This window comes from Kitasatospora sp. NPDC001539 (genome assembly GCF_040298565.1).
Taxonomy (GTDB): domain Bacteria; phylum Actinomycetota; class Actinomycetes; order Streptomycetales; family Streptomycetaceae; genus Kitasatospora.
On record NZ_JBEPAK010000003.1, the window covers coordinates 1 to 56,916 of the forward strand.

49 protein-coding genes and 2 pseudogenes (1 of these 51 only partly in view) are annotated in these 56,916 nt (G+C 73.8%); 24 read left to right on the forward strand and 27 right to left on the reverse strand.

What is annotated here, in order from left to right; translation table 11 throughout:
• Positions 1-255 precede the first annotated feature (255 nt).
• From ABT247_RS01255 to ABT247_RS01265, 3 genes are all read left to right on the forward strand, one after another.
• Positions 256-948, forward strand: a complete 693-nt coding sequence (locus ABT247_RS01255; RefSeq protein ID WP_350736034.1) for a Tat pathway signal sequence domain protein — start codon at positions 256-258, stop codon at positions 946-948.
• Between the two features lie 278 nt (positions 949-1,226).
• Positions 1,227-2,129 (forward strand): oxidoreductase, encoded by a 903-nt coding sequence (locus tag ABT247_RS01260; RefSeq protein ID WP_350736037.1) that lies wholly within the window; start codon positions 1,227-1,229, stop codon positions 2,127-2,129.
• Positions 2,130-2,387: 258 nt separating this feature from the next.
• Complete coding sequence (locus ABT247_RS01265; protein ID WP_350736042.1) at positions 2,388-3,641, forward strand: threonine/serine exporter family protein; 1,254 nt, start codon at positions 2,388-2,390, stop codon at positions 3,639-3,641.
• Positions 3,642-3,878: 237 nt separating this feature from the next.
• Here ABT247_RS01265 and ABT247_RS01270 read toward each other — a convergent pair whose 3' ends face one another.
• The 3 genes from ABT247_RS01270 to ABT247_RS01280 form a co-directional block, all read right to left on the reverse strand.
• A complete protein-coding gene (locus tag ABT247_RS01270; protein ID WP_350736045.1) occupies positions 3,879-5,024 on the reverse strand; it encodes a PP2C family protein-serine/threonine phosphatase in 1,146 nt (381 codons plus the stop codon).
• Positions 5,025-5,465: 441 nt separating this feature from the next.
• Complete coding sequence (gene lpdA, locus ABT247_RS01275; protein ID WP_350736047.1) at positions 5,466-6,872, reverse strand: dihydrolipoyl dehydrogenase; 1,407 nt, start codon at positions 6,870-6,872, stop codon at positions 5,466-5,468.
• 268 nt (positions 6,873-7,140) lie between these two features.
• On the reverse strand, positions 7,141-8,862 hold the full coding sequence (locus ABT247_RS01280) for a M28 family peptidase (RefSeq protein ID WP_350736050.1): 1,722 nt from the start codon (positions 8,860-8,862) through the stop codon (positions 7,141-7,143).
• A 147-nt stretch (positions 8,863-9,009) separates the two neighbouring features.
• Here ABT247_RS01280 and ABT247_RS01285 point away from each other — a divergent pair, with 147 nt between their 5' ends.
• The 6 genes from ABT247_RS01285 to ABT247_RS01305 all read left to right on the forward strand — a co-directional run bounded on the left by ABT247_RS01285 (position 9,010) and on the right by ABT247_RS01305 (position 14,117).
• On the forward strand, positions 9,010-9,186 hold the full coding sequence (locus ABT247_RS01285; RefSeq protein WP_350736053.1) for an antitoxin: 177 nt from the start codon (positions 9,010-9,012) through the stop codon (positions 9,184-9,186).
• Between the two features lie 469 nt (positions 9,187-9,655).
• Positions 9,656-10,246 (forward strand): TetR/AcrR family transcriptional regulator, encoded by a 591-nt coding sequence (locus tag ABT247_RS01290; RefSeq protein ID WP_350736056.1) that lies wholly within the window; start codon positions 9,656-9,658, stop codon positions 10,244-10,246.
• Positions 10,243-11,616, forward strand: a complete 1,374-nt coding sequence (locus ABT247_RS01295) for an MFS transporter (protein ID WP_350736059.1) — start codon at positions 10,243-10,245, stop codon at positions 11,614-11,616. Before ABT247_RS01290 ends, ABT247_RS01295 begins: the two co-directional genes overlap by 4 nt.
• Positions 11,617-11,959: 343 nt before the next feature.
• Positions 11,960-12,283 (forward strand): YfbO family protein, encoded by a 324-nt coding sequence (locus tag ABT247_RS01300; protein WP_502892361.1) that lies wholly within the window; start codon positions 11,960-11,962, stop codon positions 12,281-12,283.
• Complete coding sequence (locus ABT247_RS33590; RefSeq protein WP_502892362.1) at positions 12,256-12,363, forward strand: hypothetical protein; 108 nt, start codon at positions 12,256-12,258, stop codon at positions 12,361-12,363. The genes ABT247_RS01300 and ABT247_RS33590 overlap by 28 nt, the downstream gene beginning before the upstream one ends.
• Positions 12,364-12,824: 461 nt before the next feature.
• On the forward strand, positions 12,825-14,117 hold the full coding sequence (locus ABT247_RS01305; protein ID WP_350736064.1) for a chymotrypsin family serine protease: 1,293 nt from the start codon (positions 12,825-12,827) through the stop codon (positions 14,115-14,117).
• A gap of 409 nt (positions 14,118-14,526) precedes the next feature.
• On the opposite strand, the gene ABT247_RS01310 is transcribed toward ABT247_RS01305, so the two are convergent.
• Entirely contained in the window at positions 14,527-15,528 is a 1,002-nt protein-coding gene (locus tag ABT247_RS01310) for a GlxA family transcriptional regulator (RefSeq protein WP_350736067.1), read from the reverse strand.
• 120 nt (positions 15,529-15,648) lie between these two features.
• Here ABT247_RS01310 and ABT247_RS01315 point away from each other — a divergent pair, with 120 nt between their 5' ends.
• A complete protein-coding gene (locus ABT247_RS01315; RefSeq protein WP_350736070.1) occupies positions 15,649-16,560 on the forward strand; it encodes an NAD-dependent epimerase/dehydratase family protein in 912 nt (303 codons plus the stop codon).
• A gap of 163 nt (positions 16,561-16,723) precedes the next feature.
• Here ABT247_RS01315 and ABT247_RS01320 read toward each other — a convergent pair whose 3' ends face one another.
• On the reverse strand, positions 16,724-17,191 hold the full coding sequence (locus ABT247_RS01320) for a DUF4279 domain-containing protein (protein WP_350736073.1): 468 nt from the start codon (positions 17,189-17,191) through the stop codon (positions 16,724-16,726).
• 540 nt (positions 17,192-17,731) lie between these two features.
• Entirely contained in the window at positions 17,732-19,075 is a 1,344-nt protein-coding gene (locus ABT247_RS01325) for an MATE family efflux transporter (RefSeq protein WP_350736076.1), read from the reverse strand.
• Positions 19,076-19,223: 148 nt separating this feature from the next.
• Here ABT247_RS01325 and ABT247_RS01330 point away from each other — a divergent pair, with 148 nt between their 5' ends.
• Positions 19,224-19,763 (forward strand): PadR family transcriptional regulator, encoded by a 540-nt coding sequence (locus ABT247_RS01330; RefSeq protein ID WP_350736079.1) that lies wholly within the window; start codon positions 19,224-19,226, stop codon positions 19,761-19,763.
• A 100-nt stretch (positions 19,764-19,863) separates the two neighbouring features.
• On the opposite strand, the pseudogene ABT247_RS01335 reads toward ABT247_RS01330, so the two are convergent.
• A pseudogene (locus ABT247_RS01335) lies at positions 19,864-20,081 on the reverse strand (transposase); the annotation flags it as partial.
• A gap of 11 nt (positions 20,082-20,092) precedes the next feature.
• Positions 20,093-20,278: a hypothetical protein gene (locus ABT247_RS01340; protein WP_350736082.1), complete on the reverse strand. Its 186-nt coding sequence runs from the start codon at positions 20,276-20,278 to the stop codon at positions 20,093-20,095.
• A gap of 285 nt (positions 20,279-20,563) precedes the next feature.
• On the opposite strand from ABT247_RS01340, the gene ABT247_RS01345 reads away from it, so the two are divergent.
• The 5 genes from ABT247_RS01345 (at position 20,564) to ABT247_RS01365 (ending at position 25,525) form a co-directional block, all read left to right on the forward strand.
• Positions 20,564-21,523 carry a WGR domain-containing protein gene (locus tag ABT247_RS01345; RefSeq protein ID WP_350736085.1) on the forward strand — a complete coding sequence of 320 codons (960 nt, stop codon included), beginning with the start codon at positions 20,564-20,566 and terminating at the stop codon, positions 21,521-21,523.
• A 256-nt stretch (positions 21,524-21,779) separates the two neighbouring features.
• Complete coding sequence (locus ABT247_RS01350; protein ID WP_350736088.1) at positions 21,780-22,655, forward strand: class I SAM-dependent methyltransferase; 876 nt, start codon at positions 21,780-21,782, stop codon at positions 22,653-22,655.
• A gap of 460 nt (positions 22,656-23,115) precedes the next feature.
• A complete protein-coding gene (locus tag ABT247_RS01355; RefSeq protein ID WP_350736093.1) occupies positions 23,116-24,000 on the forward strand; it encodes an isocitrate lyase/PEP mutase family protein in 885 nt (294 codons plus the stop codon).
• A gap of 206 nt (positions 24,001-24,206) precedes the next feature.
• Positions 24,207-24,449, forward strand: a complete 243-nt coding sequence (locus ABT247_RS01360; protein WP_350736096.1) for a hypothetical protein — start codon at positions 24,207-24,209, stop codon at positions 24,447-24,449.
• The gene (locus ABT247_RS01365) at positions 24,446-25,525 is read left to right on the forward strand and encodes a bile acid:sodium symporter family protein (RefSeq protein ID WP_350736098.1); all 1,080 of its coding nucleotides are present in this window, start codon (positions 24,446-24,448) and stop codon (positions 25,523-25,525) included. The genes ABT247_RS01360 and ABT247_RS01365 overlap by 4 nt, the downstream gene beginning before the upstream one ends.
• Positions 25,526-25,689: 164 nt before the next feature.
• Here the strand turns inward: ABT247_RS01365 and ABT247_RS01370 are convergent, their stop codons facing one another.
• The 3 genes from ABT247_RS01370 to ABT247_RS01380 form a co-directional block, all read right to left on the reverse strand.
• Positions 25,690-26,133, reverse strand: a complete 444-nt coding sequence (locus ABT247_RS01370) for a GNAT family N-acetyltransferase (protein WP_350736101.1) — start codon at positions 26,131-26,133, stop codon at positions 25,690-25,692.
• 131 nt (positions 26,134-26,264) lie between these two features.
• Positions 26,265-27,311, reverse strand: a complete 1,047-nt coding sequence (locus tag ABT247_RS01375; RefSeq protein ID WP_350736104.1) for a TIGR03617 family F420-dependent LLM class oxidoreductase — start codon at positions 27,309-27,311, stop codon at positions 26,265-26,267.
• Between the two features lie 203 nt (positions 27,312-27,514).
• The gene (locus tag ABT247_RS01380; protein WP_350736106.1) at positions 27,515-28,114 is read right to left on the reverse strand and encodes a TetR/AcrR family transcriptional regulator; all 600 of its coding nucleotides are present in this window, start codon (positions 28,112-28,114) and stop codon (positions 27,515-27,517) included.
• Between ABT247_RS01380 and ABT247_RS01385 the strand changes: the two are divergent.
• From ABT247_RS01385 to ABT247_RS01395, 3 genes and pseudogenes are all read left to right on the forward strand, one after another.
• Positions 28,037-28,435: pseudogene (locus ABT247_RS01385) on the forward strand (carboxylesterase family protein); the annotation flags it as partial. The gene ABT247_RS01380 and the pseudogene ABT247_RS01385 sit on opposite strands and share 78 nt — an antisense overlap.
• Positions 28,436-28,506: 71 nt before the next feature.
• Entirely contained in the window at positions 28,507-29,139 is a 633-nt protein-coding gene (locus ABT247_RS01390; protein ID WP_350736109.1) for a carboxylesterase family protein, read from the forward strand.
• Between the two features lie 51 nt (positions 29,140-29,190).
• Positions 29,191-29,580, forward strand: coding sequence for a carboxylesterase/lipase family protein (locus tag ABT247_RS01395; RefSeq protein WP_350736112.1), 390 nt, complete (start codon positions 29,191-29,193; stop codon positions 29,578-29,580).
• Between the two features lie 30 nt (positions 29,581-29,610).
• Here the strand turns inward: ABT247_RS01395 and ABT247_RS01400 are convergent, their stop codons facing one another.
• From ABT247_RS01400 to ABT247_RS01445, 10 genes are all read right to left on the reverse strand, one after another.
• The gene (locus ABT247_RS01400; RefSeq protein ID WP_350736114.1) at positions 29,611-31,209 is read right to left on the reverse strand and encodes an adenosine deaminase family protein; all 1,599 of its coding nucleotides are present in this window, start codon (positions 31,207-31,209) and stop codon (positions 29,611-29,613) included.
• 110 nt (positions 31,210-31,319) lie between these two features.
• A complete protein-coding gene (locus ABT247_RS01405; protein ID WP_350736116.1) occupies positions 31,320-32,153 on the reverse strand; it encodes an ABC transporter permease in 834 nt (277 codons plus the stop codon).
• A complete protein-coding gene (locus ABT247_RS01410; RefSeq protein WP_350736119.1) occupies positions 32,150-33,094 on the reverse strand; it encodes an ABC transporter ATP-binding protein in 945 nt (314 codons plus the stop codon). Before ABT247_RS01410 ends, ABT247_RS01405 begins: the two co-directional genes overlap by 4 nt.
• A gap of 224 nt (positions 33,095-33,318) precedes the next feature.
• The gene (locus ABT247_RS01415; RefSeq protein ID WP_350736122.1) at positions 33,319-34,755 is read right to left on the reverse strand and encodes an RtcB family protein; all 1,437 of its coding nucleotides are present in this window, start codon (positions 34,753-34,755) and stop codon (positions 33,319-33,321) included.
• Between the two features lie 35 nt (positions 34,756-34,790).
• Positions 34,791-35,264, reverse strand: a complete 474-nt coding sequence (locus tag ABT247_RS01420) for an archease (protein ID WP_350736124.1) — start codon at positions 35,262-35,264, stop codon at positions 34,791-34,793.
• A 333-nt stretch (positions 35,265-35,597) separates the two neighbouring features.
• Entirely contained in the window at positions 35,598-36,110 is a 513-nt protein-coding gene (locus tag ABT247_RS01425; protein ID WP_350736127.1) for a hypothetical protein, read from the reverse strand.
• Between the two features lie 437 nt (positions 36,111-36,547).
• Positions 36,548-38,092: an RICIN domain-containing protein gene (locus tag ABT247_RS01430; protein ID WP_350736129.1), complete on the reverse strand. Its 1,545-nt coding sequence runs from the start codon at positions 38,090-38,092 to the stop codon at positions 36,548-36,550.
• Between the two features lie 578 nt (positions 38,093-38,670).
• Positions 38,671-39,354 (reverse strand): alpha/beta fold hydrolase, encoded by a 684-nt coding sequence (locus ABT247_RS01435; RefSeq protein ID WP_350736132.1) that lies wholly within the window; start codon positions 39,352-39,354, stop codon positions 38,671-38,673.
• A gap of 173 nt (positions 39,355-39,527) precedes the next feature.
• On the reverse strand, positions 39,528-40,814 hold the full coding sequence (locus ABT247_RS01440) for a styrene monooxygenase/indole monooxygenase family protein (RefSeq protein WP_350736135.1): 1,287 nt from the start codon (positions 40,812-40,814) through the stop codon (positions 39,528-39,530).
• Positions 40,815-40,875: 61 nt separating this feature from the next.
• Positions 40,876-41,670, reverse strand: coding sequence for a thioesterase II family protein (locus ABT247_RS01445; RefSeq protein ID WP_350736137.1), 795 nt, complete (start codon positions 41,668-41,670; stop codon positions 40,876-40,878).
• A gap of 304 nt (positions 41,671-41,974) precedes the next feature.
• Between ABT247_RS01445 and ABT247_RS01450 the strand changes: the two genes are divergently transcribed.
• Both ABT247_RS01450 and ABT247_RS01455 read left to right on the forward strand, forming a co-directional pair.
• Positions 41,975-42,742 (forward strand): carboxylesterase/lipase family protein, encoded by a 768-nt coding sequence (locus ABT247_RS01450; protein WP_350736141.1) that lies wholly within the window; start codon positions 41,975-41,977, stop codon positions 42,740-42,742.
• Positions 42,687-43,472 carry a carboxylesterase family protein gene (locus ABT247_RS01455; protein ID WP_350736143.1) on the forward strand — a complete coding sequence of 262 codons (786 nt, stop codon included), beginning with the start codon at positions 42,687-42,689 and terminating at the stop codon, positions 43,470-43,472. The genes ABT247_RS01450 and ABT247_RS01455 overlap by 56 nt, the downstream gene beginning before the upstream one ends.
• Before the next feature lie 137 nt (positions 43,473-43,609).
• On the opposite strand, the gene ABT247_RS01460 is transcribed toward ABT247_RS01455, so the two are convergent.
• Complete coding sequence (locus tag ABT247_RS01460; RefSeq protein WP_350736146.1) at positions 43,610-44,308, reverse strand: AAA family ATPase; 699 nt, start codon at positions 44,306-44,308, stop codon at positions 43,610-43,612.
• Positions 44,309-44,739: 431 nt separating this feature from the next.
• Between ABT247_RS01460 and ABT247_RS01465 the strand changes: the two genes are divergently transcribed.
• The gene (locus tag ABT247_RS01465; protein WP_350736149.1) at positions 44,740-44,919 is read left to right on the forward strand and encodes a hypothetical protein; all 180 of its coding nucleotides are present in this window, start codon (positions 44,740-44,742) and stop codon (positions 44,917-44,919) included.
• Between the two features lie 6 nt (positions 44,920-44,925).
• On the opposite strand, the gene ABT247_RS01470 is transcribed toward ABT247_RS01465, so the two are convergent.
• From ABT247_RS01470 to ABT247_RS01480, 3 genes are all read right to left on the reverse strand, one after another.
• On the reverse strand, positions 44,926-45,915 hold the full coding sequence (locus tag ABT247_RS01470; RefSeq protein WP_350736152.1) for an ABC transporter ATP-binding protein: 990 nt from the start codon (positions 45,913-45,915) through the stop codon (positions 44,926-44,928).
• Between the two features lie 247 nt (positions 45,916-46,162).
• Complete coding sequence (locus ABT247_RS01475; RefSeq protein ID WP_350736154.1) at positions 46,163-48,979, reverse strand: hypothetical protein; 2,817 nt, start codon at positions 48,977-48,979, stop codon at positions 46,163-46,165.
• Positions 48,976-52,395 carry an ABC transporter permease gene (locus ABT247_RS01480; RefSeq protein ID WP_350736157.1) on the reverse strand — a complete coding sequence of 1,140 codons (3,420 nt, stop codon included), beginning with the start codon at positions 52,393-52,395 and terminating at the stop codon, positions 48,976-48,978. Before ABT247_RS01480 ends, ABT247_RS01475 begins: the two co-directional genes overlap by 4 nt.
• Before the next feature lie 402 nt (positions 52,396-52,797).
• On the opposite strand from ABT247_RS01480, the gene ABT247_RS01485 reads away from it, so the two are divergent.
• Complete coding sequence (locus ABT247_RS01485) at positions 52,798-53,535, forward strand: ABC transporter ATP-binding protein (RefSeq protein WP_350736160.1); 738 nt, start codon at positions 52,798-52,800, stop codon at positions 53,533-53,535.
• A gap of 695 nt (positions 53,536-54,230) precedes the next feature.
• Here the strand turns inward: ABT247_RS01485 and ABT247_RS01490 are convergent.
• The gene (locus ABT247_RS01490) at positions 54,231-55,853 is read right to left on the reverse strand and encodes an alpha/beta hydrolase (RefSeq protein WP_350736164.1); all 1,623 of its coding nucleotides are present in this window, start codon (positions 55,851-55,853) and stop codon (positions 54,231-54,233) included.
• 249 nt (positions 55,854-56,102) lie between these two features.
• A complete protein-coding gene (locus tag ABT247_RS01495; protein WP_350736167.1) occupies positions 56,103-56,435 on the reverse strand; it encodes a hypothetical protein in 333 nt (110 codons plus the stop codon).
• A gap of 129 nt (positions 56,436-56,564) precedes the next feature.
• Here ABT247_RS01495 and ABT247_RS01500 point away from each other — a divergent pair, with 129 nt between their 5' ends.
• Positions 56,565-56,916, forward strand: the 5' portion of a protein-coding gene (locus ABT247_RS01500) for a TetR/AcrR family transcriptional regulator C-terminal domain-containing protein (protein ID WP_350736170.1). Its footprint extends 377 nt past the window's final position; 352 of the gene's 729 nt are visible here — the first part of the coding sequence; its start codon is at positions 56,565-56,567; its stop codon lies off the right edge, out of view.

Here is a 56,916-nt window from a genome sequence, read left to right on the forward strand (position 1 = left end):
CTGGGTGGTTCTTGCGAGCGGGGTGCGGCCGGGGCGGTGGGTTGCCGCCGCCGCGCCCCGCCGGGGGCCTGCGGGGCGGGGGGGGGGCGCTTTCCGCATCGCAGGCTTGCTGACGAAATGTCAGCAACTTCCGCGCACCGCCTTGACGGCACACCGACACGGCCCTAGAACGTAGTCAGCTCCCCCGCATCCCCCCACCATCGGGAGCACTGGCAGTTCGCCTTCTCGCCCCCTCATCGAGGAAGAGGCCTTCCCATGCGCATTCGCCCCCACCTCACCGTGCCCGCCGCCGCTGCCGCCGCGCTCGCGCTGGCCGCGATCGTCCCCGCCGCCGTCCCCGCCTCCGCCGCCCCGTACGCGGCCGGGGCCGTACTGACCGCCGGCAGCGCGGGCGGCACCGCCGTCGCGGCGGGCGACGCGCTGGCGGCTCCGCTCGCCGCGCACACCTCCGCGACCTTCTACTCGACCGCGACCAGCACCACCGGCGTCACCTGCGCCACCTCCCGGCTCGCCGCCACCGTGCTGACCAACCCGGCCGCCCCCGGCACCGCCACCGAGTCCCTCACCGGGCTCACCTTCGGCTCGTGCACCAGCAACGTCACCGGTGTCACCTCGGTGCGGAGCCTGACCGTCGACACCCTCCCCTACGGCGTGACCGTCTCCGACGGACCGGGGCTGCCCGTCACCCTCACCGGCGGCACGGCCGGCCCGATCCGGGCCACCGCCGTCCTCAACTCCTGGTTCGGCACCATCACCTGCACCTACCAGCTCAGCGGAGCCTTCACCGGCACCGCCGACAACACCGCCCACAGCCTGACCTTCACCAACGAGCACTTCGCCAAGAGCGGCGGCTCCGGCCTCTGCCCCGCCGACGGCTACTTCTCCGCGAGCTACGGCCCGGTCACCGACACCACCCAGTCCGGCTCCCCCGCGGTCTACGTCAACTGACCCGCTCCCGGTCGGCTCGGATCCGCAGCCCCCCGCGCGGATCCGGGCGTCCGCCCCTCAGGGCACCTTCGGGCGTACCTGCCGCCGGCACGTGGAGGTGCCCCCGAACGACTCTCACCAGCTCCAACGGCCGGGCGGGCGCGGTTCGTTCCCGATCCGGACGTGACGATCCGCGCATCCCGTACCCGTATCGGAACCCCCTGCGGCTGCCCCATACTCCACCTCCGGCCAGGACGGCCGGACGGCCGTCCGCCGAGACGAAGGGAAACGGGGACACGATGACAACAGCAGCCGCGGGGACATGGGGACTGGGTGACCGGGAGGTCAGCCGCATCGGGTACGGGGCGATGCGGCTGACGGGCAACGGCATGGCCGGGAACTCGGACGGGCCGCCGATCGACCGCGACCTCGCCGTCCGCCTGCTGCGCCGGGCGGTCGACCAGGGCGTCGACCACATCGACACGGCCTCCTTCTACTTCTCCCCGCTGCGCTCGGCGAACGAGCTGATCAACCGCGCGCTGTCTCCCTACCGGGACGACGTGGTCATCGTCACCAAGGTCGGGCCGGGCCGCGACGCCTCCGGCGAGTGGCAGGGCATGGCCCGCCCCGACCAGCTGCGCGGTCAGGTGGAGGAGAACCTGCGGCAGCTGGGCCGGGACCACCTCGACGTGGTGAACCTGCGCCACGGCGGTGGCGACGGGCGTTCCGTCGCGGAGCACTTCGGCGCGCTCGCGGACCTGCGCGAGGCGGGCCTGATCCGGCACCTGGGCCTCTCCAACGTCCGCCCCGAGCACGTCACCGAGGCCCGGGCGATCGCCCCGGTGGTCTGCGTGCAGAACCCCTACGGACTCGACTGGCGCCAGGCCGACGAGAACGGCCTGGTCGACCTCTGCGGCGAACTCGGCATCGCCTTCGTCCCCTTCTTCGCGCTCTCCGGGCGGCGCCGCGAGGCGGCCGCCGGGCAGGAGTGGGACGACCGGGTTCGTGCGGTGGCCCGCGCCCACGCCGCCACGCCGGCCCAGGTACGGCTCGCCTGGACGCTCCACCGCGGGCCGCACGTGCTGGCCATCCCCGGGACGGCCGACCCGGTCCACCTGGACGAGAACATCGCGGCGGCCGGCCTGCGGTTGACCCCGGAGGAGTGGGAGGCGCTCGGGGCGCCGGTCGCTGACGGGCGGTGACGGACGGGCCCGCCATGCCGGACCGGTACGCCAGGGGGCCGGGCTCGGGGCTCGGGGGCGCGGGCCCTGGGGCGCCGGGACTGGGACGCCGGGACTGGGACGCCGGGACTGGGACGCCGGGACTGGGGCGCCGGAACAAGGGCTGCGGGGCCCTCCCTGCCCGAAGGCGTCCGGACGGGCCCGTCCGGAACCTGCCCTCGCCGCGAACAGACCGGGGCAGAGTCGGACCGATCCGGGCGGGATGGGACGATACCTGCCATGTCTAGCACGTCTCCGTCGGTCCGGGGCCCCGAGGCCCCGCCGGACCAGCTCCGCCGCCTGCTGCTCGAACTGGGCGAAGCCCTGCTGGGCGGCGGCCTTCCCGTCCATGACGTCGAGGAGGAGCTCCACGGTCTGGGGCGGTCGATGGGAGCGCCGGACGCCCGGGTCGCCGCCCTGGCGAACGGGCTGTTCGTGGCGCTGGACGCGGACGAGGCCACCCGGTTCCAGCCGGTCGGCGCCGCCCTCAGGTTCGAGCAGACCGCAGACGTCCTGCACCTGGTCCACCGACTGCGCGCGGGCGAGGTCGACGGCCCGCGGGCGCTGGCCGAGCTGGACCGGATACGCCGGGCCCCGGCCCGCTGGCCCGGCTGGGTGGCGGACCTCGGGGCCCTGCCGGTCGGCGTGGGCGTCTGCGTCTTCCTCCAGCCGGTGCCGGCGAACGTGCTGGCGGCCGGGGCGGGCTCCCTGATCGTGGTGGGTCTGACCATGCTGGCCCGCCGACTGCCGCGACTGCGTCCGCTGCTGCCCGTCACGGCCGGGTTCCTGGTCGCGCTGCTCGTCCTCGCGCTCGCCCGGGCCTCCCTGCTGGACGGCCCGCTGCGCACCATCGTGGCCACCCTGGCGATCCTGCTGCCGGGCGGGCTGCTGGTCACCGGGCTGTCGGAGATCGCGGCGGGCGCCGCCAGCGCCGGGTCGGCTCGACTGGTGTCCGGCGCGGTTCAGCTGGCCCTCTTCCTGGCCGGGGTGGCCGCCGCCGCGACCGCGATCGGCATGCCGGCCTCGGCCCTCGCCAACATCCAGGTGGCCAAACCCAGCTGGTGGGTGATCGGGCTGGGGCTGGCGCTCGCCGTGGCCGGCGTCGTGATCAACGTCCACACCCCGCCGCCGGCCATTCCGTGGATCGTCGCGGTGATCGCGGTCAGCGTCACCGTGCAGGTCGTGGTGGGCTCGGCGCACGGCGCGGCGATCGGCGGCCTGGCCGGCGCGGTCAGCGCCGCGGTCGCGGCCACCGTGGTGCACTGGCTGCCCGGCGGCCCGCTCTGGCGGGTGCTGTACCTCCCGGCCTTCTGGATCGTGGTGCCGGGTTCGTTCGGTCTGCTCAACACCGCGCAGATCGAGGTCGGCAACGGGGCGCAGTCGGTGCTGGCCGCGGTGTCCGCGGTGTTCGGGGTCTCGATCGGCACCCTGATCGGCTCGGTGATCAGCCGGATTCCGCGCCCCTCCCTCGCGGTGGCCCAGCTGCGGGCCTGAGCCGGCGCGGCACCGACGGCCGCCCCGGAACCGCCGCAGCGGGTCGGCCGTCCAGTGCCGCGCTGGCCAGGCCGGGCTCGGGCTGAGCGCCGCCGTCCAGTGCCGCGCTGGCCAGGCCGGGCTCGGGCAGAGCGCCGCCGTCCAGCGCCGCGCTGGCCAGGCCGGGCTCGGGCAGAGCGCCGCCGTCCCGCGCCTGCGTCGCAGGGGTGGCCCGGCCGGGCCGCGCGCCGGCGGTCCTCAGCCCCACTGCGTCTCCTCCGGCGAGACCCCGGCGGACCTCCGGACGGCCAGCAGCGCCGTGTCGTCGGTGCGGCGGCCCCCGGTGTGGCGGACGACGGCGGCGGCGACCTCGTCCACCAGGTGTTCGGGGTCGGCGGCACCGGGCTGACCGGACAGCTGCTCCAGGTGTGCACGGAGGTCGAAGAAGTCACCCTGCCGGTCGCGGGCCTCGGTCACCCCGTCGGAGACGATCAGCACGGTCTCGGCCGCGGCGAGGCGCAGCCGCTGGGCCTCCGGAAGCCCGCCGGCCAGTTTGGCGAGGCCGATCGGCGCTCCGTTGCCCGAGGGCAGTTGCCGTACCCCCGCCGGTCCCAGGACGTGGGGGCTGTCGTGGCCGAAGTTGACCATCCGGATCTCCCCCGGCGCGACGTCGGGGAACCAGAGGACGACCGCGGTGACGAACCGTTCCTCCCGTTCCCCCAGCCGGGCCGACATCCGGTTCTGCCGCAGCAGCCGCTCCTCCAGCCGGTACGCGACGCTCGCCAGGTCCTCCAGTTGGAAGGCGGCCTCCCGGAAGCAGCCGACCAGCGCCGCCGCCGTGGAGACGGCCGGCAGTCCCTTGCCCTGCACGTCCCCCAGGATGACCCTGGCACCGAACGGGGTGGCCACGACGTCGTAGAAGTCACCGCCCACCCGCGCCTCGACGTCCGCCGCCAGGTAGCGTGCCGCCGAGTCGACTCCGCCCCAGCCGTGCGGCACCGGACGCAGCATCACCTGCCGGGTGGTCTCGGCGGCGCCCTGGAGATGCCGGACGTAGGCGGCGGCCCGGGCCCGGGCGAGGCTCAGCGGCAGGGCCAGGGCGGCCCCCGCGATCACCAGCAGGAAGTCCTCGATCCCCTGGGACTTGGCCCAGATGCTGTCCACCGCCGGGTAGACGGCGATCGACACGCAGGAGAAGGCCACGGTGAGCAGCGGGCCGCACAGCCCGGCGGCGACCACGGGAACCAGGACCAGCCAGCTGACGGACGCGAAGGAGTGCGGCGTCAGCCCGTCCACGACCACGACCGCCACCAGCAGCGCGGCGGGCACCAGCCAGGAGCGGTGGCCGTACCGGACCAGCACCGGGAGCGACTGCTGCTGCACCTCTGCGGACTGTTCCGGCAACCGCCCCTCCACTCATCCGCCCATCCGGCGTCCCGGCTCCCCGGTCGCCGTCCCGGCCATCCGGCCGGCTCACGGGCTCACGGCTGTCGGCCTTCCGCTCCCGGCGCCCGCCACTGGCACGGCTCTCGGCTCCGGCTTACCGCTTACGGCTTCCGGCTTCCGGCTTCCGGCTGCCGTTGCGGGCTTTCGACGGTCCGCGCGGCCCTTCCGGAAGACCCGTCGGTCCCCGCCGGGCGCGTGGCTCCGGGGCGGAGACGTCGGGCCCCACGTTAGGCGGCGCGGCCCGCAGAAGGCCGCGCAACGGGCCCGCGCCCCGGACCGTCGCCCGTTCGGCCCAACCGCCGGGCGCGGTCGCCTGGCTCCTCCCACTCGGCCGACCGCACACACGCGCGCCCCGCCGGGGCACTTCCCGGCGGGGCGCGGTGTCGGACGGGCGGTCCGTCACATGTTGATCATGTGGCCGGCCAGGCCGTGGATGGCCTCCTTGACCGCCTCGCCCAGCGTCGGGTGGGCGTGCACGTTGCGGGCGACCTCGTGGACGGTGAGGTCCCACTGCTGGGCCAGGGTCAGCTCGGGCAGCAGCTCGGTGACCTCCGGGCCGATCAGGTGGGCGCCGAGCAGCTCGCCGTACTTGTTGTCGCTGATGATCTTGACGAAGCCGATCGGGTGGCCGAGGCCGTGCGCCTTGCCGTTCGCGGTGAACGGGAACTTGGCGACCTTGACGTCGTACCCCATCTCGCGGGCCTGGGCCTCGGTGTAGCCGAAGGAGGCGATCTGCGGCTGGCAGTAGGTGGCACGCGGGATCATGGCGAAGTCGACCTCCATGGTCTCGGCCCCGCCGATGGTCTCGGCAGCGATCACGGCCATCGTCTCGGCCGCGTGCGCGAGCATCAGCTTCGCGGTGACGTCACCGATCGCGAAGATGTGGTCGACGCTGGTGCGGCCCCGGCCGTCCACCGCGATGGCGTTGCGGTCGGTGAGCTTGACCCCGGTGTTCTCCAGGCCGTAGCCGTTCACCCGCGGCGCGAAGCCGATCGCCTGGAGCACCTTGTCGGCCTCCAGCACCTGCTGCTGGCCGTCCTTGGTGACGGTGACGCGGACCTTGGCGTTGGGGTCGCTGTCATCGATCGACTCGACCCGGGTGGAGGTGAGCACCTGGATGCCCAGCTTGCGGTACTGCTTGGCGAGCTCGGTCGAGACCTCGACGTCCTCGAGCGGGACCATGCGGTCCAGGAACTCGACGATGGTGACCTTCACGCCGTAGTTGTGCAGCACGTAGGCGAACTCGACGCCGATCGCGCCGGCACCCGCGATGATGATGCTCTCCGGCAGCTCCTCGGTGAGGATCTGCTCCTCGTAGGTCACCACGCGCTCGCTCAGGCTGGTGCCGGGCAGCAGGCGGGTGGTGGCGCCGGCCGCGATGATGCAGTGGTCGAAGGTGACGACCTCGAAGCCGCCGCCGCTGAGCGCGACCTGGAGGGTGTGGTCGTCGACGAAGGTGCCCCAACCGTCGTACTCGGTGATGCCGTTCTTCTTCATCAGGTAGTGGACGCCCTTGACCCGGCCGTCGGCCACCGAGCGGCTGCGGCGGAAGGCCTCGCCGAAGTCGAAGCTCACCTGGCCCTCGACCTTGATGCCGAAGGTCTTGGCCTCCTTGGTGAAGATGTGGGCGAGCTCGGCGTTGCGCAGCAGGGCCTTGGAGGGGATGCAGCCGACGTTGAGGCAGACGCCGCCCCAGTACTTGGCCTCGATGACCGCCACCTTCAGGCCCAGCTGGGCCGAGCGCACGGCGGCGGTATAGCCGCCGGGGCCCGCGCCGAGGACGACGACGTCGTAGTGCGTGCTCATGTTGCTGACTCCTCCGAGGGTGTCACGGTGTCGTGATCTCGGTCCCATGGTGTCAGGACCGGATCCGGCGCACCCATCGGGTCTCGGTGGATGCGCTCCGCGCGGCACCGTACAGCGCCCGGGGCCGGATTGTCAGTGGTGCCCGCTACGGTGGCTCGTACCCGGCCCCACCAGGGGCGATGTCGGAGGGGAGGCTCCGGATGGATGGTGTGCGCACGGCAGGCGGGTGGGCCCGCCGCCCGAGGACGGCAGCGGGCCCACCCGGGCGTCAGGCAGCCACCTGGTGGGCGTCCGCCCCGGCTGCGGGGGCGCCGCCCGAACCGCTGATACCCGTTCCGGGCGCCGCCTGAGCAGCGGGGCCCGGTACGGACGCGGGGCTCGGTACGGACGCGGAGGCGAGCGCGGCTGCCGGGCGCTGCGCGGGTGCGGGGCCCGGAACGGACGCGGGGCGCTGCAGTGAGGAGAGGTCCCAGGCGTAGGTGCCGACGGCGTGGGCGATCACGTCGATGTTGACGTCGAAGGCGTCCAGGTCGAGGTTGTCCAGGTCGTCGCAGGCCTTGTGGTAGCAGGGGTCGAAGGCGGTACCCGCCGTGCCGCCGTAACGGTCCTGCTGCTCGGGGGACTTGATCCCCTCGGCGCCGGTGTCGGTGCCGCCGGCCGGGATCCCCGTGTCGATGAACGGTCCGTAGTCGGAGCGGCCGTTGAAGGCGGCCGGATCGTGCGGCAGGCCGCGGCCGTCCAGGTACGAGGTGAGGTCCCGCTCGATCTGCGCCGAGCCCTCCGGGCCCGCGCCGCCACCCGCGCTGCCGGAGCCGTTGTAGACGAACTGGGCGTAGTTGGGGGAGGCGATCATGTCGAAGTTGAGGTAGAGCCGGATCTTCTTCCGATCCGCCTCGGAGAGTGACTTCACGTACGCCTCGGAGCCCCTCAGGCCGAACTCCTCGGCGGACCACCACGCGAACCTGACCTTGTTCCGCACCGGCCGGACGCCGAGGTTCCTGGCGACCTCCAGGATGCCCGCCGAGCCGGAGCCGTTGTCGTTGACCCCGGGCCCGGCGGGGACGGAGTCCAGGTGGGCGCCGATCATCACGGTGTCGGCGGGCTCTCCACCGCGGGTCTCGGCGATGACGTTCCAGGTCGTGCGCGGCTCCATGCGGGTCCGGATGTCGAGCTTCACCCGCACCGGTCCGGCGGCGGCCCGCGCGGCCAGTGCCTCCCCGGCGGCCCTGGCGATCCCACCCGTGGGGATCCTCCCGGCGGTCGGCTCGCCCAGGGTCCCGTTGAGGTCGCCCTCGGCGTTGTTGTAGATGACCGCCCCGAGGGCGCCGGCTGCCGCTGCTGCGGCCTGCTTCTCGGCGAAGCCGCAGCCGCCCCGGCGGATCAGCGCGATCCGGCCGGTGAAGGCGCCGGCGGGGTAGTCGGCCGGCGTGCAGCCGGTGGTGGTGCTGACCGGCGCCACGGCCAGGTCGGCGGTCAGGCCCGACTCCGGGCCGCTCACCGAGTAGGTCATGGCGATCACCGGCACCGACTCGGCCTGCGGGGAGACCACGTCCAGGCGCTCCGCGCGCGCCTCGAAGAAGGTGTACTCGAACTCCTGCCTGGACACCTTGAGCCCGGTGCGCCGCGCCTCGTCGTAGACGTACCGCGCCGACTCCTCGTGTCCCTTCGAACCGGCGGCCCTGGTACCGCCGTTGCGGTCCGCGAAGCGTTGCAGCGCGGCCAGCGTCCCGTACGCGCCCTCGGCGCTGCTGGCCTCGACCAGCCGCTCGGCGAGTCCCGCCCCCCGGCGCGCCGGGTCCGGGTCGGCGTTCGCCGTACCCGTGCCGACCAGCAGCAGCGGGGCGGCGAGCCCGGCGGCGGTCAGCGCGGCTCCCGCACGACGCCGGTGACGGGCCGTGAGCGGACGCGCGGGCCGGTCCTCGGGAGCGGCGCGGTCCGGCAGGGCGGTGCGGTCGAACGGGGAGGTCTGACGACGCCTGGGCAGCTTCAAGGAGGCTCCTTCCGACAATCCGTGAACTCACGATTTGACATGACCGGGACCGCCTTGCCAAGGCCGCCACGCGGCCGCGAAATGCGCGGGACGGCCTTCGCGGTAATGCTGGAGGGGTGGGGGCGACTCATCCAGGAGGGTGACCACATGTCCATGTTGGATAAGCTCAAGAGCATGCTGAAGGGCCACGAGGACCAGGCCGAAAAGGCCGTCGACAAGGGCGGCGACACCTTCGACGACCGCACTCAGGGCAAGTACAGCAGCCAGACGGACGTCGCCCAGGACCGGCTCAAGGACCAGTTCCGCGACCAGCCGCCGCAGTAGCGCGCGGCGCCCGTCCTGCCTGTCCGGGCCGGGGGCGTGCTTCCCTAGCCGCCGCCCCGGCCCGGACGCCGGCGCTCCCGGGGCCGCTCCGGCCCCGGCTCCTGCCCGTGCTCCTGCTCCTCCCCCTGCCCCTGCCGCGGCTCCGCCACTGGCTCCGGTGCGCGCCCTGGCGCCCCACCGGACTCGGGCGCTCCGGGCTCGGGCGCTCCGCCGGGCTCGGGCACGTCGGCGCACCCCGGCGCCCCGCCCCGCGCGGGTTCCTCCGTGGCGCCGCAGTTCTCGCAGGGGCCGGGCCCGGGCCGCTCGCGCAGCCGTCCGCACTCCGGGCACACCCGGTCCAGCCAGCAGGCCGGTTCGCCGCCTTCGTCCATGCCGGAATTCTGCCGCGGCCGCTGCCGCCGCCTCCACCCCACCCGGTCACTCCATTCGCGAGTAGACACTGTCTACGCCGTGCTGGTAGACAGTGTCCATGACTGAACAGGAACGCGACCTGCGCGCCCGGCTGGTGGCCGCCGGCGTCGAGCTGGTCACCCGGGAGGGCGTCAACGCGCTCGGGCTGCGCGAGATCGCCCGCCAGGCCGGCGTCTCGCACGGCGCCCCGCGCCGCCACTTCCCCACCCACCGGGAACTCCTCGCCGCCATCGCCCGGCAGGGCTTCGGACGCCTCACCGACGCCCTCGCGGGCGCCGACGCCCTCGCCGCCTCCACCGGCGCCGACGCGCGCACCCGTCTGGAAGCCCTCGCCCGCGCCTACCTCGGCTACGCGGCGGCGAACCCCGGGATGTTCGAGCTGATGTTCCGTCACGACCTGCTGGAAGGCAGCGGTGCCGACCTGCGCCGCACCACACTGCCGCTGTTCCGGACCTTCGCCGACCTGATCACCGAGGTCCACCCGCAGTGCGACGATCCCACCGCCGCCACCGCCGCCCTCTGGGCCAACCTGCACGGTCTCGCCCAGCTGCGCGCCTGGGGCAGCCTGCGGCTGGTCACCGGCACCGAGGACATCACGCCGCTGCTGCGCGCCGCCCTGGACGCCCACCTCGGCCCGGCCGTCCGGTGACGCCCCGGCGCCGCCAACGGCTCACCCTCGCCGCGAGCATCACCGGAGCCGTGCTGGTCGCCCTCGACGGCACCGTGCTGACCGTCGCCCAGCCGACCCTCCAGCACGACCTGCACGCCTCCCTCGCGGCCGTGCAGTGGACCAGCACCGGCTACCTGGTCACCGTCGCCGCCCTGCTGGTCTTCGCCGGCCGCCTCGGCGACCACTACGGGCACCGGCGCGTCTTCAGCCTCGGCGTGGCCGGCTTCGCCGCCTCCTCCGCCGGGATCGCCCTCGCGCCCGGCATCGGCTGGGTGATCGCCCTGCGCGTCCTCCAGGGCGTCTCGGGCGCCCTGCTCCAGCCCGCCACCCTGGGCATGCTGCGGGCGGTCTGGCCCGCCGACCGGCTGCCCGGCGCGATCGCCGCGCGCACCGCCGCGATCGGCCTCTCGGCGGCCGCCGGACCGCTGGTCGGCGGCGCCCTCACCACCCACCTCGGCTGGCGGGCCGTCTTCCTGCTCGGGATCCTGCCGGCCGCCGCGGCGCTGCTCGCGGCCCTCGCGGTGCCCTCGGCTCGGCCCGAACGGACGGCCGCCCCGGGCCTCGACCTGCCCGGCGCCGGGCTGCTCGGCGTCGCCCTGGCCTGCCTGGTGCACTCCCTGGTCGCCCTGCCGGACACCGGCTGGTCCGCGACCACGGCCCTCGGCCTCGCGGCCGCCGTGCTGGCCACCGCGGCCCTGGCCCGGCACGAGCGCCGCACCGCCCGCCCGCTGCTGCCCGCCGAGCTGCTCCGGTCCCCGGCGGTGGGCCCGGCGCTCGGCGTCCTGCTCGCGGCGTCGGCCACGGTGTTCGGGACCCTGTTCCCGGCCACCTACTTCCTCCAGGACGTCCTCGGGCTGGACCCGCTCCAGAGCGCCCTCCGGGGGGCGCCGCTCGCGGTGGCGATGATCCTCGCCGCACCGGCCTCGGCCCGGCTGGCGAGGCACTGCGGCGCGCGCACCACCGTGGTGCTCGGGATGGCCGTGATCACCTCCGGCGCGCTGCTCACGGCCCGGCTCGGCCCCTCCTCGGGCACCGACGCGATCGGCTGCTGCTTCCTGCTGCTCGGCAGCGGCTTCGGCGCGGTGATGACCACGGCCACCTCGGCGATCGTCCGGGGCGCCGCCGCCACGGAGGCCGGGGTGGCGGGCGGCCTCCAGCAGACGGCGATGAACATCGGACCGGCACTGGGCGTCGCCCTGGCCACCACCGTCGCGGGCCGCACCGCACCCGGCGCCGCCCTCACCGCGTCCGCCCTGGCGACCGCCGCCGTGGCCACGGCCGGAACGCTCCTGGCCCTCCGCCTTCCCCACCAGGCGGCTCCGCGCCGGAAGGCCGTCGAGCAGCCGTGACGCCGCCGCCCGGACCGGACGGCGATCTTCGAGGCGCGGCCTGCCCCACCGACCACGGCACGGCGGTCCGAAGACCTGGGCGAGTGGCTCCGAAGGCGGGCGGCCCGGGACGTCCGGCATCCGGGTTGCGACGACCGAAGAGCCGGACACCCTCCTGACCGCACTCCGACCCGTAGCCCGACCCGGCACGCATCACCGACTCCGCCACGGCGGAGTGCGGGCGCTCCGGCGACACCGCGCGCCGGCCGGCGTCGGCGGGCCGGGCCGGGCCGGGCCGGGCCGGGCCGGGTACAGCGGCAACCGCTCGCCCTCGTGTCACTCCGCCGTGCAAGGATCCGTGACCATGATCTCCGCCGAGCAAGTGACCAACCGCGCTGGTGACGAGGGCGTGATGCCGTTGCTCACACTGGACGAGTTCTTCGACGGCAACGACAACGAAGGATGCATCGCGCCGAACCAGTGGGGCTACGGGCGGCCCGCTCTCGCGGAACTGGCCGAGCGCTTCCGCGCCATCGAGGGGCGCGAGGACGTCGCCTGGGTCCGGGTGCAACTGCACCCGGAGACCTTGGAGATGGACGAACTCGCCGGGAGGCCGTCGCCATCTGCACCACGGCGGACGAGAGTGCCTGCTCTGCGTGGATCGATGGGTTCGAGGCCAGCGGTGTGATCCCGGAGCTGGTGGATGTCTTCCGTGACATTCCGGAGGTGCCACCCGGCGCGACGGTGTGGTCCGTCGTATGGGACTAGGCTCGGCGGCGATGGTGCCGGTCCCAACCACTCGTTGCTGACACCTGACTCTCTCCCCGCCGCGCCGCGCACACGCGCCCCGCCGGAGCCCTTCCTGCCCCTGCCCCTGCCCCTGCCCCTGCCCCTGCCCCTGCCCCTGGAGCCTGTCCGGTGGGTCGAGCAACCGGCAAGCAACAGGACCGTCCTCGCGTGCGCGGGGCGGGGTGACCGCCCAGATCCGGAGTCGGCTCGCCTTGCGCCGATCTTCGGCAGAACGTGGGACGAGGCGGTCGCCGGAAGTCCCATCACACAGCCACCAGGACGTCAGACAGACGGACCACCCATCTGACGTGCCATCAATGTGTCATCCCTCACGCGTCATTTGACGCGTAACCGGACGGATCGATCTTGCCGCGAAGACGATCACTCGGCTTGGATGGCCGTACCGACGCGTCACAGTCGGACCGCTGACGATGGGGGAAATGAACGAAATGCGCAGGAACGTGACAGCGGCAGTCATGGCGACCGCCCTGGTGGCCGGCTCCATGTTGGTCACCGGAGCCGGGACGGCACAGGCCCGGGACGGCGACGGGGCCGCGGCGGACACCGACTCCGCGATCGTGGCGGCCGCCGCGAAGGCCGCACCGCTGACCGCGCTCGCCGACGCCCTCGGCGAGCAGGGCCGCAGCGACGCCTACGCCGGCATCTACGGGAACCTGTCCGTGGACGAGGGCGCCGGCACGGTGACCCTCTACGTGACCGACCTCAGGGACGGCCAGAAGCTCATCGCGGCGGCCAAGGGCGCCCACCCGGGCATCGACAGCGGCCTCGCCAAGCTGGCGAGCGCCAAGTACGCGAAGAAGGACCTCGACGCGCAGGCCGACCGGCTGATCGAGTTGGGCGCGAGCGGCGTGACGGCCGGGTCCGTCTACAGCGTCGCCGTCAACCCGGACGGCTCCGGCCTGACCGTCGCGGGGAAGTCCGACAAGCTCGACTCGATCCGCAGCGCCATCGCCACCGGCTTCGCCGCCGACCTCACCGCCGCCCCGGTGACCGTCGCGGCTGGTGACCCGGTCACCGCTGCCTCGTGGCGCTGGAACGACAGCGCGCCGTTCATCGGGGGTGACGTCCTGGTCGGCTCGGCTCACGGCGGCGGGACCAGCCTGTGCACCTCCGGCCTGGTCCTGGACGGCGCCAACGGCGGCGACCTGGTCACCGCCGCCCACTGCTTCCGCCAGGGCACCGACGTCTACGGCGAAGGCGACTCCGTGGGCGACTTCTACGGGACGCACGGCCACAAGATCGGCCACGTCGTCAACACCAACCCGTACTGGGACGCCCAGGTCATCGAGGTCCCCGGCAGCAACGGCTCCGGCACCGCCTCCGACGAGGCCGACCAGCCCGCCGGCAGGTGGTACCGCGTCAAGGGCGTGTCCTACTCGTACAACGGCCAGTCGGTCTGCCAGGACGGCACCCACTCCTACTACTCCGGCCACGGCGTGCCCTGCGGCATCAAGGTCCAGAACGACGACGTGCGCTACCGCCTCGCCTGGGACGACGGCTCCGTGCACACGGTGCGCGGGGTCATGGGCCACAACGCGAACTGGGCGGTCACGGAGGGTGACTCCGGCGCGCTGGTCTTCAGCGTCACCAACGGCACCGACCGCCGGGCCAGGGGCATCGTCTCCGGCCAGTCCGGCAACACCAACCTGTACTGGACCGAGGCCCAGGACATCATCAACGCCATGGGCGTCGGGCTCAACCCGCGCACCTGACCGCACGTCCGCACCCGAGCGGCCGGGCCCCGGATCACCGTGCTGGTGACCGCCAGGCCCGGCCCGTTCCTCGAACCGGGCTCGAGCCAGCCGGCGCGCAGCAGGGCGCCGGCGTGCACGGCGGTCAGCGCCAACCGGCGGCCGGGGCTGCCGTGCAGATCCTGAACGATGCCGCTCCCGCAGCCGGGCCTGATGCGCCCGCCTTGTCGAGGCCGGTGGGCGGACCGCCTCGGCTGCCTCGGCGCAAGCGGTTGGCCCGCCGGTTCCTCGGTTCCGGGGTGCCCGCCGGTTCCTCGGTTCCGGGATGCCTGCCGATCACTCGACCCACCGGACAGGCCCTGGTCCCGCCACCTGAACCTGCTGCCGTTCCCTCCCGTCGCCGCCCCGGAGCGTCGCCCGGCCCGTCCGATCACATCGCGCTGCGCCCCGACGGGGCCGACTGACGGCTCGCCTCCCGGCCGGACGGCCCCTCGCGGTGCGTGAAGGCCGCCCGGTAGGCGGTCGGCGCCAGGCCGGTGCGGCGGGTCAGGTGCAGGCGCAGCGAGTCGGTGGTGGCCAGGCCGCTGAGCCGGGCCACCCGGTCCATCGGGAGGTCGGTGGTCTCCAGCAACTCCTGGGCCCGCAGTACCCGTTGATGCAGCAGCCACTGCAGCGGGCTGAGTCCCGTCTCGGCGTGGAAGCGCCGGGTCAGGCTGCGCACGCTCATTCCGGCGTGCGCAGCCAACTCGGACCGCGTGAGCGGAAGCTGCAGCCGCTCCAGCGCCCACGCCCGGGTGGCGGCCAGCGTGCTGCCGGACTCCGGCGGCAGCGGCGCGGCGATGAACTGCGCCTGCCCGCCGGGCCGGACCGGCGCGGCGACCATCAGCCGGGCCGCCTCGTTGGCCACCGCCGCGCCGTGGTCGCGGCGCAGCAGGTGCAGGCACAGGTCGATCCCCGCCGACAGCCCGGCCGAGGTGAACAGGTTGCCGTCCTCGGTGAACAGCACGCCCGGGCGCAGGTCGACGCGCGGGTGACGCGCCGCGAACTCCTCCGAGCGGGCCCAGAACGTGGTCGCCGGCCGCCCGTCCAGCAGCCCGGCCTCGGCGAGCACGAACGCGCCGGTGCAGATCGACGCCACCCGTCGGCCGTCCGCGGCCGCCCGTCGCAGCACCTCCAGCACCTGCGGCTCCACGTCCTCGCGTGCCACCGTCCCGGTGACGATCACGGTGTCGGCGTCCGCGGCCTCCGCCAGCCCGTACGGAACCGCCACCGACAGACCGGAGTTGGTGGCCAGCGGCCCCGGTCGCGCGGTGCAGATCCGCACCCGGTAGACCGGCTCGCCGCCCACCCGCACGCCCCCGAGCACCAGCTCGGGGATGGTCAGGTCGAACAGGGTGGCCGGCGGAACGGCGATGACGGCGACACGGTGCACTGGCCCGAACCTCCGGATCTCTGGCATTCGGGCCACTATCCCACGGGTCGCCGCCCCGGAAGGCTGGGGGGCAGTCCACCCGGCCGGCCCGCGGCCGGGCCACCTCATGCCAGGAGCACCATGCCCACGCACGTCGTCGTCGGATCCGGCGCCACCGGATCGGCCCTCGCCCACCTGCTCGCCGATTCCGGCGAAGTGGTCCGACTGGTCAGCCGCCGGGGCTCGGGCCCCGAACACCCGCTGGTCCACCGGGTCGCCGCCGACGCCACCGACACCCACCGCCTCGCCGAACTCACCCGCGGCGCCCGCACCCTGTACCAGTGCGCGATGCCGCCGTACGACCGCTGGCCGGAGCTCTTCCCCACCCTGGGCGCCGCCGTGCTCACCGCCGCCGAACGCAGCGGCGCCGACTACGTGATGCTCGGCAACGTCTACGCCTACGGCCCCGCCGACGGCCCGCTGACCGAGGACCGACCGCTCGCCCCCACCACCGCCAAGGGCCGCGTCCGCGCCGAACTCTGGCAGCGCGCCCTCGACGCGCACACCGCCGGGCGGGTCCGGGTCGCCGAGGTCCGCGCCGCCGACTTCCTCGGTCCCGGCGCCCTCTCCCCGTTCAGCCTGCTCACCGCCGGCCCGCTGCTGGCGGGCGCCCCCGCCGCCCACCTCGGCGACCCCACCACGCCGCACAGCTGGACGTACACCGGCGACGCCGCCCGCACCCTGCGCGCCGCCGCCGACTCCGAGACCTGGGGCCGGGCCTGGCACGTTCCCTCCACCTCGCACGCCCCCGCCGCCGAACTCGCGGCCCAACTCGCCCGCGCCGCCGGCCGCCCACTGCCGGAGCTCCCCGCGCTCGACCGCGCCGCCCTCGCCGAACTCGGCCGCACCGACCCGGTGGTCGCCGAACTCGTCGAGATGCTCTACCTCTACGACCGGCCCGCGCTGCTGGACGCCACCGACACCGAACGCCGACTCAGCGTCAGCGCCACCCCGCTGCGGCAGGTGCTCGCCGAACTGACGACCGGCTGCTGACGGGCGGGCGGGCGAGCGGGCAACAGCCCGGCCGGCACCGGGCCGCCGCCCGCGTACGCCCCCCGCGCGCAGCGGGCGTCTGTCCTCCATCGCACAGACGTGTTGCGAGAGTTGGAGGAGAGACACGGTCGCCCGTTCCGGTGTGGATCATTCATCCGCCGGATCAGGCGAAGTCGTACTCGTCGACGTCCAGAGCAGCACCGGTGGCGTGGAGAAACGCCAGCACGTCGCGTCCCAGGTGCCACCCCAGTAGGTCCGGACCCTCGATGAGCTCTGGGGAGGCGCTGGCGAGGCGGTCCTGTCCATCCTCATCGTTGAACATGCGCACAACTTCCAGAACAGCACTGGGGCCTTGACGATCGTCGGCGTCGAGCTGCCGGGCCAGGGCCGCGATTGCATCGACGTGCGGTTCGAGCCGCGCCACGACGCGGGCAACCTGTTCGTCGACGCTCATGCCCGGCTCACTGCATACGATCTTCCATCGGTGAAGGACCGGAATCACTTGGGGTTCGGTGAAGCGGCTGCCTCGAACCGTGATCTCGTCCGGTTCGATTCCCAGCACAGCCGTCATCTCCGCGGCCGACATGGTGAGGCTGGACAGCCCGAAGTAGACGTACTGACTGATGAACATGCGGGAAGGATAGGCGTCGCACCGGTTGGCGGCTCGCCAATTGGTATGTGGCACCGGGCGATTGGCAGGACAATGACCGAGCCCGGGACCGGCGCGCCGGTCAGTGCCGGTGGCCGGTCACCGTCCTCGCAACGAGGGCGGTGACCGGCCCGATTCGGCTCGATGAGGATGCCGCGGGCCACCAGGCGCTTCAGCTTCGCCCGGGTGCCTTCGGAGTTCCGTGGCTCGGTGCCGAGGCCGAGAGCCCGGCAGACGTCCTCGGCTCGGAGTCCGCCTCCGGCCCGCTCCATGGCGGCCAGGCGCGGGCCGTATCCGGGCAGCAGCGTCCCCGGCAGCGGGAGGCCATCCTCGGCAGCCAGATCCACCACGGTCTCGCGCGGGTGATCTTCCGACGCTTCAAGGTGTCTTCCCGGCAACCGACGACCGCATCGGGCCCGCCCCGCCTCGCGCGCGCCCCGCGCGAGGGGCGAGGGGTCCCCGGCTCTCCTCCGGTGCCCGACGAGCCCTCCGTGTCGCCGAATCACACGGCCCGCCACTCCGTCACTCGACGGGCTGCAGCGTCCGCGCCGCGCCGACCGCCGCCACCGGAGCGGTCGGGCGGCGGGTGAGGAGGTGCAGCGCCACGAGTTGCACCACTGCGCCGACGGCCTGGCCGAGCCACACGCCGTTCAGCCCGAGGGGCCCCGACAGACCGACCGCGCAGGCGAGTTGGGCGCCGAGGCCGAGCAGCACCGAGCACGCCAGCGCCCGCCCCGCGCCGGTCGCCTGGTGGACTCCGCCGAGGGCGACGACCAGGGCGTACGGGAGCAGGTAGACCGCCGCCATGCGCAGGAAGCCGACGGACTGGGCGGCGACCGCCCGGTCGTCGGTGAACAGCGCGGTCAGCGGGGCGGCGAGGGCTGCCGATGCCGCCGCCGTCCCGGCGCCGAGTACGGCGGCCAGCCGGACGACGGCTCGGCGGAGGGGTGGCAGGGCCCCGCCGTCGCCGGCTCCGGCGAGGTGGGAGGCCCGCAGCGCGGCCGCCTGGCGCACGGCGTAGAAGGCCATGGTGACGACCAGCAGCAAGCGGTAGCCGATCCCGTACCCCGCCACCGCCGCCACGCCGAAGCCTGCCACCAGGCCGAGTTGGGCCGTGCCGACGGCCATCCGGGCGGTGAAGTCCAGACTGAACGGCGCGCCCGCCCGGACGATCCGCAGCGCTGCCGCGCGGGTGCCCCGTGGGGCGGCGCCGGGCTTCGGGACGGCCGCGCCGGCGCGCGATCGCAGGCGCAGCGTCACGGCGAGGGCGATCGCCCGGGAGGCCGTCAGGGCGAGGGCCGCGCCGGTGACGCCGAGGGCGGGCAGCGGGCCGGGGCCGAGGATCAGCAGGGGATCCAGCACCAGGAGCAGGGCGTTGGAGAGCAGGGCGATCCGCATCGGGGTGCGGGAGTCGCCGGCGCCCTTGAAGAGCTCGTCGGCGACGCGCTGGGCGAAGAAGAGAACGAAGGCCGGGAAGGCGACGGTGAAGTAGTCGGCCGCCCGGGCGGCTGCCTCGCCGTCCAGGAAGGCGCCGGCGAGCCGGTCGCGCAGCAGGAAGCCGGGCACGGCGAGGGCGAGGCTGCCGGCGGCGCAGAGCCACCAGGCGGCCCGGGTGGTGCGGGCGGCCTCGCCGTGGTCGCCTGCGCCGTGGGCGCGGGAGAGCCGGACGGCGGTCCCGGAGGAGACCATCAGGACGAGCCCGAGCAGCAGGTTCTCCACGGTGCCGGCGAGGGCGACGGCGGCGACGGCAGTGCCGCCGAGGCGGGCGACCCAGAACGTGCCGATCACCGAGGCGACCACGCCTGACAGCAGTTCGACGTAGACCGGTCCCGCCAGTGCGGCCAGTCGGGGCAGGTGCCCGCCCATGGTTCCCCCTCGCTCCTCCGCCGGCACGCACGCAAGCGGCTACATCGATTCGAGCTATGCCCGAACAGAGATACATCGGATCGATGTATCTCGGCAAGAGGTAACATGACCGCGCATCAGGGCGCTCTCCGACGAAAGGCTCCCGACCGTGCTGACGCTCGCGATCCTCGGCTTCCTCTACGACCAGCCGCTGCACGGCTACCAGCTCAAGTCCCGGATCACCGGCCTGACCGGCCACGTCAGGCCGGTCAGCGACGGCGCGCTCTACCCGGCCATCACCCGACTGGAGAAGGCCGGGCTGCTCGACCGGCGCCCCGAACCGGGCACCGGAGCGGCCCCGCGCCAGACCCTGGAACTGAACGAGCGGGGACGGGCCGAGCTGCTGCGGAGACTGGCCGACCCGGAGCAGGCCGAGATCACCGACCAGATGCGGTTCTTCGCCCTCGCGTCCTTCCTCCACCACCTGGCCGACCCGGCCCGGCAGGCCGCCGTCCTGCGCCGCCGCTTGGCCTTCCTGGAGGCCCCGAGCAGCTTCTTCTACGACGGCGACGACGGGGACGGCCTGCCCGTCACCGCGGAGCGCGAACCGAATCCGTTCCGGCGCGGCATCCTGCTGGTGGCCCGGGCCTCCAGCGCCGCCGAACGGGCCTGGCTCACCGAGACCATCGCCGACCTGGAGCGCCGCTAGGTCCTGTCCGACAAATGATCATCCGATCGGTTCGCGGAGGCGGAGGATCAGGAAGGCCAGGACGCCACCGGCGCGCAACGGTCGGCGAGCCTGTCGGACCTAGCGGCGCGCCGGTCCCGTCAGCCTCCCAGCGAGCGAACCGCTCGGAGAGGGTCTGCCGCCCGGGGCTCCGTGGCGCGATCTGCCCGAGCGGTAGCCGCCACAGCAATCATTGACCACCTGAGGATCACGCCGCGCACGGCCACGCCCGTCCACCTGCGGCAACCGCGGCTCAATCGGCTCCCATGCCGCGTCCGTCACCTGGCCTCGATCTGCCACACGATCAATGATCAGGAGCGCTTCTGGTCGGACTCGCACACGGGGTCCACCACGAACCGACTGAGCCGATAGGTGGTCGGCTGCACCAGACGGCCGCACAGGGTGTCGATCCGGATCATCGACCCGTCGATTCGCGCCTCCTGAAGAAGGCGCAAACGGGCGCGCACCTCCGCCTCGTCCCGCGTCTCGAGGATCACTTCCCATCGCCCCGCGTCCGGCGCGGTGCGAGCAGCGTGCCGCTGCCTCTCGACCTCTCGCAGCTTCCGCCTCCCCTGTCCTGGCACCGGCCAAGAATCGCCGGCCGGTGTGGGAACGGCAAGGCAATTGAACCGACCACCTCCCCGCCCGGTGATCATCTGCCAGACACGCCCCAGCCCGCCCGGTGGGCCGGGACGTACCGGGCGGAGCCGTCCGGGCGAGCGGTAGGGTCACCCGCGTGGCGGTCCCGGCGCGGGCCCACCGCAGGCGGTCCGGGAGGCCCGATGACCAGGTGGCGGCGGTTCGAGCGGCAGGGCGCCGCGATGGAGTACTGGGAGATCCGTCAGGAGGGGATCCGCTGCTTCCTGCGCTGGGGCTCCGACCGGACGTCCGGCAAGGCGAGCACGACGATCCTCGACGACGAGGAACAGGCGCGTCGCCACGCAGTGCGCAAGGTCGACGATCGTCTCCGCAAGGGGTTCACCGAGGTGGAGCCTCGCTGCGATCCGGCAGAGGCCGAGGCCGGAACACCGGTGCTGGAGCTCGTCAGCAGGGCTGCCGGTCCGCACGCGCCGGTGCCGGAGTTCCTGCCGGTCGACGGGTTCGACCAGGTCTTTCGCTGCGCGCGCACGCCCGATCACCCGCGGGGATTCTTCGAGTACTACGTGCTGCGCGAGCAGGGTCGCAGCGCGGTCCGCTTCGCCGTGCGAGCCGGCAGCCACCAGGACGCGGTGGTCGCCGGGTTCCTGGACTTCCTCTGCTCCAGGCGCGATCTCGCCTTCGCCGGCCGGTCCCACCGCAAGGTGGCGTTGCCGGATCCGGTCGGGCCTTTCGGTCACGCGCTGTTCTGCTCGCCCGCACTGGGCCGGGCCGGCGCTGGGCATCCGGCGACGGCGGCGCGGGTGGCGACAGCCTTCCCCGTGTTCGACTGCGAGATCGGGGACGAGGATCCCGAGGTGCTGGTCGACGCCCGCATCCACGGTCACGCCTCGCTGCCCTTCAGCGACTGGGGACGACAGCCGCATCCCGCCGTCGACATGCGCTTCGACGTCCAGCCGTCGCTCTACCGCCCGTCACCGAAGTTCAAGGCCTTCCGGCCGGCCGACCTCCAAAAGCTCATGGACGCACTGCCGACGGCAGCACCGCAGAGCTGGCTCGAGGTGCGGTCCTTCCGAGGCGCGACCACGCGCCTTCGACCCGACACAACCGTGTCCTTCGCCGACGTGTGGTCCTTCCTGATCTGAGGAAACCCGAGGGCCGGCCCGGCTGCCCCTGCCGCAGCCCCCCGAGCGTCCGAACGGCGAGGGACGGCGCACCGGAACTCGGTCACCACCAGGCCGTTCGCCCACTGCCGAACGGCGGGGCCGGGGAACGGATTTCCGCCATTCCGCACCTGGTCCCACCCGGCGCGCGCGTCGCTATGATGACCTCTCTCACGTCCACGGCGCCCCTCCGCGGCGTGATCCACCACCGCGCTCCGCCCGTCTCCTGGAGGCAGCCGTGCCCAGTGAAGTGACCGCAGCCACCCGTCCCGCGCCGCTGAAGCTGGACGACATCCCCGGCTGGTTCTTCGGTCTGGACCGGGCGGCCTTCACCCACCTGCTGACCGCGCAGACCGCCGCCGGCGTCAAGGGCGACATCCTGGAGCTCGGCAGCTACCTGGGCCGCAGCGCCGTCCTGCTCGGCGACCACCTCCAGCCGGGCGAGCGGCTCACCGTCTGCGACCTCTTCGACTCCGAGGCGGGCGACGCCGACAACGCCGCCGAGATGGCGATGTCCTACCGCAAGACGCTCACCCGCAGCGCCTTCGAGTCCAACTACCTGGCGTTCCACCGCGAGCTGCCCGAGATCGTCCAGGCGCCGACCTCGGTGCTGGCCGACGGCCGGATCCCGGCGGGCAGCTGCCGTTTCGTCCACGTGGACGCCTCGCACCTGTACGAGCACGTCGCCGGGGACATCACGGTGGCCAGGGCCGCCCTGGCCGCGGACGGCCTGGTCGCACTGGACGACTACCGCTCCGAGCACACCCCGGGCGTCTCCGCGGCGGTCTGGGAGGCGGTCTTCACCGGCGGCCTGCGCCCGGTGCTGCTCACCCCGATGAAGTTCTACGGCACGTGGGGCGACGCCGCGGCCGCCCGGCAGGTGCTGCTGGAGCGCGACTGGCGGGGCGAGGGCTACACCGTGGACGAGGACACCATCGCCGGGCAGCACGTGCTGCGGCTGAACTACCAGGTGAAGACGCCCGCGACGGTCCAGCGCTCCGCCTCCCGCCGCCTCGCGCTGGACCTGCTGCCGCCGGTCGCCACCCGGGCGACCCGCCGGATGCTGCGGACGCTGCGCGAGCGCCGCGCCGTCCGGCCGACGCCGAGCGCCTGACCTCGCGCGCGAAGGCGCTGCCGCCGTCCCGGCCGACAGGGCGTGGCCGGCGGGGAGGCATGCCGGCACCGCGCACGGCACCAGACGGCCCCGGGGCGACCACGCCCGGGGCCGTTCCTCGTCCCGGCACACCTGCCGTTCGCCGGCACGCCTGCCGTCGCAGGCACGCCCTGCCGGTCGGCTGCACCCCGTCCGGCAGCTGCGCCCTGCCGCTCGGCTCGCTCTGTCCGTCGGCTGCACTCGCCGGACCGCCAGACCACTGAGGCGGACGGACCGGCTCGTTCCACACCGCCTTCAATGATGATATTCCTGTCGTATTTTCAATTTCCCTTCACTCTTGCGGGGGTATTTCCGTTAAAGATTTGCCCATGACACCTTAAAGCTCACATAGTGAAGAAGCCTAAGTTCGGTCTAGCGAAGACCAAGTCCAGGCAAATACTTCACGAGTGAGGAGAGATCCGTGTTCGACGGTTTCACCGAGGTCGGCCCCGGTCAGCGGCTCCGCGAGGAGGTCGCCCGCCCCGGCACCACGCCCCTGATCGGCGTCTACGACATGTACTCGGCCTCCATCGCGGCCGAGCACTACGACGGCCTGTTCGTCTCCGGCTTCGGCTTCGCCGCCTCCTACTACGGCCTGCCGGACATCGGCTTCATCGCCTGGCCCGACATGGTCGCCTTCGTCGAACGGCTGCGCGGCGCCTTCCCCCGGCACCACCTGCTGGTCGACATCGACGACGGCTACGTCGACCCCGAGGTCGCGTGCCACGTCGTGCGCCGGCTGGAGCGCATCGGAGCCTCGGGCGTGATCCTGGAGGACCAGAAGCGCCCGCGCCGCTGCGGCCACGCCGACGGCAAGCAGGTCCTCCCCCTGGACGAGTACCTGGAGAAGCTCCACCTCGTCCTCGCCAACCGCACCGACCTCCTGGTCGTCGCCCGCACCGACGCCACCGAGGAGCAGGACATCCTGCGCCGCGCCCGTGCGCTCGCCGAGACGGACGCCGATGTGGTGCTGGTGGACGGCGTGCGCAGTGAGGAGTGGATCCGCCGGATCCGCCAGGTGGTCGGTGACAAGCCGCTGCTGTTCAACCAGATCGCGGGCGGCAAGTCGCCCCGCCTGTCGCTGCCCGAGCTGACGGACCTGGGGGTGGACGTGGCGATCTACAGCACGCCGTGCCTGTTCGCGGCGCACCGGGCGATGGAGGAGGCGCTGGCCGGGCTGAAGGTCGCCGACGGGCGGCTCCCGGCAACGGCCGGCGAGAGCCGCCAGATCGGGGTGCGGGAGTCCACCGAGTTGTTGGAGCGGAACATCACCCGCTCCCGTCAGCTCCTGGCGGTGACGGGATGACGGCCGGACCGCACGGGCCCGCTCCGCCTCGGTCGGCCGCCGCGCTCGAGGCCCGTGCACGACTGGTCGGCGCGCGGCGCGCCACCGGAATGCGGGTCGGCGAAAAGCCGGTCGGACGGGAGCCGGTCGGCGAGGAGCCGGTCGGCGGAACGCGCGTCAGCGGAACGCGGATCGAAGCGCTGCGGACTGCTGTGCTGGGGCCGGCCGTGGCGTGCGTCCTGCTCGCGGCCGGTGCCCCGCCGGCCTTCGCGGGTGGCGGGCTGATCACGGTCATCGACAACTCCAACGCCGACTCCTGGCTGGAGGTCGACCGTACGGCCAACCTGCAGAACGGCAGCGGCTCGGCGGGCAGCGACCACGACGGCGCCGGATCCCTGGTCGGCGGCCTGCTCGGCCCCACGGCGGCCGCCGGCCCGTCGCCCCGTCCGGTGCGAGGGAGCGAGCGATGACCGGGCCCCCTGCGAGCGCCTCGCGGCGGCGCCGGCCGGACGGGTACCTGCTGGCACTGGCCGGTACGGTCGCCCTGGCCGCCCTGTTCCCGGTTCCCGGCGGCGCCCCGGCCCGGTTCGCCGGGGGCGTCTGCGACCTGGCGGTGGCGCTGCTGTTCTTCCTCTACGGCGCCCGCCTGTCCACCCGCGAGACCCTGGCCGGGCTGCGCCACCTGCGGCTGCACGGGCTGGTGCTCGCCGCCACCTTCGGGCTGTTCCCGCTGCTCGGGCTGGCCACCGGTCTGCTGACGCCGGTTCCGCTGACCGGGCAGCTCCAGGCCGGGGTGCTGTTCCTCTGCCTGGTGCCGTCGACGGTGCAGTCCTCGGTGGCGCTCACGGGCGCCGCCGGTGGCGACGTCCCGGCGGCGATCTGCGCGGGGACGTACTCCAGCCTGGCCGGGCTGCTGCTCACCCCGCTGCTGGCGGCCGGGTTGCTGGGCTCGCACACCGTGCTGTCAGCGGACGGCCTGCTGCGGATCGGGGTCCAGCTGCTCGCGCCGTTCCTGCTCGGGCAGGTCCTGCGGCCTTGGATCGGCGACGCCTTGACGCGCCGCAAACGGCTGTTGGCGCCGGTGGACCGCGGTTCGATCCTGCTGGTCGTCTACACGGCGTTCAGCGCGGCGGTGGCGCAGGGCGTGTGGAGCCAGGCGACGCCACCCGCCCTGCTCGGGCTGCTCGCGGTGCTGTTCGCCCTGCTGATCGCCGTCCTGGCCGTCACCCTGCTCGGGTCCCGGCTGCTGCGGCTGGACCGCCGGGCCGCGATCGCGGCTGTGCTGTGCGGCTCCCAGAAGAGCCTGGCCAACGGGCTGCCGATGGCCGCCGTGCTGTTCGGGCCGGAGGCGGGGGTGATGGTGCTGCCGCTGATGGCCTACCACCAGCTCCAACTGGTCGTCGGCACCGTGCTCGCCGGGCGCTGGGCCCGGGCGCCCGCCGCGGCTTCCGTCGAGGGCCGGCCACCGGTCGCGCTCGGCGGCCCGAGCGCACTCGGCGGTCCGGGCGCACTCGGCGGCCCGGGCGCGCCGCCGGCTCCCGGGTGACCGCCGTCGGAAACGTTCGGCCGCGGCACCGGGCGGGCCCCCGAACCGGACGGGGTCGCGGTTCGAGGCAGCCGCTTCACCGAACCCAGAAGGGTCCTGGTCCTCCACCGACGGAAGGCCTCATACCGACCGAGAGCCTGGCTTGAGCGCTGAGGAACGAGAACTCAGGTGAGTTCGCGACGGAAGACGACCATTGACCGGCCCGGACCGAGGTAGTCCTCGACGATCTCGTCGCTGAACCCGATGCTGCGGTGGAAGGCCACCGAGCCGGTGTTGGGCAGCGAGGTGATCGCCTTCAGACGGACCGCGCCCTGGGTCCGGGCCACGCGCTCGAACTCCTCGTACAGCCGCCGGGCCAGGCCGAGGCCCCGAGCGTCGTCGCGGGTGGCGATGAGGTGGACGTAGCCGGTGGCGTCCGGGGTTACGAAGCCGACCAGGTAGGCGAGGATCCCGGCCTCGCCGCGCGCGACGAAGCATGTCGAGCCGAACTCCCGCACCAGGACCGGGAGGTGGCCGGCTCGCAGGTCGCGCTCGCCCCAGTAGCGGTGGTGGTCCTCGACCACCTGGACCAGGTCGGTGATGTCGGCGGTCTCGATCGTCGGCTGCATGTCCGAGATCATAATCAGGTGGGGGGAAGGCAGCCGCGCCGGCTTCACCCTCGCCTCAGCCAGAGACTCCTCTCGGCGAACACCACGTCGCGATCAGAAACGAACCACCCAGAACGTCACCTGACGCCTTCTCAGCCCAGCGCCCGCACCGCCTCCAGCACGTCCAGCCCGAGTTCCGGGTCCGCGTCCTCCGGAAGGTTCACGGACAGGCGGGTGACCAGCCCCGCGTAGCGGCGGTGGATCTCCTGCGCGACCTCCTCCACCGAACCGGAGACCGCGAAGGTGTCGAACACCTCGTCGTCGATCAGCGCGGCCATCTCCGCCCAGCGCCCGCGCACCGAGTAGGTGTGCAGTTCCTCCTGCAGCCCCTCCCAACCGTGCTGGGCCAGCACCGGCCGGTAGGCCGGGGTGGAGGCGTAGAAGGCGAGCCGCTCCCGCACCCCGGCCCGGTTGGCGGCGAGTTCCTCCGCGGTGCGGCCGGTGGCGGTGAGCACGTTGCCGACGATCTCGAACGGCCGCCGGGTCCACTCGGCGCCGGCCGCCTCGGCCCGGCCGCGCTCCTCGGCGAGGCCGGGCAGCACCTGGTCGGCCAGGTAGGCGGCCGAGGTGAAGGGGTGGCTGAGGAAGCCGTCGGCCACCGCTCCCGCGGTGCGGGTCATCAGCGGGCCGACGCCCGCCAGCAGGATCCGGGGCACCCCGGCCGGGACCGGATCCGGCGAGAACACCGGCGTCATGACCGTGTGGGTGTAGAACTCGCCGCGGAAGCGCAGCCGTTCACCGGTCTGCCAGCTGTGCCAGATGGCCCGCACCGCCTGCACGTACTCGCGCATCCGGGCGGCAGGGCGGTCCCAGGGCATGCCGAAGCGCTTCTCGATGTGCGGCTTGACCTGCGAGCCGAGCCCGATGACGGCCCGCCCGCCGGAGGCGGCGTGCAGTCCCCAGGCCTGGTAGGCGAGCGTCATCGGGGTGCGGGCGAAGGCGACCGCGATGCCGGTGGCCAGTTCGATCGACTCGGTGCGGTCGGCGGCCCGGGCGAGTTGGAGGAACGGGTCGTACGCCGTCTCGGCGACCACCAGCCGGTCCATGCCCCGGCGTTCGGCCTGCTCGGCGGCGTCCAGGATGCCCGCCGGGTGCCCGGAGGCGGTGGCGTCGAGGCGGAGGGCGGCGGGTCGGTCCATGGGCGGGCTCCTGGTCACGGGCGGCGGTGCTACCGGGCTAGCCTGCCACGCGGTCAGCAGCCCCCCGAACCTGCCGGTCCCTCCGCACCGGCCGGTCCCCCCGCAACGATCCCTCCGCACCGGCCGGTCCCCCCGCACCGACCGATCTCCTCCGCGTCGGCCGGAACCGCTGCGCCCGCCCGTACCGTCACCCCGTCACCCCGTCACCCCGTCACCCCGCCGCCGAACAGCCGGTCCAGGTGCCGGTCCACGGCGGCCAGCGCAGCCGCCGGTTCGACCACGCCGAGCTCCAGGAGCGTGGCGAAGCCGGTGAGCGCGAGCAGCAGGTCGGTCTCCACCACCGGGTCGCACTCGGGCGCGATCAGCCCGTCGATGATCGCCTGCCGAACCACCTGCTCCACCAGGGCCCGCCCCTGGATCAGTCCGCTCCCGGCCCGCACGCGGACCTCCTCGTCGTGCAGCGCCTCCAGGACGTAGGCGGCGCTCATCCGGCTGGTCGCGCGTGAGTCGGCGTGCAACGGCAGCAGTTCGACCAGCATCGCTCGCAGCACCTGCCGGGGGTGCGGGGCCTCGCCGAGCGCCGACAGCGCCCGGCGCACGCGCAGTGCGCTCTGCTCCCCTGCCAGGTCCGCCGCGAAGGCGAGCAGTTCCGCCCGGGAGCCGAAGTAGTGCTGCAGTTGGCCGAGCGAAATGCCCGCCTCCTGCGCGACCTCGCGCCCATAACGCTGGGGGCCACCGAAGGATGTCCGAAGGAGGAGCCTCCCGATGCTCGGCCGACCCGTCGCCCCACCCCTCGCCCGCATCGCGGAGGGAACCGTCCGCGGCTTCCTGGACCGGGGGTTGCCGGTCTTCCGCGGCATCCCCTACGCCCAGCCGCCGGTCGGTGCGCTCTCCGGTTCGCCGCCCCGGCCCCACGGGAGCGCTGGCACGGCGTCCGCGAGGCCTTCGAGTTCGGCCCGAGCGTCCCGCAGTCCGGCCCGCTGGCCGCCCCGCCGACCCGGGGCACCGACTGGCTGACGCTCGACGTCTGCACGCCGGACCCGGGCGGGGCGGGCCTGCCGGTGCTGGTCTGGCTCCACGGCGGCGGCTACATCTCGGGCACCTCGGGAGACCCGCTCTACGACCCGGTTCGGCTCGCCCGGGCCGGGTTGGTCGCGGTGGGCGTCAACTACCGGGTGGGCGCCGAGGGTTCGCAGTGCTGGCGGGCGCTCCGGCCAACCGCGGCTTCCTGGACCAGGTGGCGGCGCTGGAGTGGGTGCAGCGCAACATCGCCGCGTTCGGCGGCGATCCGGGCCGGGTCACCGTCGCGGGCCAGTCCGCCGGCGCCGGTTCCGTCGCCGCGCTGCTGACCATGGAGCGGGCGCGCGGACTGTTCCGCCGGGCCGCCGCCCACAGCGTCCCGGGCAACCTCTGCACCCCCGCGCTGGCGGCCGAGGTCACCGCCGCGCTGGCCGGACGACTCGGCGCGGCCCCCACCGCCGCCGGGTTGGCCGAGGTCGACCCGTGGCGGCTGGCCGCGGCCGTCACCGACCTGGGCGCCGCGCTGCCGGAGCACCTCGCCCGTTGGGGCCGCCTGGCGCAGAGCGGCATCGCCACCGTTCCGGTGGTCGACGGCGAGGTGCTGGCGGAGGAGCCCTGGACCGCCCTGGCCGCCGGGCGGGCCACCGGGATCGAGCTGCTGGTCGGCCACGCCCGGGACGAGTTCCGGCTGTTCAGCGTCCTCGCCGGACGGCACGGTGGTTTCACCGAGGAGGAGGCCCGTACCGCGTTGGACCTGTTCGCCCCGCAGCCGGGCGGCCCGGACGCCTACCGCGCCGCCCACCCCTGAGCCGCCCCCGCGGTCCTCCTCGAGGCGGTCAGCTCGGACGCCCTGTTCCGGATGCCCTCCCTCCACCTCGCCGAGGGCAACGCCGCGGCCGGCGGCACCTCCCACCTCTTCGAACTGGCCGTCGCCGCACCGGCCCTGGGCGGGGTGTTCGGTGCCTGCCACGGTCTGGACGTCCCCCTGGCCTTCGGCACCCTCGACAGCCCCACCGCCCGGCAGTTCCTCGGTGACCCACCCGGGCCGGACGCCGTCGCCGCCTCCCGCGAGCTCCAGCGGGCCTGGGTCCGGTTCGTCTCCACCGGCGACCCGGGGTGGGCCGCCTACGAGCCGCGCCACCAGCTCACCCGGCTCGTGGACGCCCGATCGGAGACGGTCCGCTACCCCGAACAGGCCTCCCGGAGGATCTGGGCGCGGCACGCCCCCACCGCCTTCGACCTGGTGTGACGAAGGCGGCCGGAGCGGCCGCGCCCCCGGTCAGGAGCTGCGGCGCGGCACCGACGCCTCGAAGTCGGCGAAGCCGCGCTCCTGACGCCACTCCTGCTGCGCCTTCGGGCTGGCCGCCAGCAGCGCCGCGCAGCGCTTGCCGGGGCGGTCGTTGCCGAGCGCCTCGCCGGCGCACTCGGGCGCCGGGCGGAAGCGGTCGGCGTCCTTCCAGAGGCTGCGGCCGGGCAGGAAGCCGTACTCCAGAGAGTTGCGGGCGAGGTCCTTCAGGTCCCGGTACCCCAGGTCGTAGCGGGTGGTGGCCTTCTGGTACTCGCCGGTGATGTCGCCGCGCGAGACGCCCGGGTCGTCGGTGGCCAGCGCGGTGGGCACGCCGTGGCTGCGGTAGAGCGGGAAGGGGTGCTCCTGGCCGGAGACGCCGAGGATCTGCTCGTTGCTGGTGAGCGGCACCTCGATCAGGACGTGCCGTTCGGCCAGGGTGTCCAGCAGTTCCTCGGAGTCGTCCTCGTGGACGACGTCGACGCCGTGACCGATCCGCTCGGCGTGGCCGGTCAGCACGGCCTCCCGGATGTGCGAGCGCAGGTCCTCCGGCTTGACGAGCCCGGGCACCAGCTCGCCCGCGTGCAGGGAGATGTGGGCCTTGGGGTAGAGCGGGTGCAGGTAGTCCAGCATCCGCATCTGGAGGTCGTAGTTCTCCAGCGAGGCCGGGTAGTCCTCGGGCTGGACGAGGTTGACGGCCACGAACCGGTCGTCCCGGCTGGCGAGTTCCATGCCGAGCAGGAGCTGGGTGAAGACCCGGGCGGGCGTGGAGGCCCGGGAGGCCTGGGAGATGATCCGGACGGTCACCGAACAGCCGGGTGCGGGGCTCCCGGTGCCGCAGTTCTCGGTGGCGCGGTACTCGTCGAACATCTGGTCCGCGTCCGAGCGGGCCTGGGCGACGAGCTTGTCGATGCCGCCGTCGGCGAGCAGCTTGTCGCGCAGCCTGGCGAGGTCCGGGTCGTAGCCGACCTTGGCCGCGAGTGCGGCGGCGCCCGGCGAGGCCGGGGTGAGCATGGTCTCCAGGTAGCTCTGGTTCTGATCGGCCATGGTCTCGGTGACCTCGGCCAGCATCCGGCCCGGGTGGCGCCAGCTGGCCTCGCCGAACTTGCCGAAGGTGGCGAAGAAGTGGTCGTGGCCGGATTCGGCGCCGGGTGTGAAGTCCTGCATCGACCAGGCGCGGATGACCTGTCGGCGGAACGCCTGGTCGGTGACGGCGTCGGCGGCCGGGCGGGCGGTGGCGGTGCAGGGCGCCACCTGCGCGGTCAGGGTGACGGTGTCGATGCAGAGGCCGTCCTCGTCGGCCAGTTGGATCAGCAGCTCGGTGGAGACCGCACCGGAGAGGTGGTTGTGCAGGTCACCGCCCTTGGGCAGGTCGCGCAGGAAGGCCCGCAGCCGGCCCGGGTCGTTCCGGATGCCGTCCAGATAGGCGTCGACCCGGCGTTCGGCGGCGGCGCGGGCGGCCTGGGCGGCGGGCAGCGGCGCCGCCTGGGCGGCGGCGGGGAGCAGGGGGGCGATGAGCGCGGCGCAGACGGCGGCCGCGGCAACGGTGGTTCGGCGCAGTGTGATCACAGCGGTATGCTCGCGGCCGCGCATCCGGGCTACCGGGAATTCCGGTTTTTGTCCTGAACACACCACCCAGCCGGGTGAGCGGCCACCCGAACGCCACCGCACGCATGTCCGGACTCCCGGCCGTGCGTTCGGAGTCAGATCGCCAGATCGCGCCGCTCCAGCAGCCGGAAGGCCGCCAGCAGTCCGAGCAGCCCCACGCCGACCAGCACCCCCAGCGCCGCCCACGGCACCCCGCCGCGGGCGAGCACGTCGCCCGGCGCGTAGTAGTGGAACGGGCTGAGGTAGCGCAGCGGTTCGGCCGGGGACCAGGCCAGGGCGACGAAGTTGAGCGCGAAGCCGACCGCGCCGAAGGCGACGGCCGCGCCGATCACGTGCGCCCGCCGCCGACTGAGCGCGGACACCGCCAGGACCGGCCCGGTGAGGCAGAACGCGAGGGCGCAGCCCAGCAGTCCGGCGACGAACACCCCGCCCTCGGGGACGGCGTCGCGCAGGTGCGCGGAGAAGGCCACGCCGAGCGCGACGGTCAGCGTGGCGGCGGCGTTGAGCAGCACCGAGGCGGCGATCAGCGCACCGGCCCGCTCGGCCAGCAGTCGGCGCCGCGAGACCGGACGGGTCATCAGGAGTTCGATGGTGCCGGACTCCACGTCGGCCGCGACGGCGGCGGCACCGAGCGAGCCGATCACGGTCAGCTGGAGCGCGATCCAGAACGGGTGGGTCAGTCCGGCGCCGAGCAGACCGGGGTAACTGGCGATGGAGACGTCACCGTTGGAGCCGCTGAAGGCCCTGAACGCGCCGGGCGGGGTGCGGCGGGCGCCGAACAGCTCGGTGGGCGGGACGGTTCCGGCGATCACCACGATCAGGGTCTCGAAGACGACCATGCCGAACAGCAGGGAGAGCAGCATCCGGCGCCGCCGGTGCAGGGCCAGCCAGACCAGCGGGAGGCGGCGGCTCACGGTCGCGGGCGTCATCGCTGCTCCTCGCGTTCGGCGTCCTGCGGGTCGGTGGAGCGGTAGAGGTCGAGGAAGGCCTCGTCCAGTCCCGCCTCCTCCACGGTCAGGTCGGCGACCGGGAGTTCGGCGAGCAGGCCCCGGACGGCCGGCACCACGTCGTCGGGCGGCACCAGCAGCTCCACCCGGCTGCCGTCCCACTGCGGCGACCACCGCTCGGCGGCCCCGAGCGGCCGGGCGCCCCGGTCGTCCGCGAACAGCAGCCGCACGCGCCGCGCCCGTGCCTGGCGCAGTTCGGCCACCGAACGGACGGTCACCAGCCGGCCCCGCCGGACGATGGCGACCCGACCGCAGGACCGCTGCACCTCCGGCAGGACGTGGCTGGAGAGCAGGACGGTGCGACCGGCCGCGGTCTCCTCGGCGAGCAGTTCGAAGAAGGTCTCCTGGACCAGCGGGTCCAGCCCCTCGCTGGGTTCGTCCAGCACCACCACGGCGGGCTGGTGCTGGAGCGCCTGGACCAGTCCGAGCTTCTGCTTCATGCCGCGCGAGTACTGGCCCACCGGTCGGCCCAGATCGGCCGGGGAGAGCTTCAGCCGTTCGCACAGTTCGCGCTGCCGGCGCACCGGGGCGCCCTGGAGGGCGGCGAGCAGATCGAGGGTCTGCTGCCCGGTGAGCTCGGGGTAGAGCCGCAGTTCGCCGGGCAGGTAGCCGAGCGCGGGGGCGAGGCTCCGGTGGTCGGCCACCGGGTCGAGGCCGAGCACCCGCACCCGGCCGCTGCTGGGACTGAGCAGGCCGACCAGGCAGCGCAGGGTGGTGGTCTTCCCGGCGCCGTTGGGGCCGAGCAGCCCGAACACCTCGCCGGCCGCGACCGTGACGGCCAGGTCCTCGATGCCGACCGTGGCACCGTACCGTTTGGTGAGGGCGGCCATTTCGATCACCGGTGCGGTCGCGTCTCCCGGCATGCCCACCTCCTGTGACGGCGCCGCACCCGGCGCGTCGGCGCGTGTCGGACCTTCGGACATCCAAGCGCGCCGGGGCCGGGGAGTCGAGGGACACGGCCGCAGCACCGGACTACCGGGGACGCGTCCGGGGCGGCGGGGGCCGGGGGCGCCGGAGGCGAGCGCCGCGGGCGGGGGGCTCCTCCACCTTCAGCCCTCGGAGCCGCACTCAGCCCTCGGAGTCGCACTCAGCCCTTGCACACGCCCAGCGGCACCAGGCGGGCGACCCGCCGGGCCAACCCCGCGGCCTCGGTGGCGGTGGCCACCGCGTCCACGTCCTTGTACGCCTCGGGCGTCTCCTCCGCCAGCGCCCGCAGCGAGGCGGGCCGCACCGCGATGCCGCTCGCCTCCAGCTCTCCCCGGAGCCGCTCGCCGCGCACCGCACGCAGCGCCTGGTGGCGGCTCCACACCCGGCCGGCGCCGTGGCAGGCGGAGTGGAACGCCTCGTTGCCGGGCAGCCCGACCATGACGTACGAGGCGGTGCCCATCGTCCCCGGGACCAGCACCGGCTGACCGGCTCCGGCGAGGTCCCCGGGCAGGTCGCGGTCGCCGGGCGGCAGGGCGCGGGTGGCGCCCTTGCGGTGGACGCAGAGCGTGCGCACCTCGCCGTCCACCTCGTGCTCCTCCAGCTTGGCGAGGTTGTGCGACACGTCGTAGACCAGCTCCAGCCCGACCCCGAACGCGGTGGCGAAGGCGCGGCGGGCGGCCTCGGAGAGCAGTTGCCGGTTGGCCCGCGCGTAGTTGGCGGCGGCGGCCATGGCGCCCAGGTAGGCCCGGCCGCGCGGCGCTTCGACCGGGGTGCAGGCGAGTTGGCGGTCCGGTAGGTCGATCCGGTGGCGGTGCAGTTCGCGGTCCATCGTGCGGACGTGGTCGGTGCAGATCTGGTGGCCGAGCCCGCGCGAACCGCAGTGGATCATCACGCAGACCTGTCCGGGCCGCAGCCCGAAGGCGGCGGCCGTCCGCGGGTCGTGCACCTCGTCGACGGCCTGCACCTCCAGGAAGTGGTTGGCCGAGCCGAGGCTGCCGACCTGCTGCAATCCGCGCTCGACGGCCCGGGTGCTCACCTCGCCGGGGGCCGCGCCCGCCAGCACGCCCCGGTCCTCGCAGCGCTCCAGGTCACGCGGGACGCCGTGGCCGTGCTCGACGGCGTAACGGGCTCCGCCGAGCAGCAGGTCGTCCAGTTCCTGAGGCCCGGCGAGCTGCCAGAGACCGCCGCGACCGAGTCCGCGCGGCACGGTGCGGTCCAGCAGGTCCATCAGGCGGCGGATCCGCTCGGCGTCGAGCTCCTCCCGGGCCACCCCGGCGGCCAGCAGCCGGACGCCGCAGGAGATGTCGAAGCCGACCCCGCCGGGCGAGACGACACCGCCCCGGTCGACGTCGGTGGCCGCGACCCCGCCGATCGGGAAGCCGTAGCCCCAGTGCACGTCCGGCATCGCGAACGAGGCACGGACGATCCCGGGCAGCGTCGCCACGTTGGCCACCTGCTCCAGCGCCTTGTCCCCGGCGGCCTGCGGCAGCAGCGCACCGCTCGCGAACACCACGCCCGGCACCCGCATCGGCGGGCGCGGCTCGATCCGCCAGCGGCAGCGGCCCGCCTCGACCAGTGCGACCTCCACCTCGCTCACCCCGCTCCGGCCTTCCGCCTTCCCCCTCCCGCGCGTCAGACGTCCACCGTGGCCGCGCAGGTCCAGCCGTCCGGCCCCGAGCTCAGCTCCAGCCCGTGCAGCGAGACGGCCTTCGGCACGGCGCCGACCACCTCGGCGGTGGCCGCGTCGGCCATCCGGAACCGGACCTCGACGCTCCGGGCCCCGTCCAGCCCCTCGATCGCACCGAACGCGATCGCGACCGGCAGCTCACCGTGCACGTCCATCCGGTAGATGACCTCTTCCAGGACGCCCGCGAGCAGATCCGGATCACTCACTGCGAGCACCGTGCAGGCCCGCTCGCCGACGATCCGCGCGCCCGACAGGTCGGCGAAGCTTCCGACCACGGCGTGCACCAGCTCACCGATGCAGCCCTCGGCCGTCGGCGCCCAGGCCTCCACCCGCAGGTCCGCCGTGTGCGGCACGCTCCGGTGCCCGCTGCCGGACCGGCCCGCAGGCCCGCCACCGTCCACCAGCAACGCCTCCCGCACCGGTTCCGTCCTTCCCCTCCAGCCTCGTCCCACGGGCCGGACGGGGGCAAGTACGGACAGAGCCCCTCCGCTGCCTCCCCCGAGCCGCGGGTCAGCCCCGGCTCTCGGGGGGCTCGGGCGTCACGAGGGGGAGCCGCTTCCTGGGTGACGACGGCGGTGGCGGGTCTTCTACCGGGCGGCACTGCCGGTGGTCCGCGCCGGGCCCGGCGGGGACGCCCGACGCGGCACCGCGGTGCTTCGGCGGACCTGAGCCCGGGCCCTGTCCCGGCGGCCCGGTGCCGGCGTCCGGCCCCGGGCTGAGGGGAGGTCAGCCTTCGAGCGTGAAGGGGGCGGCTACTCGGCGCCACGTGCGAGCCACCCACTGTCCGAGGTCCCCGCCAGCCGCACGGACACGATGCCGTGCAGGACGCGGCCCGCCCGCTGTTCCCGGTCGAACTGCCGGTTGAACACCTCCAGGCGTTCCTCCGGCCCCAGCTCGACGAGTCCCGGCGGCCAGGTCCTCGGCGGCACCAGGATCAGGACGGCCGCACCCCTGCCCTCGGCGGCTGCCAGCCAGCCCGGCGACGCCTCCACCCGGGTGTCCGGCTCCCAGATCTCGCGCCCGCCGACCAGCACCAGGCGCCGCACCCGGCCCTCACCGACCTCGACGGCCCCGCTCGTGACCGAAGGCTCGCCCGCCGCGAGCGTGAACCCGCTGTCGACCGCGGCCTCGACGAACTCCGCGTAGAGGTCGTCACCGACCTCCACGATCAGTTCCGCCAAGGGCGGCCCCTGCGCCGCCTCGCGCACGGCCAGCGCCCACACCATCGGAGCCTGAGCCCGGTCGTCGTTCGTCTCGTCAGCCACACCCGTCCAACGAGCCGCGGGCACCGACCGCTCCGCTCCACCCCACGTTCGGCCGTCCCGGGTCCTCCTCGGCCCCGACGGGAGACGGCGTGGATCATCGCATGACCATCCGGATGGATCTTCCGGAACGTCTCGGCGCCACCCGCCGTCGCGGGCGCGGCCGTGCCGGAGTCCGCGGGGGTCCCGAGCACGGCGGTGGCCGCGGACGACCTCGACGCCGCCGGGCGGCACGGCGGCGCAGCGGTGGTGGTCACCCACGGTACGGGCGGGTGTGCTGGCCTCCGCCACGGCGCCTCCGGCGCCTTCCTCGGCCTCTGCGAAGTCCTGCGCCCGAACCTCCCGGCCGGCGGCACCGACGGCCCCGACGGCCGCGTCCCCCGGCCGCACGGTGGGCAGGGGGACGCGGTGGTACCGCTGAGCCGGGCGGGCGGCTCAGGTCAGCACTCCAGGACGCCCGTGGCGATGCCCTTGAACGCCCCGGTGAGCATGCCGATGGCGACTCCTTCGGGGCCGGTCAGGGCGCCCGTGACGCCCCCGACGACGATGCTGGTGCCGATCTTCTTGGCCATGCACTTGTCGTGCTCGTCGCTGTTCCTGTCGTCCGCGGCGGCCACCACCGAGGCCGCCTCCGTCATCGTCCTGGCGGTCCCCGCCGCGGCGGGCTTGCCGCTGCCCAGGGAGTAGGTCGGGGGCGTGATGGTCCCGATGACGGTCTCCCCGGTGACGCCTTCGACGGTCTGGGTGACGGTGTTGCCGTCCACGGCGAGTGTGACCCGGTGGGTGGCGCCGTTGGTGTCCGTGACGGTGCCGGGCTGCACCGTGGCGATGGTGGTGCCGTTGGCGTCGTCGACCCGGACGCCGCCCTGGTAGGCGGTCAGCCTGCCGCCTGCGGGCACGTCCACGGCGGCCTTCGCGGTCCTGGCCAGGGCGGCGGGCTTGACGCCGGTGTTGCTGCCGCCGCCGGGCGCGTCGGTACTGGTCCGGGCGACGTACATGGTGGAGCCGGCCACCGAGTTGATCACCGGGACGGTCACGGTCGCGTCGGAGGTCCACGGCTGGTTGTCGGTGTCGAAGGTCCACGTGCCGGTGACCTTCTTGCCGACGGCGGCGAAGTCGACCCACCCGTAGTTCTTGGGCGGCACGTCGATCGCGATGCCGTTCACGGTGGCCTCGTCGGACTGGTAGGTCTGCGTCGCACTGAGCTGGCTGCTGATCATCGCCTGGACCGGGGTGGAGACACCCACCGAGGTCGACACCCCCGCGGAGTACGACTGCGACCAACCGGAGTGGTAGATCGTGGTGAAGACCTGCTTCATGGTGGCGCCGGTGTCGTTGTACCAGACCGAGGAGGCGGGCTGGCGGGGCAGGACCTCGGGCTGTCCCTCGGACTTCTCGGTCCACGAGCAGGTGGACGTCTTCTTCGCGCACAGGTCGGCGTAGTAGTCGAGGGCGAGGCTCCTCGCTTCGGCCGCCTTCGACGCGGGGACCGTCCATTCCTGGCCGGCGCTGCCGTTGCACACGTTCGGCTGGGCGAGGATGCCCCACAGGTGGAGGCCGCCGCGGTTGTCCATGCAGTACTCGACGCCGCTGGTGTCGTCGCGGCGCACGATGCCGAAGGTGTTGGGCTTGCCGTCCACGGGCCGGAAGTGCCACTGCTCGCCGTCCTTGCCGCAGGACTGCTGGATGGCGGGCTGGGAGGCGTACACGCACTTGCCGGAGGACGTACTGGCGAGGTTGAACGTACCCGGCGCGCCGAGCCTGATCAGCCGCCAGTTCGTGTAGTTGGTGCCGTCGGGGGTGACGGATATCTGGTTCCCGTCGTTGTCGCCCGTCGCGTTGAGGGTGCCGTCCGGGTTGGTGAAGGTGTAGGCGTCCGTCGTGGCGGCGCCCGCCGGTGCGGCGGCGAGGACGGGCGCGAAGAGGGTCAGGGCGACGGCCGGTGCGGTGAGCAGTTTCGCCGTCTTCGTCAGGGTCCTGTTCATGATTGCCTTCTCTGCTGGGCCGTTCGGTGTCGGACGGTCGTGTGGTGTCCCCGGGCGGGCACGGGGTGGCCGGGGTGCGGGCGGACGGGACCCCAGGGCGCTGGCGGACCTCACCCGGGTGGCCGGGGCGGCGAGGCCGTCGGCCGCCCGGAAGGTGCGCTCGGTGCGCGCCGGGGGAGGCAGCCGGGAGGAGTCGATCACCGGCGAGAGGGCCGGTGGCACCGTCCCGCGGAGGGACCTGCTCCGGAGCCGCCAGGTCCGGCGACCCGACCGGATCTCCGCCGGGTCGACCTGAAGGGGGCGGGTCGGGGCCGCAGTTCGGTCACGCCGGGCTCCACTCGATCGGGCCGCACGCAGCAGGGCCCGTAAGCCGCCGCGAACACGTCAAGGGCACGGTAGTGACGGCCGATGACAGACCGGTGAAACGGCGAAAGCGCCCCGCCGGCTCCGCAGGCCGAGGCCGGTGCCGAGGGGCGCTGACGCCGAAGGACGCTGATGACGAGGTGCGCTGATGACGAGGTGCGCTGATGACGAGGTGCGGCTGATGAGGAGGGCATCGCCGTGCCGACTCGGCTCCTCTACGAGTCGGCGGCCTCCGCCAGGACGCGGGCGAGTTCGCGGGGGCGGCTGACCATCGGCCAGTGGCCCGAGTCGAGGTCCACGAACGCGAGGCGGCCGGCGCGAGCGAGCTCGGGGCTCGCACCGGCGGCGATCCACTCCTCCGCCTGGGCAGGGGCGAACTCGGGGCAGACGAGCACGACGGGGACGTCGAAGCGGCGCTCGTCGGTCAGCCGCACGACTCCCCTGGCGACCGCCTCAGGGACGGGAACCGCCGTGGACGCGATGCGGTCGCGGGTCTGCTGGTCCAGATCGGCGGAGTCCGCGCCCTCGAAGGGACCCCAGCCCGGGAAGGGCACGGCCCCGTCCACGACCGGGAAGTGATCGGCATAGGGCCGCCCGTCGGCGGCGGGGAAGCCGCCGACCAGCGCGACCTTGGCCACCCTCTCCGGCCGCCGGTCGGCGGCCAGCCAGGCCAGCGTCGAGGCGGCGGAGTGCCCCACCACCAGCGGCTTTCCGGGAGCCGCGTCCACCGCCGCGAGCACGGCTTCCAGCTGGTCGTCAAGCGTCGCGGAGGCGATGCCGTCGCCCTGGCCCGGGAGGGTGAGCGGCACGGGGCGGTGGCCGAGCGCGGTGAGCTCCGGCACGACGTCGTCCCAGACGGATCCGTCGAGCCACAAACCGGCGATGAGCAGGATGTCCACGGTGGTTCTCCCGGAGAGGAGTCGGATCTGGTGGCCGGCACGCTACCGGGCGGCTCTGACACCGGGTCATGGCCTGGGTCCGCGTTCCGACCCGACCCGGCGGACCCACGCGGTCACCGCACCGGGCGAAGCGTCACCACACCGACCAACGGGTCACCGAACCGGCCGACGGGTCACCACGCCGGCCGACGGGTCACCGAACCGGCCGACGAGCCACCGCGCTGGCCGGCGACCGATGAGAGGTACGCGGCGGTGAGCTCGGGCGTGGCCAGCCAGGCGGCGTGGTCGCTCGGCTCGGCGTAGGTGTTGGCCAGCCGGCGGGCGACCTGCTCGTGGTCGGCGGCGGCCGCGAAGACCCCGTGCAGGTGCTCCGGCACGGTCAGCATCGAGGCCGTGAACTCCACGGCGTGCCGGGCGTGTTGCTGCCAGAACCGCTCGGCGGTGCGGCACATCCAGTCCGCCGTGTACGGGGCGTCGCCGTGCTCGACGATCGCCCGCCGGTACGCCTCCGCCGCGCGGGCCGCGCCGTTGGCGCCCTGGCCGGTGATCGGGTCGTTGACGACCACGGCGTCACCGAGGCCGAGCACGTGGACGGCGTCGACGCCCGTCCCGAGCTCCGCCACCGGGCGGCGCACGGTGGGGGTCACCGCGCCGTGGAGTCCGGCCCCGGCATCGGTCGGCTCGGCCTCCTGCCAGAGCTCCGCCTCCCAGGGCAGGTACTCGGCCAGCAGCTCGCGGACACGGGCCAGTTGGACGTCGGGCGCCGGGCCGTCGCCGAACGCGTCCAGCGGTCCGCCGGGCAGCGCCTCCCACAGCAGGATGTCGCAGGGGCCGGAGAGCGTCAGGGCCGGCTGCAGGTACAGCTCACCGAGGCCGGGCAGGGCGTGCATCCGCGCCCTGGGCCCGGCGGACGGGTCCGCCGAACCCACGCCGTGCGCGTAGAGGCAGGACAGCGCGCGCTGCGGCCGGTCGAAGGGCGACCGTGCGGCGTGCCGTTCGAAGATCCCGGCCAGGTCCCCGCGCCCGACCGCGACCACGGTCAGCTCGTGCCGTCGGGCCAGCTGGTGCAGGCCGGCGCGGTCCAGCGAGCCGTACTCGACCCGGCCGCCGCGCTCCTCGAGCAGTTCCAGCCAGCGGGCCAGCTTGATCCGCTGGTCCACCGACTGGCCCGGCTCGTCCAGCGTCATGGTGAACTCCAGCGCCCTGGTGGCCGGCGGCGCCGCGAGCACCGCGTCCACCGCGGAGACGGCGGGCGCCTCGCGCGCCCACAGGTCCAGCCCGGCGGCCGCTTCGATCCGCAGCGCCGGGCCGAACAGCACCTGGGTGGACAGCACCCGCCCGCGGCGCACCTGTTCCGGGGTGCGCTCGGCCACCAGCGTCACGGCGTACCCGTCGGCCACCAGCCCGAGCGCGAGCTGCAGGCCGGCCTGGCCCGCTCCGACGACGGCGATCCGGCGCATGGCGGCCTCCCACGTGGTCTGCTGGCGGGCCGGACCGACCGATGGCCCGCCAGCAGGCACCCTAGTCGAGCGGTCGGACAGTGGACAGGGGACGAACGGGCGTCTCACCGCCCAGGTGGTCCGCGACCAACCGCACCACGGCCTCGACCTGGTCCGCCACATAGAAGTGCCCGCCCGGGAAGACCCGCAGGTCGAAGCCGCCGGTGGTGTGCCGCTCCCACTGCGCGACCTGATCGACCGTCGCGTTGCCGTCGCTCTCCCCCACCAGCCCGATGATCGGCTGCGGCACGACGGCGTCCGGCGCGGCGCGGTACGTCTCGATCGCGGTGTAGTCGGCCCGCAGCGCCGGCAGGATCAGCTCGCGCAGCGCGGGAATGGTGAGGATCCGCTCGTCCGTCCCGCCGAGCCGCACGATCTCCCGGAGCATGCCGTCGTCCGACAGCCGGTGGATCTCGCTGTCCCGGGGCAGCGAGGGCGCGCGCCCCGCCGACACGAACAGCCGCTCCGGCCCGGCCAGGCCGTCCCGGGCGAAGCAGCGGGCCACCTCGAAGGCGACGGCCGCACCCATGCTGTGCCCGAAGAGGGTCAGCGGCCGGTCCGACCACTCCCTCAGCTCCCGGTAGGCCTGCTCGGCCAGCTCCGGCACCGAGTCGATCGTCGGCTCCGCGTAGCGGTTCTGCCGCCCCGGGTACTGGACGGTGAGCACGTCGGCGTGCGGCGCGAGCGCGTTGGCGTGGTCCAGGTAGTAGCTGGCGGAGCCGCCTGCGTGCGGGAAGATCACCACCCGGGCGGGCGCGGAGTCGGACGGGTTGAACCGACGGAACCAGGGGTTGTCGACGGCGGCGCTGCTGGGCATGCGGGGTGTGACCTCTCTCCGTGACGGAACCTGCCGCCCCCAGTCTCGCAGTGCGCTCGCCCGGCCGGCGCCGACGGCGGCGATCTCCGGCCTGTCGGTGCGCCGGTGCGCCGGTACGCCGGTACGCCGGTACGCCGGTGCGCCTGTGCGTCGGTGCGCCTGTGCGTCAGCTCGTCGGTGTGTCAGTACGCCGGTGCGTTGGTCAGTGCGCCGGTGCCGGAATTCGGTTGCGAGGGACGGGGACACCCGGAAGGGCCTGCATCGCACGCGAACACCGCACTACCTCCCGGGGCCACTCACCGCCATGGACACCATCGTCGTCAACACCCTCCACGGACCGGTTCGCGGCCGCTTCCGGGACGGCATCGCGTCGTTCCTCGGCGTCCGCTACGCCGCTCCCCCGTTCGGCCCGGACCGGATGCGTGCGCCCCGGCCGCCCGAGCCCTGGAGCGAGGTGCGTGACGCCCTGCGGCCCGGTCCGGCGGCGCCCCAACCGGGTTACGGTCCGGCCATGGCCGGTCTGCTCCTCCCCGCCGGGGAACAGGGCGAGGACTGTCTGAACCTCAACGTCTGGACGCCCTCCGCACACCGCTCGCAGGCCGGACTGCCCGTCATGGTGTGGATCCACGGCGGCGCGTTCCGCAACGGGTCCGGTTCGCTGCCGACGTACGACGGCTCCGCGTTCGCCCGCGACGGCGTCGTCTGCGTGACCCTCAACTACCGTCTGGGGCCCGAGGGTTTCCTCCTCCTGCCCGACGGCACGGCGAACCTCGGGCTGCTGGACCAGATCGCCGCCCTGGAGTGGGTGCGCGACAACATCGCCGAGTTCGGCGGGAATCCGGACAACGTGACGGTGTTCGGCCAGTCAGCCGGGGCGATCAGCATCACCGCCCTCATGGCCATGCCCCGCGCCGAAGGCCTCTTCCACCGGGCCATCACCCAGAGCGGCGCCGGGCACCACGCCCACTCCCCCGCGACCGCGCGCCTCCTCACCGAGCGCCTCGCCGAACTCGCCGGTGTGGAGTGCACCACCCCTGGCCGCCGTCTCACCGCAGGATCTGATCGCCGCTGACGCCCTGCTCGCGCAGGAGATCGCCCGTAGCACCGACCCGGGCCGCTGGGGCGAGTCCGCGGGCGGGGGCACCACCGTCCTGCCCGTCTTCGGGACGCAGAGCCTGCCCGAACGACCCGTCGACGCGGTCGCCGCGGGCGCGGGCCGTCATCTCGACCTGCTCACGGGCGTCACCAGCGAGGAGTTCCGACTCTTCCTGGTGCCGCTCGGCATGGCCGACCGCATCGACGACACCTTCCTGTACGGCTTCCTCGCCGCCCTCGGACTCGACCCCGCCGCCGCGCGGACGCGCTACGCCGCCTCCCGGCCGCAGGCCGGTGCCGCCGACCTGTTCTCCGCGGTGATGACCGACCACGGCTACCGGATACCCGCCCTCCGGATCGCCGAGGCGCGCGCCCTCCACGGCGCCGACACCTACGTCTACGAGTTCGCGCAGCCCTCCCCCGTGCTGGACGGCGTTCTCGGCGCCTGCCACATGGCCGAGCTCGGATACCTGTTCGCCGGCGGCTCCGACCCGCTCGCGGACCCGGCGCACCATCCGAAGCTGTCCGAGACCGTCCGAGCCGCCTGGACGTCCTTCGCCCGCGACGGGCGACCCCGCCACCGAGGGCTGCCGTCCTGGCCCGCCTACCTTCCTGACCGGGAGGTGCTGCGGCTGACGGCCGACGCACCGGCGGTGGTCCGGGATCCGCGGCGGGACGAACGCCTCCTCTGGGACGGACTCCGCTGAGCAGGCGGCCGGCCGACGGGCCCCGACGGGACGCGTTCCCGCGGGGCCCGGGTCCTGGCCGCAGTGTCCGCACCGTGGCTTGTCGCCCGCCCGGGCCGACCGCACGGGCCACGGGTGCGTGCGCCCCGCGGTGGAGGTCAGCCGAACCGAACCCCCACGGCGCGCGACCGGGAGACCCCGTCCAGCAACAGGACCGACACCGCCTCCGGCGTCGGGTGGGGCACCGGCGCAGCTGCACGCGTACGCACGGCCGGCAGCGCAGGTGTCAGCGCGGGCGCCACCGGAGGGGGCAGGGTCGGCCCGTCCGACCGCACGTGGCCCGTGAAGGCCCTCGACAACCGCTCCAGACCACGCCGATGGCGGGCGAACACCCGTACCGAGGCGTGCCGCCCGCGCGCCCGCTGGCCCTCGATCGCGGTCATGGCGCCGACGTCCAGCAGCACCAGGTGCAGCTCTCGCCCCCGGCGACCGGCCTCCGACGCGAGCCATCGCCGCATCCACGCACGGCTACCGCAGTCGTGCACCAGCAACGGCCCGCCCCGCCGGACCGACCTGCGCAGCAACCGGAAGTGCTCCCACCGCGCCCACGGCCGGTACACCCCGTACGGCAACCACGCGGGCATCACCGCCTCGCAGGCCTCGTGCACCGCCCGCGGGTCCACCACCGGGGCGCCGCACGCCTCACCGGGCCGGCCCCCGGACCAGCGCCGCAGCAAGGTGCTCTTCCCGGCCCCCGGCAGCCCCGACACCACCACCACGGCGTCAGCCGGGTACGCCACGACGAACTCCGCCCCGTCCGCGCCCCGTAGATCCACCACCCCGTCCGGAGCCAGCACCGCAGTCACCGTGCCACCCACCGCTCCCCCGTCCACCGCTCCCCCGTCCACCGCTCCCCCGTCTACCGCTTGGCCGCGCACCGATGTGCCCGCGCATCGATCGCCCGCCCAGCGCTTCCGCGCTGCGCCCGACGGGGAACCCTAACAACGCGCCGCCCCCGGCCGGTCCGCCGCCACCCGGGGCGGGCCCGGACGGGGCGCCGCACGGCAGGCGGCGGCGGGTCCCGTACCGGGCGCGGGGTCGGGTCGCGGCCGTCGCCGGGGCGCGCGAAGGGGCGTGACGCGCCCCCATGATGCTTCGAGCGCCCGCGCGGGCGACCTCTCGCGCGGCGGTCGCCGGGAAGAACCGACCGTGGGCACTCGACCGTGCGAGCCGAACTGCCGATACACCTCCGGCGGCGTTCCCTCGCACTGCCTCCAGGAGGCACATCTTGACCTGGCTACGCATCCTCACCGCACTGGGCATCCTGGCCGTGGCAGCCAGTGCCGTGCTCGTCTTCGCCCGCTGCACCGCCCCATCCCACGGCGACCGCGACGGGGCCGCGCCTCCCGACCTCCGGAGGGACGCCGAGAACAGCGGCCTCTTCCAGCGGATGGGCGGCGACGGCTGAGCGCCGTCAGTGACCGGCGACGTCGTCCGGCCGGACCTCGATGTGGTCGGCGGCGAGGTCGACCGCCACCCGGTGCTCCATGCCGAGCGCCTCCAGGAACTTGACGGGCAGCTGCACCCGCCCGGTGCGGTCCAGCATCACGTACTCGCGCTCGTTGACCGACTCCTCCCCGTGCTCGTCCGTCACCGTGCGGCGCAGCACCTCGCTGCTGGTCCGTCCGTCCCGGATGGCGACCGTGCGGCGCACCTCACCGGCCACCATCGGGTCGTGGGTGACGATGACGACGGTGGCACCGAGCTCCCGGTTGACGGTGCGGAAGGCGTCGAAGATCACCGCGCCGGTCTCCGAGTCGAGCTCGCCGGTCGGCTCGTCGGCGAGCAGCACGGGCGGGTTGTTGGCCATCGCCACCGCGATGGCAACCCGCTGCTGCTGGCCTCCGGAGAGCTCGCCGGGCCGCCGGTGGGCGAGGTCCCCGATCTCCAGGGCCTCCATCAACTCGGCCACGCGGGCGGCCTGCCGCCTCGATCCCCCGGCTCCGGAGCGACGACCGCGCAGCTGCATCGGCAGGGCGATGTTCTCGGCCGCGGTCAGGAACGGCAGCAGGTTCCGGGCGGTCTGCTGCCAGATGAAGCCGACCACCTCGCGCCGGTAGCGCAGCCGCTCCTTGGCGGACATCTCGAGCAGGTCGCAGCCCGCCACGGTGGCGGTGCCGGCGGTCGGCACGTCCAGCCCGGCGAGGATGGTGAGCAGGGTGGACTTCCCGCTGCCGGACGCGCCGACCAGGGCGACCAGGTCGCCCTGTCGGATGGTCAGTTCCAGGCCTTGGAGCGCCTGGACCTCGATGCCCTCGGCGCTGAAGATCCGGACCAGCCGATCGCAGACGATGGCCGCGCCCTCCGCGTGGGCCGTGGGCGAGGCGGCGGCGAGCGCCCGCTGCCGGAGCTCCTGCAGGCTGGGGGCCTCGACCGTCGGCCGCTCCTGGTGGCTGGTGTTCACCGTTGGTCTCCTGACTCGGCTGTCTGGATTGTCCGGGCCGTCCGGACGGTCCCGGCTGGTCGGCCTGTCTCAGCTGTCCTGACGGTCGTGCGGATCCGGCTGGTCCGGCTGGTCCGGCCGATCCCGATGGCCCGGCCGGCCCGGCTGATCGTGCCGGTGCGGCCCGTACAGCGGGTACTGCCGGTCCCGGCCGCCCATCGGCTCCCGGTGGCCCGCGCCGTCAAGGCCCCTGCGGCCCGCCGGGGCGTCATGACTGCTCCCCGGCCCGCAGCTCGACGGCGATCTGGCGCCGGCCGGCGATCAGCGTCTCCAGCACCACCGCGAGGCCGATCAGCAGGGCCAGGCCCGCCGTGGGCAGCAGCACCGGCAGCAGCGTGGGGGTGATGACGTCCCCGACCTTGGCGCCGACCAAGGTCGAGATGTCGAAGGCGCTGCCCAGCAGTCCGACCGCCGCCACCGCGGCCAGCCCACCACCGACGGCCGCCGCCAGGGTCTGCGGCAGGGCCTCGGCGAGGATCAGTGCCAGCCCCTGCCGGGGCCGCAGACCCATCGTGCGCAGCCGGGCGAGCACGGCGGTGCGCTCGGGCGCCGCTCGGAACAGCGTCAGCAGCACGGCGAGCAGGGCGAACCCGGCTCCGGCGGTGGCCGCGTACCGGAACAGCCGCCCGGCGGCGTGCTGCAGCGGGTCGTCGGCCAGTTGGACGGCGAGTTCCCGGCTGCTGTGCACCGTGTAGCCGACGGGCAGGCCGTGCGTGCCCTTGCCGGCGGCCGCGGCGTCGTCCGCGATCAGCTTGGCCAGTCCGCTCGGTTGGGCGAGGCCGCTGTCGCGCAGCGCCGCCCTGACCCGCTCGGGGTCCGGGTCGCCGACGGCGAACCACTTGTTCGTCCGCTGGGACTCCGGCAGCCGCTCCCAGGCCGGGCCGGCGGCCACCACGACGAAGGGTCTGCCCGGGTCGGGGACGGCCGGGCTGGCGGTGACGATCCCGGCCACGGTGGTGCGCAGCCCGTTCCCGTTGGGCGTGCGGACCTCGGGTGCGCCGGCGCTCAGGCGCTTGGCCAGGTCCCGGCTGAACAGCGCGGGGATCCTGGTGTCCGGGCCGCCGGGGGCGGCGGCGAGCTTCGCCGGGTCGAACTCGCCGACGCCGAGCGTGCGGGAGATCTCGGCGTAGGCGGTCGGCTCGACGACCACGAGGATGGCATCGGTGTAGTCCCCGTCGGCGCCGACGAAGCGGGCGTTGGTCTCGACCCAGGCCCCGGTCGCGGCCCGGACGCCCGGCAGCCCGGCGGCGGCCTTGGTGAACGCCTCGGACAGGCTGGCGTACTGAGGGAGGGAGACGGCGACGTCCCCACCCGTGGCGATGCGTGCGGCGCGGGTCCGGACGTGGTCGACGGTGTCGAGCACGGTGGCGCCGAAACCCGTCGTGGTGACGGCTATCAGCAGGGCGAGCAGCGGCAGGGCGGAGGGCCGGCGGCGGCCCGAGGCGTCGCGGGCCGCCCGGGCCAGGCCGAGGAAGCCGATCAGGCCGCGTCCGCGCCTCGCGACGGCGGCCAGCCAACCGACCACCACCGGCTCGATCCGGGCCAGCAGCAGCCCGCCGGTGACGGCGAGCAGCAGGGGGGCGGCGATCAGCAGCGGATCGGATCCGGCGTCCGTCACTCCGACGCCTCGGCGGCGGACCTCGGCGACGGCCGCCGCGGTGACGGCCAGGACGACGAGCTCACCGACGATCCGGCGCCAGCCCCCGGCCCCCCGGCGGCGTGGCCGCAGCAGCGCGGCGCGGGCGGGGAAGGCCAGCAGGGCCAGCAGGGTCGCGGCGAGCGCCGCCAGGACCGCGTGGCCCCACCGGGGGGTGGGCAGCAGCACCAGCGCGAGGGCCGTGCCGACGACGGCCGCGGGCAGGACGGTGGCGGCGCCTTCGCCGAGCAACCGCACCAGCACCCCGGTGCGGGAGCCGCCGCGGGCCCGCAGCAGGCGGATCTCGGCGGTGCGCCGGTCGGTGGTGAGGGCGGCGGCCAGGCACAGCACCACGGTGCCCACTCCCGCGACACCGGCCGGTCCGATCGCGCTCAGCGGCAGTGATGCCCGGTAGCGGTCGTCAGCGCGGCTGAGGATGTCGGGCAGGTTCGAGCTGGTGTGCAGGTCGGAGCGGCCGGTCGCGGAGGCCAGGGCCGTGGCGCCGGGGCCGGCGAGGAACGAGCTGACGGCGCTGCGGGTCCGGTCGAGGCGGTCCGCGCGCAGGGAGGCGGGGTCGACGGGAAGCCGCCAGAAGTCCTCGCCGCCGGCGCCCCAGCGGGCCAGCGCCGGCAGGCTTCCGCCGTCGACGAAACCGCTGGTGGCCCAGTGCTCGTGCTGCGGATCGGGCTGGAGGCAGGCGCGGGCCGGGCAACCGAGGTCGTCCCAGAACGGGTCCTGGGGCTCGTTGACCCGGTAGAACCCGACCACCACGGTGCTCCGCCGGGTGCCCTCTCCCAGGGTGCCGTTGTCGACGACGTCGCCGAGTTCGACGTGGAGGGTCTCGGCGGCCTTCTTGCTCAGGACGATCGGCAGCGGGCCGTCGGGAGGGGCCGGGGTCGGCCAGGTGCCGTCGGTCAGGGTGGCCCGGGCGGTCAGGTCGCTCAGGTAGTAGAGGGTGAGGAGGGAGGGATCGCCGGAGATCCGGGCGTACCCCGGATTGAACATGCCGCGCGGGTTCAGGGCCCGGGCGCCGGTGGCCAGGCCCGACGGAGCGAGCGTCAGCTCCCGGCCGACCTCCGCGGTGAGCTTCTGCCGCACGGCGTCGAGGTCGGCGGCTGTCTCGGCGCCACCGGTCCGGGCGGTGGAGTGCAGGCTGGTCGGGTTGAGGCCCTTGTGGCGCACGAAGTCCTGGAGGGCCGCGTCCGCGCCGCGGTCCTGGAGCCGGGGGAAGGCCGCGGCCAGGAACACGGTGACGAGAGCGAGGGCCGCGGTGAGCAGGGCGGCCAACGGCATCGCACGCAGTCTGGTCCGGACCCAGGGCGCCGGGCGGTGGCCGGGTGCCGGGGCGGGCGAGGGCGTGGGCGCGGTGGTCCCGGCCTTGGTGGTCACATCTCCTCCACGTGGCGCAGCCGGGAGGCCACGTCTCGACGACGGCGTCCGATGAGGAAGGCCGCCAGCAGCGGGACGACGGCGATCGCGGCCGTGAACAGCACGGCCTGGCCGACCGGCAGCTCGATCCGGGCTTCGGGCACCGGTCGTCCGGCAGCGGGGGTCAGGACGACGAACGGCACGATCAGATGGACGAGCAGGGTGCCGAGCCCGATGCCCACGGCTGCGCCGAGCCCTACCAGCAGCGCCTGTTCGGCGACCACGGTGCGGGTGACCTGTTTGCGGGGCGCGCCGAGGGCGAGCAGCAGGGCGGAGTCCCGGGCGCGCTCGTGGGCGGAGCCGGCCACGGAGGCGGCGAAGCCGATCGCGGCGAGCACCGCGGTGACGATCGCGATGGCCATCAGCGCGGTCTGCGGGGCGGCGCCCACCGGGTCGCTGAGCAGGCCTTCGGAGACCTCGTCGGAGAGCTGGACGTCCTGGGAGCCGGGGGCCGACCGCAGCACGGCCGCGGCCCGGGCCGGAGTCGGGTCCCCCGGTCCGGTGGCGGGTAGCCACCACTCGGCGCGGCTGGGCAGGGAGCGGCCCTGGGCGGCCAGCAGGCGCGCGGTCGTGTCGAGGTCGATGACGAGCGCGTTCCGTCCTGCCACCGGCAGGGCCTCGACCACCCCGGTGATCGTGACCGGGAGGACGGTGCCGTCGAAGGGCACCTGCACGGTGTCGCCGACCGACGCGCCGACGAGTTCGAGGTAGCCGCGGGCGGCGACGCCGGAGACGGCGGTCGGCGCGGTCGCCCCGGCGGGGCCGAGGACGGCCCGGTAGCTGCTTCCGATGCCGCCCGCCATGCGGTAGTCGACGGTGAACAGCCGCTCGGCGTCGACCGGTTCGGGGCTGACGGTGGCGATCGGCCCGGTCGTGGCGCCGAGTGCCGGGGCGTCGACCATGGTTCCCTTCCAGGACAGGCCGGTCGGCGGCGGGACGGCGGTCGCGGGACCGTCGGCGGTGTCCGACACGGCCAGTCGGCGGACGGTCACCTCCCCGCCGGCCCGGGCACCGAAGGAGACGGTGGCCCCCACCAGGGTCAGTGGCGCGGCGGCGGAGCCGGTCGGGGCGTCGACCAGCGCCCTCAGGGGAGCCGAGGCGCGCAGCTCGCCGTTGAGCGGAAGGTCGGCGAAGAGGGCCTTGTGGACGTAGCCGAAGCGGTCCCGCAGCAGCAGCGTCACTTCCGGCGCGGACGGGATCGACGGCGATCCGAAGGCCGGACGGCCGAACTCCTGGCGGACGGACAGGTCGGCGTCGATCCGCATCGGGCGGCCGGGCAGCGGGAGCCCGGCCTGCGCGCCGGTCGGTGCCGACTGGGCGAGCGGGCGGAACAGTTCGCCGGCGGTGTGCCCGCCGAGCAGGTCGCTGCGGATCGGGAGGCGGTCGGCGAGGGCGGCGGTGTCCACGGCCAGTAGCTGGCCCGTACCGGTGGGCAGCGACTGCTGCTCGCGGACGACCGGGATCAGCCGATCGCCGCCCGGCAGGGCCGCGAACCGGCCGCCCTGCCCCATCACGGAACCGTGCACGGCGCTGATCCGCAGACCGCCGCCGGTGCTGAAGGCGGCCTGGTCCCGTTGGGAGGCGGTCCAGGTGGCGTGTTGGCCGATGGCGAGCACCCCGGTGGCCACGGCCAGGACGAGCAGCAGCACCGGGCCGGCGGCCCGGGCGGGTTGACGGGCCAGCTGCCAGCCGACCAGCGCCGGGCCGAGGCCGCGCCCCCGGGCCGCCACCCGGGCGCCCAGCTTGGCGGCGAGCGGCAGCAGGCGCAGCACCACCAGGGTGCCCGCGCACAGGGCCAGGGTGGGGGTGGCGACCAGCAGCAGGTCGACGCCCAGTCGGCCGGAGGAGTCGGCGGACAGCCCGCCGCCGTACTGGTCGAGCTGCTGGTAGGCGAGCGCGGCCAGGCCGAGCACGGCGAGGTCGCCGCCGTTGCGGGCGATGCCGGAGACGAGGGCCTGGCGCCGGCCGCCCCCGAAGTGCAGGGCGGCACCGGCTCCGCGCAGCAGGCTCGGCGCGGTGGCGAGCAGGATGCAGGCGAGGGAGCAGAGCACGGCCACCGGCCAGAGCCCCCAGCCGATGCCGGTGTCCATGGCCACCTGGTGGGACCGGCCGAGGCCGGCCAGGACGCGGACCAGGAAGGGGGTGAGCAGGGGCGCGAACGCCGCGGCGGGGAGGGCGAGCAGCACCAGTTCCAGGGCGGTCAGGCCACCGAGCCGGAGGCCGGAGGCGCCACGGGCGGCGAGTAGTTCGTTCTCGCGTTCCTGGCGGCCCGAGATCAGCCGGGCGACCAGCATCAGGGCCGCTGCGGCGAGTACGGCCAGTTGGAGGGCGCCGATCAGCAGGGTGGACCGGGCGACCACCAGGCCGGCCGACAACTCGCGCACGACCTCGGGGAGTTCGGTCGTCGCCGTGAGCGACGAGCTCTTCCGCAGGTCCTCACCCAGTCCCCCGGCGCGGTTGCCGATGGCTTCCACGGCGGCCTGGTCGACGCCCGCGAAGTCGGCGTCGAGCAGCCACCCTCGGCTGCTCTGCGGCAGGCCGCCCACGGTGAAGGCGCTCTGGTCGACCATCATCGGGCCGAGCGTGGTGAAGCCGCCGGTCGCGACCTCCCGGCCGCCGACCGGGTCGATCCGCCAGTACGGGTCGGCGGGGTCGGTGGCGCGGTAGGCCCCGGTGATCCGGACGGTGAGCGGCTTGCCGTCGATCCGGTCGGTGAGTTGGACGTCGACGGGCAACGCCTGCTCGTTCAGGCCCAGTCGGGTCAGCACGGCCCGGGGAACGGCGACCTCCGGGGCGGTGGACCGGACCGGTCCGGCGGCGACGCCCGGCCAGGCACCGGCGATCAGCCGGACCCGGCTGCGGTCGAGGCCGGCGAGGACCGTCAGGTCGACCTTGGCCCCGGGGGCCTGACCGCCCGGCCCGGCGGCGCCGGGGGTATTGGCAGAGCCAGCGACAGGGGAAGCGGCAGAGTTACCGGCGGGGGCAGTGGCGGAGGTAACGGCGGGGGCGCCGGCCGCGGTGGCCGAAGCGGCCTCGCCGGCCGGAGCGGCTGAGGCTCCGGGGGCCGGGAGACCGTAGGAGCGGCTGCGCAGGAGGCTGTCGGTGTGCACGGGCAGAGCGCCGAAGAGCTGCTGCTGGTAGGCGGCGACTGCTTCCTCGTCCTTGGTCCGCTGGTCCAGCCCGTGCTCGGCGGTCACCACCACTGCGGTCCGGACGTGGCCGGGGCCCTGGAGCGCCTGCCGCAGACCGGCCTGACCGACCCCGCTGTTGAAGGTCACCAAGGCGGTCAGGACCGCCGTGGTGATCAGCACCGTCAGCAGGACGGCAGCCGCCAGCGGCAGTCGCCCGCGCAGTCTGCGCACGACGAAGCCGAGCATCGAATTCCTCCCCCGGTGGCGTCCCAGCCGTGTCCCGGCCCGACCCATCGACCCGGTCCAGGCACGAAACGGCCACAGACGGACACCCCACGGGCACACCGGTGCAGTGATCACCGGCCACGGCTCGCCGGATAGCGGACGATGTTGTCAGATCCGATCCAGAAACGGAAGGGACTTGCGCGAATCAAGTAACCAATGAGCAAATTCCATGTATTGGTAGCATCCCCGTCCCGGAGTGCCACCTTGAGTGCCATGAACACCTCACAATTTCAGCTTCGCCCACTCCTTTGACCAGGGGATTCCGCCTTCTCGCCCCTCCTGCCCGGACACCTGAGCCCGAGCAGCCACCGCACCCGTCGACCCGGACCGAACCGGGTAGCCACGCCCACAGGGGGATGCCGAATGACGCAGCACCAGGCCGACACCGCAACCACCACGCCCGCCGGGCCGATGGTGTCCGTGACCGAACTCCGGCGCAGCTTCGGCTCCGGCGAGCGGGCCGTCCACGCGCTGCGCGGCGTCAGCTTCTCGATCGAGCGCGGTGAACTCACCGCACTGAAGGGCCGATCGGGCTCCGGCAAGACCACCCTGCTCAACCTCGTCGGTGGCCTGGACGACCCGACCGCCGGCACCATCGCGCTGGACGGCATCGACCTCTCCGGGCTGGACGAGGACGGCCGCCTCGCCCTGCGCCGCGAGCGGCTCGGCTTCGTCTTCCAGTCCTTCGGGCTGATCCCGATGCTCACCGCCGCCGAGAACGTCGGCATACCGATGCGTCTTCGCAAGGTGCCGGCCGCCGAGCGCGAGGAGCGCGCGCACACCCTGCTGGCCCTGGTCGGCCTCGCCGACCACGCCAACCAGCGCCCCGGCGAGCTCTCCGGCGGCCAGCAGCAGCGCGTCGCCATCGCCCGCGCACTGGCCAACGACCCCGGCCTGATCATCGCCGACGAACCCACCGGCCAACTGGACTCGGAGACCGGCCGCTCGATCATGGAGCTGCTGCGCGCGGTGGTCCGCAGCGAGGGCGTCACGGTACTGGTGGCGACGCACGACCCGACGCTGATGGAGCTCGCCGACCGGGTGATCGAGCTCCGTGACGGCCGGATCGTCGAGCCGGAGTCGGCGGACCGGGCGGCATAGCGCCGGTTGGGCGGATGCGGGTGAGGTGGGTGCCCCGGGCCAGGTGCACGGCGGCGACAGGTGACACTGGGGCAGGCGCATTGGGACAGTCACATTGGCACAGGGCCACCGGGCCCGACGCGGTGAGCCAGTCGCGGCGCGCCGGATGCCGTGCCCACCATCACCTGAACATGATGGAACACCTCCTCCCCGCCCCGACGGGCCGTGGCCTGCCGCAGTCATGAGTAGTTGCCCGGAAGCTCTGACTCACCGTCCGGTAGCGGGGATCGCCCGGCAGGATCGTGCGCCCGGAGAATTCGTGTCGCATGGCTTTCCTCCACTTCCCAGGTTCGAGAGAGTCCGGCGAGCCGCACGCTAACACGGGCATCCAGCTGTGTGAATTCATTTACGAATTAGTGTGACAGTACGCCATTTCCTCGGGTATGGGAGATCCGTGGAGAACTCCCCGCGAGTCGATTGTCAGTGGCATCGGATACGGTCCTCGACGACTCAGCAGAATCCGCTCCGCAGGAGATTCGATGACGATCCTCTGTCGCATTTTCCGCACAATCCCGGGCACCGGCCCGAAAGCACGGGCACGGTGGTCGACACGGCCGTGGTGGCCGGCCCGGTGGTCGACACGACTGTGGTGGCCGGCAGGGCCGCCGGCCACCACAGCCCCGGCCTCAACGGCCGGACGTACGAGGGGTGATCCCTCAGACCGCCGGGAAGATCTCCGCGTCCGGCTTCAGCAGCTGCCCGGCCTGCGGCGCGGTGCCGTCCACCAGGTAGCGGGTGACGAGGGCGTTCAGCGCCTTGCTGCGGCCGACCGCACAGTGCTCGATGGCGTCGACGCTGACCAGCACGGCGTTGCCCAGCTCCTGCTGCATCCGCTGGGCGAACTTGTACTGGGTCGCCGGGTCGTAGAGGTTGCCGATCACCATCACGGTGTTGGAGGTCTTCTTGTTCCACGGGCCGCTGAAGCGCTCGGCGTCCCGGGCCGGCGCCGGCCAGCTCGCGCAGGCGGGCGCGTCGAAGGCCTGGTAGCGGCCGAAGGTCGGGGAGTCCTTCTCCCAGGCCCGGGCGGCGTTGGCGAACACCCGGTCGTTGGACGGGTACGGCTTGTCCTGGCAGTTGACACCCATGTAGGAGTCGTCGGCCGTGTACTCGGAGTCGGCCGGAGCCTCGCGCAGCGCACGCGGGACGTTCACCGCGAGCTGGTTGGCCTCGTCGTCCGGGACGTTCGCCTTCGGGGCGAGCAGAGCGGTCGCGGCCGGCTTCTGCATCACCTGGTAGGTGGCCTGCAGCGACTTCGCCAGCGGAGCCAGCTTGGCCTGCGAGTACAGGGCGCTGGCCACCTCACTGGTGAAGCTGCTCAGGGTCACCTGGGTACCGTTCGACAGCGTGATCGGGCTGGTCCGCAGGTGGTCGCGGAGCGCATCGAACTTGGCGCGGGTGTCACCGTCGCCGAAGGCGCAGCGCGGGGCGCCGGCCGCCTGGCAGCGCTTCAGGAACTCGTCAAGGGCCAGCTCGAAGCCGCCTGCCCGCTGGCGGTCGTACTCGAGGCCGTTGTGCAGGCGCAGATTGGGGTCGACGTTGCCGTCGATGATGATCGCCCGCACCTTGTTCGGGTACATGTTCGCGTAGGTCGAGCCGATCAGGGTGCCGTAGGAGAAACCGGCGAAGGTGAGCTGGGAGTCACCGACGGCCCGGCGCATCCGGTCGAGGTCGCGCACCACGTTGATGGTCGACATGTGCTCGATCAGCGGGCCGGCGTTCTTGCTGCAGGCGTCGGTGTAGTCCTGGTCCGCGTCCAGGGTCTCGTCGACCTCGGCCTTGGTCACCGGCACGCCGACCATGCGGTTGTTGACCGCGTCCGCTTCTTCCTGGGTCTTGAAGCACTTCAGCGGGTTGCTCCGGGCCACGCCCCGGGGGTCGAAGCCGACCAGGTCGAACCTGGACTGCACCTCGGCGCCGAACCGGGTGGTGGTCGCCCACAGGTATCCGCTGCCGCCCGGGCCGCCCGGGTTGAGGAACAGCGAGCCGATCCTCTTCGACGGGTCGCTCGCCCGCCGCCGCATCATGGCGATGCCGATCTTCTCACCCGACGGGTTGTCGTAGTCCAGCGGCACCGGGTAGACGGCACAGTCGTAGATGCCGGGGTCCGGCTTGCTCGGGTCCGGGTTGCACGGCTTCCAGTCGACGGGGTCGACCTTCGCCTCGGCGGCCGCGGCACCTGGCGCCGGATCGAAAGGCGCGGCCGACGCGGCGACGGCGGTACCGGTGACAAGGGCGAGCGCGCAGGTGACCGCTCCGGCCAACGTGGTTATGCGGGACAAGGAACCTCCTCCGTACTGAAAGGGCGGCCCCAGCCTGTCAGTCTGAGATCTCCCTGTGAAGACCTCGACGCGGCGTAAATGTTCCGGACGCCATGTCATACCTGGTCGGAATATTCTGTGAATGAACCGACTTGACGATGCATTGACCTTAAGACCAGGGGCATTCGGCCGACGATTGTCCCCGCCGGTGGACGTCGGCCCGCTGCGCCGGCGGCGGATTTCCGGATACCGCCCGCACGGGCGATTCCCCTACCGGGCGATCGGCTGCGACAGGTTGTCCTCGGCGACGACCTGGTACACGGCGTTCAGGGTCGGCGGACCGACCAGGTCCTTGATCCGCTCGAAACGACGTTCCTCGACCGGGGCGAGCTTCTCCATCCACGCCTGGATGGACTCCGGCCCGTGGTCGCCCTCGATGAGCGCGATGGTGACGATCTCCCGCGAGTCCTCCATCGCGGTGGCAGTGATCACCCGGGTGCGCGGGTCGTCCGGGAACACCTCGTCAGGGATCCACGCCTCGCGGAACTCCCCGTACTCCACACCTTCGTTGAGCTTGCGCACCATGACGGCGACGAGCTGCATGAGACCCCCTCCGAGTCAGTTTCTTGCAGTGCAAGAAGACGATGGCGGCTATTGTTTTCTTACACCGCAAGAGTTGTCAAGGGTCCAGCCGGACGTCCCCCGAGCTGCCCCGGTACCAAGGAGGAGCCGATGCCGAGCCGACGCACACGCCCCAGGACGGGCCTAACCCGCGAGAAGGTCATCGACGCCGCCATCGCCTACGTCGATGAGCACGGCCTCGCCGCGCTCTCCAACCGCAAGCTCGGCGCGGCGCTCGGCGTCGAGGGGATGACGCTCTACTACTACGTCCCCAGCAAGGCCGCCCTCCTGGACGGCATGGTCGAGCGCCTGCTCGAACTCTCCGCCGGGGACCTCTTCGCCGCGCCCAGCGGACCGTGGACGGACGTGGTCCGCGACTTCGCCGTCGCACTGCGTCGGATGCTGCTGGACCACCCGGCGATGCTCACCGTCCTCGCCACCCGCCCGGCCGCCACCCCGGCCT

Bases quoted from the DNA above. Each gene is read 5' to 3' on its own strand.
- ABT247_RS01255 (WP_350736034.1), top strand. From the start codon at position 256: ATGCGCATTCGCCCCCACCTCACCGTGCCCGCCGCCGCTGCCGCCGCG.
- ABT247_RS01260 (WP_350736037.1), top strand. From the start codon at position 1,227: ATGACAACAGCAGCCGCGGGGACATGGGGACTGGGTGACCGGGAGGTC.
- ABT247_RS01265 (WP_350736042.1), top strand. From the start codon at position 2,388: ATGTCTAGCACGTCTCCGTCGGTCCGGGGCCCCGAGGCCCCGCCGGAC.
- lpdA (WP_350736047.1), bottom strand. From the start codon at position 6,872: ATGAGCACGCACTACGACGTCGTCGTCCTCGGCGCGGGCCCCGGCGGC.
- ABT247_RS01285 (WP_350736053.1), top strand. From the start codon at position 9,010: ATGTCCATGTTGGATAAGCTCAAGAGCATGCTGAAGGGCCACGAGGAC.
- ABT247_RS01290 (WP_350736056.1), top strand. From the start codon at position 9,656: ATGACTGAACAGGAACGCGACCTGCGCGCCCGGCTGGTGGCCGCCGGC.
- ABT247_RS01300 (WP_502892361.1), top strand. From the start codon at position 11,960: ATGATCTCCGCCGAGCAAGTGACCAACCGCGCTGGTGACGAGGGCGTG.
- ABT247_RS01305 (WP_350736064.1), top strand. From the start codon at position 12,825: ATGAACGAAATGCGCAGGAACGTGACAGCGGCAGTCATGGCGACCGCC.
- ABT247_RS01315 (WP_350736070.1), top strand. From the start codon at position 15,649: ATGCCCACGCACGTCGTCGTCGGATCCGGCGCCACCGGATCGGCCCTC.
- ABT247_RS01320 (WP_350736073.1), bottom strand. From the start codon at position 17,191: ATGTTCATCAGTCAGTACGTCTACTTCGGGCTGTCCAGCCTCACCATG.
- ABT247_RS01325 (WP_350736076.1), bottom strand. From the start codon at position 19,075: ATGGGCGGGCACCTGCCCCGACTGGCCGCACTGGCGGGACCGGTCTAC.
- ABT247_RS01345 (WP_350736085.1), top strand. From the start codon at position 20,564: ATGACCAGGTGGCGGCGGTTCGAGCGGCAGGGCGCCGCGATGGAGTAC.
- ABT247_RS01365 (WP_350736098.1), top strand. From the start codon at position 24,446: ATGACCGGGCCCCCTGCGAGCGCCTCGCGGCGGCGCCGGCCGGACGGG.
- ABT247_RS01370 (WP_350736101.1), bottom strand. From the start codon at position 26,133: ATGCAGCCGACGATCGAGACCGCCGACATCACCGACCTGGTCCAGGTG.
- ABT247_RS01375 (WP_350736104.1), bottom strand. From the start codon at position 27,311: ATGGACCGACCCGCCGCCCTCCGCCTCGACGCCACCGCCTCCGGGCAC.
- ABT247_RS01380 (WP_350736106.1), bottom strand. From the start codon at position 28,114: ATGCGGGCGAGGGGTGGGGCGACGGGTCGGCCGAGCATCGGGAGGCTC.
- ABT247_RS01395 (WP_350736112.1), top strand. From the start codon at position 29,191: ATGCCCTCCCTCCACCTCGCCGAGGGCAACGCCGCGGCCGGCGGCACC.
- ABT247_RS01400 (WP_350736114.1), bottom strand. From the start codon at position 31,209: ATGCGCGGCCGCGAGCATACCGCTGTGATCACACTGCGCCGAACCACC.
- ABT247_RS01405 (WP_350736116.1), bottom strand. From the start codon at position 32,153: ATGACGCCCGCGACCGTGAGCCGCCGCCTCCCGCTGGTCTGGCTGGCC.
- ABT247_RS01410 (WP_350736119.1), bottom strand. From the start codon at position 33,094: ATGCCGGGAGACGCGACCGCACCGGTGATCGAAATGGCCGCCCTCACC.
- ABT247_RS01430 (WP_350736129.1), bottom strand. From the start codon at position 38,092: ATGAACAGGACCCTGACGAAGACGGCGAAACTGCTCACCGCACCGGCC.
- ABT247_RS01440 (WP_350736135.1), bottom strand. From the start codon at position 40,814: ATGCGCCGGATCGCCGTCGTCGGAGCGGGCCAGGCCGGCCTGCAGCTC.
- ABT247_RS01445 (WP_350736137.1), bottom strand. From the start codon at position 41,670: ATGCCCAGCAGCGCCGCCGTCGACAACCCCTGGTTCCGTCGGTTCAAC.
- ABT247_RS01450 (WP_350736141.1), top strand. From the start codon at position 41,975: ATGGACACCATCGTCGTCAACACCCTCCACGGACCGGTTCGCGGCCGC.
- ABT247_RS01480 (WP_350736157.1), bottom strand. From the start codon at position 52,395: ATGCTCGGCTTCGTCGTGCGCAGACTGCGCGGGCGACTGCCGCTGGCG.
- ABT247_RS01485 (WP_350736160.1), top strand. From the start codon at position 52,798: ATGACGCAGCACCAGGCCGACACCGCAACCACCACGCCCGCCGGGCCG.
- ABT247_RS01495 (WP_350736167.1), bottom strand. From the start codon at position 56,435: ATGCAGCTCGTCGCCGTCATGGTGCGCAAGCTCAACGAAGGTGTGGAG.